This is a genomic window from Vibrio pomeroyi, assembly GCF_024347595.1.
Classification (GTDB): domain Bacteria; phylum Pseudomonadota; class Gammaproteobacteria; order Enterobacterales; family Vibrionaceae; genus Vibrio; species Vibrio pomeroyi.
This window is the reverse complement of sequence record NZ_AP025506.1, coordinates 2364527-2422197: the sequence shown is the minus strand read 5'-3', so window position 1 is coordinate 2422197 and position 57671 is coordinate 2364527. Positions and strand designations below refer to the sequence as shown.

Genomic DNA, 57671 nt, shown 5'->3' with positions numbered 1-57671 from the left:
ACCGCCTAGCGATCAGCTCTGAGTCGGTAGCAAGCATCATTAAGAAGACGATTCAGCGTGAGCAGAACCGTATTCGTATGCTGAACCAAGGCTTGTCGAACATTTACTTTGGTCAGGTTAAGGGCGTACGTCTGAATGTTAAGATCCGCGAAAGTCACGAAATCTTGCTATCAGGCCTCGCGACTCAACAAGAGCAGCACAAAGACTTGTTCGAGACGACTCGTTTCACCTTCTCTGAAGCAATGGCGAAGTTGTTCCAACGTGTGAACCCACACATCGACATGGGTCAACGTTCTCCGCAAGTTCTAGGTGAAGAGCTACTGGATTACCGTAACTACTTAGAGCTAAGTGTTGAAGTTAACCGTGGCTCTGATGGTTGGTTACAAGCGGAATCGGGCGCACTGTCTACCGGTGAGGCGATCGGTACTGGTCAATCTATCCTATTGATGGTTGTTCAGAGCTGGGAAGAAGAGTCTCGTCGACTTCGTAGCAAAGACATTGTTCCATGTCGCTTGTTGTTCCTTGATGAAGCAGCACGTCTGGATGCGAAGTCTATCTCTACACTGTTTGAACTGTGTGACCGTCTAGGTATGCAGCTTCTGATTGCAGCACCGGAGAACATCAGCCCAGAGAAAGGCACAACCTACAAACTGGTACGTAAGGTCTTCAAAGATCATGAACACGTACACGTTGTTGGTCTGCGCGGTTTTGCTCAAAACAAACCTGCATCGCCAGTGCAAGAGCTGATTGAAGAAGCTGAGCAGTAAGTTTTAAGCCGATTTATCATATCAATTCAAAGCCTCTATTCACTTTATATACAGTGAATAGAGGCTTTTTTATATCTGAAATCTAATCTCCCTAATTACACCTGCCTTCCTAAAATGGTCTTTATCTTCAACTTAACGTTTTCCATATACAGATAAGACCACTCATACCTTATGGTTATTATCAATGGAACTTGTTTGAGGTCACACGCACAAAACCATAATTAATGTATGGTAATCACATAGATTAAATAATATTAATAATATTGTATTACTTTATTTTTAATTATTGATAACTCGCAGTGTGCGAAAGGTAAAGGTAGGACAGGCTATGATTCAAATCGTCATTGATGGGAAATTTCGAATCGTCGAACAAGGGCAAACCGTTCTTGAGGCGGCAAAAACATGTGGTTTAGAGATTCCATCGTTATGTGGTTTGAACAAAACAGCGGACAAAGTGCCGTGTGATTTGTGTGTGGTTGAAGTGGATGGGATGGGCGTCACTCGCTCTTGTGAGCTTGAGGTAACCAATGGCTTGAACATCACCACTCAATCTAAACAGCTAACGACTCATCGCCAAGATGCGCTGAATCGCATCATGACAGACCACTACGCTGACTGCGAAGCTCCGTGCCAGACCGCGTGCCCTGCGGGAGTCGATATTCAATCTTACCTTCATCATATTGCGCAAAATGATCATACCCAAGCCATCGAAGTGATTAAGAAAACATTGCCGATGCCACTATCGATTGGTCGTGTATGTCCTGCTTTCTGTGAAACCGAGTGTCGAAGAAACTTAGTCGATGACTCTATTGCGATTCGCCAGCTCAAGCGACACGCAGCCGATGCCGATTTGGCTGCGCAAGAGAGCTACATGCCTGCGAAGAAACCCAACAAAGGTAAGAGCATTGCGATTGTCGGCAGTGGCCCTGGTGGCTTAACAGCAGGCTATTACCTATCTAATGAAGGTTATGATGTCAGTGTTTACGAATCGATGCCTAAAGCTGGTGGCTGGCTGCGCTATGGTATTCCAGAATATCGTCTACCGAAGTCGATTCTAGATAAAGAAATCGAACTCATGTGTCGTAACGGAATGGCAGTAGAGTGCGATAAAAAGCTTGGTGTTGATTTCACCTTGTCAGATCTCAGTCGTGACTTTGATGCGGTCTGCTTAGCCGTGGGTGCGTCACAAGCTGTTGAGATGAATTATCCCGGTAGTGACCTTGAAGGTTGCTATTTGGGTGTCGATTATCTGAAAGATTATGTAACTGACCAACACTTCACTACCGGCAAAAAAGTCGCTGTGATTGGTGGTGGTAACACGGCGATTGACTGCGCTCGAACCGCAGTACGTGATGGTGCGGACACCACGCTGATTTATCGTCGTACACGAGATGAAATGCCGGCCGAAGATTACGAAATCGAAGAAGCTGAACATGAAGGTGTTAAGTTCCACTTCTTGACCAACCCGGCTGAGAATATTGCTGATGACAATGGTCATGTATCTGAGATTCGATTAGAACGTATGGCACTTGGCCCTGCAGATGCTTCTGGTCGTCGTAGCCCAAAACCAACGGGTGAGTTCTTTGTTGAAGCGTTCGATACGGTTATCGCTGCAGTGTCGCAGAAACCAGATTTAAGTTTCATGGATAACGAAGAGATTGATATCCCACTGACACGTTGGAACACCGCGGACGCTGATCCGCAAACCATGCACACAGGTACGGGCAATATATTTAGTATCGGTGACTTCCGTCGTGGTCCAGCGACAGCAGTTGAAGCGGTAGGAGACGGGCGTATTGCTGCGCAAGCGATCGACCGATTCTTCAATGGTGATATGGAAAACATTCCAGCTAAACCGTTTAACTCAAGAAAGCATAAGCAGCTAAAAGCCGTTGATCCCGAGCAGTATAAGTCGATACAGCGCATGGCGCGCAAAATTATGCCAGAGCTAACACCAGAGCAGCGAGAGCAAAGCTTCGATGAAGTAGAAACGGGCTTTGATAATGCCGATGCAATCGCAGAAGCCGCAAGATGTCTAGAGTGTGGTTGCCAAGCCAATACCGATTGTGACCTTCGTGATTACTCAACTGAGTACAAGGCAATCCAAACACATCCAGAATACAAAATCGATGTTGCTTCTAATGAGAGCTGGCAAGCCATTCGCGCAGAGGAATCCAAAGTTGGTTCGACAAGGCAGAAGTTTGCTGTCGATGATAGCTCTGAATTCATCATCTTTGACGCCAACCGCTGCATCAGTTGTGGTCAGTGTATCCAAGCATGTCGTGAACAGAACGTTCATGGCGTTCTAAGCTTCATGAATCAGTCAGACGGCAAGCCAGCTTCAAGACCTGAGTGCCGCCCAAATTTTGGGGCTGACAAGACCTTAATGGGCGACTCTAATTGTGTTCAATGCGGCTCTTGTATTCAAGCCTGCCCAACAGGTGCGATGGTAGATGCGAGAGATAGAAAACAAGGCGACACCGACATCCTCAAAAAGGTCGATACTATCTGCACTTATTGTGGTGTGGGCTGTAAGCTGACCATGCATGTTGACGAAGCAAAAAACAAAATCCGTTATATCGAGGGCGGTGATTCTCCGGTTAACGAAGGCATGCTGTGTGTTAAGGGACGCTTCGGTTTCGACTTCGTCGGCAGCGACGCCCGTTTGACTACGCCATTAATTCGTAAAGATGGCTGGCTACAACCTGCGAGCTGGGAAGAAGCCATTACGCTGATTGCCGATAAGTTCACAGCAATTAAACAAGGTTTTGGTAGTAATGCACTGGCGGGTTTCTCATCGGCTAAAACCACCAATGAAGATAACTATGTGTTCCAAAAATTCATTCGTCGTGAACTTGGCACCAACAACGTCGACCATTGCGCTCGCCTTTGTCATGCTTCGACGGTGACTGGACTTGAAGCGTCTCTAGGTAGTGGAGCGATGACCAATGATATCCCAAGCATCAAACACTCAGATGTCATCTTTATCATTGGTTCTGACACCACATCCGCGCACCCAATTATCGGCTCACACATCAAACAGGCAGTAAGGCATAACGGTGCTCGACTGATCGTCGCTGATCCTAAGAGAATCGATATTGCCGACCATGCTGAGCTTTACTTGGCACACCGACCGGGTACTGATGTGATGCTGATTAATGGCGTGATGCAGCAGATTATCAAGCACGGTTGGTATGACCAAGATTACATTGATGATCGTGTCGATGGCTTTGATACCTTGCTACAAGAGGTGATGTCACCAAGCTACTCACTAGACAAAGTAGAACTGGTGACGGGCGTTAAAGCAGAAGACATCTTCGCGATGGCGCGCTTGATAGGTACTGCAGAACGCACGGCGGTGTATTACTCTATGGGTATCACGCAACACACCACTGGTCACGACAACGTTCGCTCTATTGCTAACCTACAGCTCTTATGTGGCAATATCGGTATTGAAGGTGGGGGCATCAACCCGCTGCGTGGTCAATCCAATGTTCAAGGTGCATGCGACATGGGTGCATTGCCAAATAACCTACCGGGTTATCAGAAAGTGTATAACCCAATGGTTCGCCAAAAATTCGCGATGGAGTGGGGCGTTGCTGATTTGCCTGCTGAAACGGGGTTAACGCTGACCGAAATTATTGACGGGGCGTGTCATCGAGATGTGCGTGGTTTATATGTGATGGGTGAAAACCCTGTGCTCAGTGACCCGAATCAAGCACACGTGATTGAAGGGCTTGAAGCGTTAGATTTCCTTGTGGTGCAAGACATCTTCTTAACCGAAACGGCGCAGTATGCCGATGTGGTTCTGCCGTCTTGCTCGTTCGCCGAGAAGTCTGGTCACTTTACTAATACTGAACGACGCGTTCAGCGTATTAACCCAGCGGTATTGCCTCCAGGTGAAGCGAAAGAGGATTGGGTGATTATCCAAATGCTAGCCAACGCAATGGGCGGCGGTTGGAGCTACGATTCAGTTGCGGACATTACTAATGAGATTGCTCGTGTCACGCCACAATATGGTGGTTTACGTTGGGAAAACATCACAGTTAATGGCGTGCAATGGCCAAGCAATAAAAACAACCCTGATGGCACACGTATTATGCACCAGACTCAGTTCACTCGTGGACGTGGCCAAATGGAAGCGATTCCGTTTCGATATGCGGCAGAACTGCCAGATGCGGAATACCCGTTAGTATTAACGACAGGCCGTATCTTAGAGCAATTCCATACTGGCACTATGACACGTAAAACGAAAGGTCTGGATAATTTAGCAGGGCCACGTGCGATGGTCAGTGTTCATGACGCTGAAGCGTTAGGGATCTCGAATGGTCAGATGCTCAAAGTCTCAACACGTCGTGGTGAAATTGAAATCGCAGCATTTGTAACGAAGCGAATGCAGAAAGGCGTGGTGTTTATTCCATTCCATTTCGTGGAGTCTCCTGTGAACCGTCTGACGACAACGGCGACAGATCCGCATGCCAAGATCCCTGAGTTTAAGGTTGCGGCAGTGCGCATTGATCCGATTCGTGAGCCTGAAATTGAAGCGACAGAAGCTTAGCCCAACTCGCTAACAAGTGGCAGAGACTAAAAAGCCGCGTAACTCTCAGAGTTATGCAGCTTTTTTATTGAGCTCTAGTTAGGTATCAAGTGACCTAGTCAGCTACTTGCTTAGTTTGGAACAATCTCGTTGCCGTGAACACCGAATTGCTTAGCAGCGTATGCAACGCGCTCTGCTGGTTTCGGGTACTCAGCCGGCGTACCAAGGTTCTCAATATGGTGCAATCGAGGTAGCAGACCCGCACCATTCGCAATTTGGATAGCCAAACCTGGACGTGCGTTAAGCTCAAGTACCATTGGGCCTTCTTCTTGGTCTAGAACCATGTCAGTACCCATGTAGCCAAGACCTGTCATTTCCCAAGCGCTTGATGCCAGTGTGAGCAGTTTTTCCCAATGCGGCACTTGAAGTAGCGCCAACTCTTTACCCGTATCTGGGTGGTGAGTGACTGGGTGGTCAAACTGAACCGCACGAACGGCTTTACCCGTCGCAATACAAATACCTACGCCCACAGCCCCTTGGTGCAAGTTAGCCTTGCCGTCTGAAGCTGAAGTAGATAAGCGCATCATCGCCATTACAGGGTAGCCCTTGAATACGATGATTCGTACATCTGGTACACCTTCGTAACTAAAGCCATCGAAACACTCATCAAACTTGATGAGGTTTTCAACTACCGCAACATCGTTCTTACCACCAAGTGAGAAAAGACCTGCAAGAGCGTTACTGATGTGACGCTCTACGTCTTCTTCATTGATAGTCGAACCTGATGGCTTGGTATAAACGCCGTCCTTGTGAGAAGTCACAACAAGTATGCCTTTACCACCACTGCCTTGAGCTGGCTTGATTACGAAACCCGGCCACTCTTTTACCATCTTGTGGATTGTTTTTACTTCAGCTTGGTGACCAATAACGCCAATCAGCTTTGGCACGGTAGCGCCAGCCTGTTCAGCGATGATCTTAGTCTTAAGCTTGTCATCAACGAGTGGATACTTGGAACGATCATTGTAGCGACCAATGTAACTATGGTTACGCTTGTTCATTCCCATTATGCCTTTGTCTTTCAACCTAAACGGTGAAGTAAACTGATCAAACATAACTTAGTCCTCCGCTAGCGGTTTAAAGCGACGAAGCTCAGTTAGACGGTAGCCTGTGTAGTTACCTAGTAGCAAGATGGTCGCTAGAATAACAAGCTGTAAACCAATAAAGTTAAACGTTAAGTGCTGAATGAACGGGTTAGTCATGCCTAAGTAAACAAGAACCGCAGTGAATAGAGAACCACCACCTTGTAGCATTACTTCTTTCGCGCCTTCTTCTTCCCATAGGATAGACATACGTTCGATAGTCCAAGATAGGATGATCATTGGGAAGAACGTAATCGATAGACCTTCAGTTAGACCGACTTTAAACGCGACCACGGTAAACACGGAGATAATCATGATTACCGTAATGATTACGGCGGATATCCTGGCAACCAGTAGCAAGTTGAGTTTGGACAAGTAACTTCGAATAATAAGACCCGTACCAACGATCAGTAGGAAGCCAACAATACCCGTTACCAATTGTGTTTGAACAAAGGCCACCGCAATCAGAACTGGCATGAAGGTACCAGACGTTTTCAAACCGATGATGACACGCAAGAACACAACAATAAGTGCACCGATAGGAATCAGCATGATGGTTTTAAACATCGCTTGTTCTTCTAGCGGTAGGCTGTGAATTGATAGGTTTAACAGCTGATCAGCCGATACTTTACTGTTGGTTGCTTCAGTCGGTGAAACCTCTTGAGCAATCATAGAGAAGTGAACTTTACTGTTCTGACCGCCCACTACATCAAGCAGAGACACGTTTGATTCGTCCCAGATCAGTAGGTTTGGTTGAACTTGCTGTTCGCTCGATTCCGGAGAGAAAAGAATCCACTCATCGTTATCCCAAATCTGAATCATGTTCTGAATAGATTGACGACGACGGCCATCTTCTAGCTCGATAACACCAACCACTTTGTTGTGTATTTTCGCTGCTGAAAGTAGCTTGTGTGTCGCTTCCACTTTGGTCATGTTGTTCAGAATCAGCGCCGAGTTTTGGCTGTCTGGATCATTCAGCGTTTTGATGAGCTCACGAGTGAACGTTAGATTGTCTGCAGAACGCTTTGTCGCTCTGTCGATCAGAGCAAGAGACGCCGCTTCTTCCGGACCGTCGAAGCTTGGTTGAACCACTTCACCTTCTGGTGGTGTGTCGTTCACTTTAGCTTGGTTGTCGACTAGGAATTGTGTCTTGTAGTAGATGGTTTGAGGGCCATCTGCGTAACGAATAGACCACTCAGCACGACGACCTGACTCAGTATTTAAGTAAGAAATACCGTAACCTGGTGATGACGCCGATTCGCCGATAAGTGTGTAGTTAGACTGAGTATGAGGAGCCGCTAAGGAAACTTTTGCTTCTTTGCCTACTGCGTTGAACTCAATGCGAGCTTCAACGTCCCAAACCTGTCTGGTTTCCCCTGGAGTCCAAGGTACACCGTAGGTCGTATGTCTGAACATACTCAGTGTTATACCTGCCACGATAAGCAGGAATATAGAGATATAAAATGGAATTCTTGACGTCATAGCTTACCCTACTATTGTTATTTAACTTCCGTTTGTACGTACTTTTTACTTACATCTACTAGCGCTATGTCTTTGATAAATTCGCGCCCTAGTAATACAGGGTGACTCATTTGAGAGCGATCCGCCAATGTAAATTGCGCTTTTTCATGGATTTTTCCAACTTTAACCCATAATTCAATCACAGCTCGACGTTCTGTCTGATCATTCGTTGATTGACGGATTTTCACATAACGTACAACAGGCGCTTCAATCCATTTTTGGTCTTCTGCTGCTTGCCCTTGGTCGTCTAGGTGGAACTTAACCCAGTTCTTACCATTTCGTTCGAATTCTTTAATATCGACGGCATTTAAAGAGGAGGTTGTTGCGCCAGTATCCACTCGAGCATCAAAGCTTTGTTTGATTGAGTCGATAGACACTTTTTCGATTCCGCCAAGGATAGTTGGTTGTGAGGTAGGAGCGATAGGAGCCGCTGCAACTGCTACGGGTTCTTCTTCCTCTAGCTCTTCAATGACTTTGTGTTCCATGCTCGTTAGATGGACATCTAACTGATTTGAAAGGGTGATGATTTCGTCTTCTAAGCTTTCAATGTAATCACTTTGATTACTGACTTGCAGTTCAAGATTTTGAACCTTATTTGCGATGTTTGTCTCTGAGCGGGCAATAGCATCGAGAGTTTCTTGGTGGTAGGCAGCACCGTTAGTAAGGGTACAGCCAGAGAGCAAACCAACCGCCACAATAGGCGATAATCGCTTAAACATAAAAAAACCTTTGGAAATTAGAGAATAGTTCAGACTATTTAGAAGTTTAGCCCACAAAAAAGGATGCGTGAAGCATCCTATTGTAAGAGTCTGGTCATATTGAATCGCAATGTGAGCGCGACGCCAATTATTGTAATTTGAAATAGCTCACTTATTAATCATAAGTCAATTTTCGTTCAATTTACGCGCATTTTTGTGAAAGCCCACAGCGAAGCAAAAGGTGGCGTTGTAGCCACCAAAAAGCCATTACTCTGTTATCAACTAAATAATGGCTTTTGGGCATCACATTTATGGCTTGGTCGCTACAAGAATGGCACGTCTTGGTGCTGGGTGACCTTCAACCGTTTTACTTGGATCATTCGGGTCTAAGTAATCTGGTAGAGAGTTGTGTGTCATCCATTCTGTCGTGCGTTGTTCGCCGATTGTGGTGACATTTTCGTCAACGATGCGTACGTCTTCAAAGCCTACCTGTTCAAGCCAACGTTTTAGTGCTCGAGCAGAAGGGAAGAAGTACACGTTTCTCATCTGCGCGTAACGGTCAACAGGAACCAGAACTGCATTTTCGTCGCCTTCAATCACTAAGGTTTCAAGCACTAACTCACCGCCAGATACCAATTGGTCTTTTAGTTGAATTAAGTGATCAAGCGGAGAGCGACGGTGGTATAGCACGCCCATGCTGAATACAGTGTCGTACGCTTCCAGTTTTGGAAGTTGTTCAATACCTAAAGGTAACAGGTGTGCACGTTGGTCATCGCCCATTAACTTACGGATCGCTTCAAACTGAACCAAGAAAAGGTGAGAAGGGTCGATACCTACGGTTAGACGAGCACCTTCGCCAAGCATACGCCACATGTGGTAGCCGTTACCACAGCCAACATCTAACACCGAGCGGTTCTTCAATGGAGAAATATGTGGAAGAACGCGATCCCATTTCCAGTCACTGCGCCATTCCGTATCGATATGGATGTCGTGAACCGTGTAAGGGCCTTTTCTCCAAGGGTGGAAAGTCTTTAGCAAGCTTTCTAACTTTTTAAGTTCACCCGTGTGGAACGGTGTAGAGCTGCCAATCGTTACTGAGTTTTTCAGATCAACTTGGTCAGGTACACCTTGTGGAATCTTGTTCAGTGCACGTAACCAACGGTCGAAGTCGCCGTGTTCTGCATTTTGCCAATCCGTCAGCTGTTGAGGAAGAACATTTAGCCACGGCTGAAGGCGAGTATCTTGGGCAATAAGTTGATAAAAATTGGCAAAATTAAACATTAGAACAAGTTCCTAAATTTTGTTACCCGATACTATCGTCATCCTCGAGCGCGAGTCGACGAGTGCATCGGGGATCTATAAATAGATGCTAGAGTGTTTTGTTAAGGGGCGCTTTCTGAGTCGCTCGACACTCATAAAAAATACTAGTGATTAAGGTAAAGCAAAAAAGAGAGATTCCCTATCACGTTCGACCTTCACTGCAGGGAATGACGGGTATCCTTGAGTATCACTTAGCTAGACTATTTAATGGCGAACATCGAACCAAAGTTGAAACACTGGAACCACACTTCGCTGCTAGAGAAGCCAATCTTATCAAAGCGCTCTCTGTGTACAGGGATAGAGTCAGGGCGCATCACGTTTTCAATCGCGCTGCGCTTTTGGCTCACTTCTAGCTCGCTGTATCCGTTCGCACGTTTGAAATCATGGTGCAGGTCGATAAGCAGTTCATTTGAGCTTTCGTCTTCGAATACGTATTTTTCTGACAGGATTAAGATGCCGCCTGGGCGTAAGCCTGCGTGAATTTTTTCAAGCAAAGCATATCGGTCGTCTGGAGACAAGAATTGCAGCGTAAAGTTAAGAACCACAACGGAAGCGTCTTTGATTTCTACTTCACGAATATCAGCTTCGATCACTTCTACCGGCGTGTCGCTGCGGTAAGCGTTAACGTGCAATTTGCAGCGCTCAACCATCGCTTCTGAATTGTCGATCGCGAAAATTGTGCAGCCTTCTTGTTGGATGTGACGACGCATGGAAAGCGTTGCGGCACCAAGAGAACAACCAAGGTCGTAAATATTTGAATGCGGCTTGACGAAGCGCTCTGCCAGCATGCCGATTGCAGAGATGATGTTGCTATAGCCAGGCACCGAGCGTTGAATCATATCCGGAAATACTTCAGCAACCCTTGCATCAAAGGTGAAGTCTCCAATTTTATCAATAGGAGCGGAAAAGATGTTGTCTGTGTTGCTCATGGCATTCTCTCTCGACAGTCAGCGTAATTGGCACAGAATTCGTACCAAATAAAAGGGGACGTATTTTACGTAAAAAAAGGACTGCTGTCACGAAAACTGAGATTACTGCTGAGGATTACAGCCAGATGTAGAAGAAGACTTAAAACATAGAGATTTGATGGTTGCCTTTCTGAGCAGGAAACTGAGCAAGATCGGGCAATATTAATGACGTATTTTCAGACACTTGCTTTTGCAATAGTTCGTAAATAGCCATCGCGAGTTCAGGGGCATGGTTATTGTCTGGGGTGTGAATCATTAAATACGGTTGTTTTCCTTCATTGAGCCAGGTTGGAATTTTGCTAAACCATGGTTTAAAAAACTCGATGTTAGGCTCTTGGTCGGGGTGGCCAATAAAGCGAATCATCGGATTGTTGGCAGTCGCTATAGCATGAACGGGTACACGCGGTTTTTTCTGATGTGCATCGATCACTGCCTCTGTGGTTGGCGGCGCGGAAAAAACGGGGCGGCTATCCATAATAATGCGATTGATGCCTTCTTCAACCAACCACTGATTAAAGCGTTTTTCAGCATCACCTTTGTCAAAGAAACCCAAGTGGCGGACTTCAACACCCAACTGCATGTCTTTTGGAAATAACGTGCAAAATTTTTGCAGGGCAGGGAGCATGCTCGGCTCAAAGCTGTGCGGTAGCTGAATCGTCCATTGACCAATGCGATCATGCAGGGGTGACATGGTCATTAAGAACTCTTTGAGTTCGGCTTGGCAGTGTCTCAGTTGTTGCTGGTGGGTGATGAATTTGGGTAGCTTAAAAGTGAATCTGAAATCATCGTGACTGGCGGCTTTCCAATTATGAACGGTAGACATACTTGGTGTCGCGTAAAAGGTCGTGTTGCCTTCAACGGTATGAAAAACTTGGGTGTATTTTTCTAGGCGTTCCGCAGGCTTTGTCCCCTTGCCATAGAACTGACTTTGCCACTCAGAGTGAGACCACATGGTTAATCCAAGTCTTAAAGGTAAAGTTTCTGTTGTCATTACACGATTATCCATCTATTACACCGTTATTCATCACGCCATCAGACATTACAAAAAGTTTTTGGGTTGAAACGAAAATCTACTGTACGAGAGTTTTGCTGATTAAGGTACTTTCGAGATATAATTATCGCAATTTTTTCGGTTTTGATGAATCTTTGCGCATTTGATGGGCTAAAAAGCAGCAAAGCCAGATAAAACACAATAAATTCGAATGTGGAAGGTCGATTTTAACCGAGTTTCCGCGTATAAATGTTTCTTTGCTCTGTTGTGTGGAATGACCACTGACAGCTTGGAAATTAGTAAATAATTAAGAGATTGGGAAATTCATTATGCGTACCCATTACTGTGGTAACCTGAACAAGTCCCTGGCGGGACAAACTGTAGAATTGTGCGGCTGGGTAAACCGTCGCCGTGATTTAGGCGGTCTTATCTTTATTGATATGCGTGATCGTGAAGGCATCGTTCAGGTTGTTGTCGATCCAGATATGAAAGATATCTTCCCGATCGCTAACCAACTGCGTAATGAATTCTGTATCAAGTTTACTGGTGAAGTACGTGTTCGTCCTGACAGCCAAGTAAATAAAGACATGGCTACTGGTGAAGTAGAGCTTTACGCGACTGGTCTAGAGATCATCAACCGTTCAGAAGCGCTTCCACTAGACTTCAACCAAACGAACTCTGAAGAGCAGCGTCTTAAGTACCGTTACATCGATCTTCGTCGTCCAGAAATGAGCGACCGTATCAAGCTTCGTGCACGTGCTTCTAGCTTCGTTCGTCGTTTCCTTGATGAGAACCTGTTCCTAGACATCGAAACGCCAGTACTAACTAAAGCGACGCCTGAAGGTGCTCGTGACTACCTAGTACCAAGCCGTGTTCACAAAGGCAGCTTCTACGCGCTTCCTCAATCTCCTCAGCTGTTCAAGCAACTGCTGATGATGTCTGGTTTTGACCGTTACTACCAAATCGTTAAATGTTTCCGTGACGAAGATTTACGTGCTGACCGTCAGCCTGAATTTACTCAGATCGATATCGAAACATCGTTCATGTCTTCTCAAGAAGTACGTAACATCACTGAAAAGCTAGTTCACGATATGTGGAAAGAGCTTCTAGATGTTGAACTAGGTCAATTCCCAGTAATGCCTTTCTCTGAAGCGATTCGTCGTTTCGGTTCTGATAAGCCAGATCTACGTAACCCACTAGAGCTAGTGGACGTTGCTGACTTAGTGAAAGACGTTGAGTTCAAAGTATTCTCTGGTCCTGCTAACGACGAAAAAGGTCGCGTAGCGGTTATCCGTGTACCAGGTGGTGCTAAGCTAACTCGTAAGCAAATCGACGGTTACGCAGAACACGTAAACATCTACGGCGCGAAAGGCCTAGCTTGGATGAAGGTTAACGACCGTGCTGCAGGCATGGAAGGTATTCAATCTCCAGTTGCTAAATTCCTAAGCGAAGACGTAATCAACGGTATTCTAGATCGCACTCAAGCTGAATCTGGCGATATCATTCTGTTCGGCGCAGACAAAGCGGGTATCGTTGCTGAAGCAATGGGCGCACTTCGTCTTAAACTAGGTACAGACCTAGAGCTAACAGACACATCTGCATGGGCTCCACTGTGGGTTGTTGACTTCCCAATGTTCGAAGAAGACGGCGAAGGTAACCTACACGCAATGCACCACCCATTCACATCGCCACTAGGTGTGAACGCGGAAGAGCTAAAAGCGAACCCAGCAGCTGCAAACTCTGATGCATACGACATGGTAATCAACGGCTACGAAGTAGGCGGCGGTTCTGTACGTATTCACAACGCAGAAATGCAAACGGCTGTATTCGGTATCCTAGGTATCGAAGCACAAGAGCAACAAGAGAAGTTCGGCTTCCTACTAGATGCTCTTCAATACGGTACTCCACCACACGCTGGTCTAGCATTCGGTCTTGACCGTTTAGCAATGCTACTTTGTGGTACAGAGAACATCCGTGACGTTATCGCATTCCCGAAAACAACAGCTGCAGCATGTCTACTAACAGACGCGCCAAGCCTAGCTAACCCAGCATCACTGGAAGAGCTAGCAATCGCAGTTAAACTAGCGAAGAAAGAAGACTAATCAAACGATTAGCTTAACTTTCTAATGAAGCTTTAAGTTTTCGATAGAGCTTAAATTTTCATAGAGCTATAGTTTTCTCTAGATCAATGAAATGCCCGTTAATTTGACGGGCATTTTTTTTTGCGTTCGATATACTAAGCTCATAAAGCATGTATAAATAATCAGTATTTGAAGTTATGTCTATTATCTTAGGGATTGACCCTGGCTCACGCATTACCGGTTACGGTGTTATTCGTCAAAATGGCCGCCATCTATATTATTTGGGGAGTGGCTGTATTCGCACCTCAGAAAAAGAGCTACCAGGTCGACTCAAGCAGATCTATGCAGGTGTGAGCGAAATCATCACTCAGTTCCAACCGGATGTGTTTGCGATAGAGCAGGTCTTCATGGCGAAGAATGCGGATTCGGCACTTAAGCTTGGGCAAGCTCGTGGCAGTGCGATAGTAGCGGCTGTAAATGCGGATTTGCCTGTTCATGAATACGCGGCTCGTTTAATTAAGCAAGCGGTGACAGGTAATGGTGGTGCAGATAAGTCTATGGTCCAGAATATGGTGATGAGCATGCTTAAGCTGCCTGCCAAACCACAGGCCGATGCAGCCGATGCTCTGGGCGTAGCGATCACTCACGCTAACACCAACAAAACCTTGATTGCACTGGCGGGTAAGGCGACAGGCGCAAGAAAAGGGCGTTACCGTTAATTCCCATTCTCTTGTTAGCTCTTAACTGCAGCTTTTTAGACCTACTCCATCGATGAGCCTCACGCCCTGTTTGGCTCATATCAAAACACTTCTCTGCTAAATCCTTGATGAAATGAGATCTTTCGAACAGAACCCAGATAATAACATTGCTTACCATTTAACATGTTATTAACATTGGTCGGAGGTCTAACAAGTTAATCAAGGATGATCACTGATGAACCCTATCAAGCTGTGGCGCACGTTGTTTCTACCCAAAAGTAATGGGTGGAATAACAACGAAGTCAGACAAGCCGATATCTTATTACTCTTTACCTTTATCGCCTTCTTTGTGGGTGTCTACAGCTTAATTAAATGGACAAAGCACGAAGAGCAACTTCTTATCGCCACATCTGTATTCCTTATCGTGTTTGAACTGATCTCCGCACTGCTCTTGCGTGTTACCAGTAAACCCAGCCTCGCACTCAATTTTGGGTTTGTGGGGATGGCGGTACACGCGTTGAACATCATCTACCAAAGTGGAGGTGTGGTGGCATCGACTCAGGCTTATTGGGTGCCTTTGTTAGTGGTCGCTTTTTTCTTGTCAGGAACACGCATTGTCGCCTTGGTATGGAGTGGGTTAGTGATTGGCGTTTCATTGGTGATGACGTCGGCTCACCTTAACGGCTTTGAATTTCCGCAGCTAGTACTTACTCCGGAAGCTGTGGTGGTTGAAACCTGGTCTGGTGTAATTATGCCGCTGGTGGTGATTTGCATTGCTCAAGCTTTTACCGCGAAACAAAAAGAAGTAGCAATCGAAATGGCGGAACAAGCGATTTCGGAAAGCCAACAGGTTGCCAATCAAGCGACTCAAAGTGAAGGGCGACTCTCGGTGGTGCTCGACCAAGCGAATTCGAATTCTGAAAGCTTACAGGGTGTGTCTGTGCATCTAGACCAACAATCGCGAGACTTACACTCTCAAGTTGAAGTACTGAACATCAACTGTGAATCTCAAGCGAGTGCGGCCGAGGAGATGAGCCAACAATTGCACCAAATGACTCAAGGTATCGAAGAGTCCAACTCATTTGTCGGTGAACTGAAAGAGCGCAGTGAAGCGGTCGGCGAGAAAGCGCAAAAGAGCTCTGAGTCATTAGAAGCTTCAACCAGTGCTATCACTCAGATCATTCAAAGTAATCAAGAGATCATGAAAGTCGCCGATTTGATTACTTCAGTAGCGGAGCAAACTAACTTGTTGGCATTAAATGCGGCGATAGAAGCGGCTCGCGCAGGTGAGCAGGGAAGAGGATTTGCAGTCGTCGCCGACCAAGTGAGAGAGCTATCGGCGAAAAGCAGTCATTCCGCGATAGAGATTCGAACCCTGTTAGACCGCAGTAAAGACGAAGTGGAGCATGGCCGAGCGATAATCGAAACCACGGCGAATGAAATGAACGGCATCATCTCAGAGGTTCAAACTATCTCGACTGATGTGAATCAGCTCACCAACATTATGGCAATGCAGATGGATTCCTTGAAAGAGCTCGATCTCGCGAGTTCAGAAGTGGCGCAAAGTGTCGCGGAAACTAAATCTGTCTCAGGCTTAGTGGCAAATTATGGTTCTGAACTCACAGGGCATGTTACCTCTGTCAAAGAGCTGGTCGAAAGCTTAAATAACGTGGTTTCGCAAGCCAAACAAGCGTAAATAAATCACCTGAATAAACACAAAGAACTGGATAAGCATCCAGTTCTTTTATATTCTGTCCCTCAAATTATATTCCATCAAGAGAGTGAATTGTGATCGGACGTCTACGCGGTACATTAATAGAAAAACAGCCACCAGAGTTATTAATTGAAGTGAGTGGCGTTGGCTATGAAGTTCAAATGCCAATGAGCTGTTTTTACGAATTACCAAACGTTGGCGAAGAGGCAATTATCTACACTCACTTTGTTGTTCGTGAAGATGCACAACTGCTTTACGGCTTCAACACAGTTAAAGAGCGTGCGCTGTTCCGTGAAGTCATTAAAGCGAATGGTGTTGGCCCTAAACTTGGCCTTGGCATCCTTTCAGGTATGACGGCGAGTCAGTTTGTTCAGAGTGTTGAGCGTGAAGATATTTCTACGCTAGTGAAGCTGCCGGGTGTCGGTAAGAAAACCGCAGAACGTCTGGTTGTTGAAATGAAAGACCGCCTGAAAGGGTGGGGCGCAGGTGATCTGTTTACGCCTGCAACGGATGCTGCACCGATTGACTCTATGCCAACCGTTCATGACGCTGAAGAAGAAGCGGTAAGCGCACTACTTGCATTAGGCTACAAGCCGACTCAAGCTTCTAAGGTTGTTTCTCAAGTGGCTAAAGAAGGTATGACGAGCGAACAACTGATTCGTGATGCCTTGAAGTCGATGGTTTAATCAAAACCGACACTGAAACCGCGATGTAAGCTCCGTGCTGCATCGCGTTAATCTCTAGCGAGTACTATCTCGTTAGAATATGCTTAGTATTCATGTGCTCCAATATTGGTGAGCGACTAAGCAAGAATTAAAGATAACAGAGTTAACACTCTTAAATTGGAACCCTCTATGATTGAAGCTGATCGCCTCATTGCTCCTGATAATCCGGTCTTTAAAGATGAAGATGTTATTGACCGTGCGATACGACCGAAAGCATTAGCCGACTATCAAGGTCAGGATCACGTCCGTGGCCAGATGGAAATTTTCATCAAAGCAGCTCAACTTCGTAATGAGGCGCTCGATCATCTGTTGATATTTGGTCCTCCTGGCTTGGGTAAAACCACCTTGGCGAACATCGTTGCCAATGAAATGGACGTTAACATTCGCACCACTTCAGGGCCTGTATTAGAGAAAGCAGGGGATTTGGCGGCATTGCTGACTAACCTTGAAGAAAATGATGTGCTGTTCATCGATGAGATCCACCGTTTAAGCCCTGTCGTTGAAGAGGTGTTGTATCCAGCGATGGAAGATTACCAACTGGACATCATGATTGGTGAAGGCCCTGCGGCGCGCTCAATCAAGATCGACCTTCCACCTTTCACTTTGATTGGCGCGACGACTCGTGCTGGCTCTCTGACGTCTCCGCTGCGTGACCGTTTTGGTATTACCCAGCGTCTTGAATACTACAAAGTTGAAGACCTGCAAAACATCGTTCAGCGCAGTGCCGATTGCTTAGGTTTATCTATGGAGTCTGAAGGCGCATTGGAAGTTGCTCGTCGTGCTCGTGGTACACCTCGTATTGCAAACCGTTTATTGCGCCGTGTACGCGACTATGCGGAAGTGAAAGGGGATGGCCATATTTGTCCAGAGGTTGCTGATAAAGCGCTTAACATGTTGGATGTCGATGCTAAAGGTTTCGACTACATGGATAGAAAGCTTTTACTCGCAATTATGGAGAAGTTTGGTGGTGGTCCAGTGGGTATCGACAACATGGCTGCCGCGATTGGTGAAGAGAGAGACACCATTGAAGATGTGTTAGAGCCTTACTTGATACAGCAAGGTTATCTACAAAGAACGCCAAGAGGCCGAATCGCGACCGACAGAGCGTATTTACACTTTGGAATAGATAAACCCTCCAATCGTTAAATTATTCATTTTTAAAGATCCCAGTTGCATAAGCGCTGGGATTTTTTGCTTTTTACTGAATAACAACTCTTTGAGCGAGTCGATAAAAAGGTCGAAAAGGGTTCCTCAAAAATGGAAACTTTGATTTCAGGTTTGATTTAGATAACAGAAAATGAAATAAGTTGTCATATTTTTTGTTAATACTTTATAGGTAGTTGTAATTTGGATGTTGAGGCGGTGCTGATCATTTGTCACAGATATCATGCGCTGTTATTAAGGCAAGCATAATTGGTGTGATTTTAATCATAATTGTACAAAAATAACTCTAATTTGCTCGAATAAATTTGATACAAATCAACGCAGGGTTCTCCCATAAACCTTTTGAAACATACTGATTTTACCAGTAATATTAGCGCCAGCTATATTAGCTCATGCTTAACAATAATCTAACTATAACGGTACGTTTTTGCTACAAATTTCAATTTGTAATAACAATTACATAAATTGTTTTAACATGGATTTTTGAGGTGAATAATCACACAAGTGTCATTCAGCCGACACAAAGGAGTTACCATGATTGATGTTGTTGATCTGTCGCGATTGCAGTTTGCATTTACAGCGATGTATCACTTCCTATTTGTTCCACTGACTTTAGGTATGGCATTTCTACTTGCCATTATGGAGTCAGTTTATGTAATGACTGGCAAGCAAATTTACAAGGACATGACCAAGTTCTGGGGTAAATTGTTTGGTATTAACTTTGCTCTTGGTGTAGCGACAGGCTTAACCATGGAGTTCCAGTTTGGTACTAACTGGTCTTACTATTCTCACTATGTTGGCGACATCTTTGGTGCTCCGCTAGCTATCGAAGCGCTTGTTGCATTCTTCCTAGAGTCTACTTTTGTTGGCCTATTCTTCTTCGGTTGGGACAGACTGTCAAAGCGTCAACACTTAGCGGTAACTTGGTTAGTAGCACTTGGCTCTAACTTCTCTGCGCTTTGGATCTTGGTAGCAAACGGCTGGATGCAAAACCCAGTGGGTGCGGAATTTAACTTTGAAACCATGCGTATGGAAATGGTGAGCTTCGCTGAAGTTGTACTAAACCCAGTAGCGCAAGTTAAGTTCGTACACACAGTAGCGTCTGGTTACACAACGGGTGCAATGTTCATCCTTGGTATCAGCTCATACTACATTCTTAAAGGTCGTGACCTTGCCTTTGCTCGTCGCTCTTTCGCGATTGCAGCATCTTTCGGTATGGCGGCGATCCTGTCAGTAATCGTACTAGGTGATGAATCTGGTTACGAGCTTGGTGAAGTTCAAAAAGTGAAGCTCGCTGCTGTAGAAGCAGAATGGCACACTGAAGAAGCACCAGCAGCATTTACTGTTTTTGGTATTCCAAACCAAGAGACAATGAATACTGACTACGCAATTAAAATTCCTTACGTAATGGGTATCATCGCAACACGTTCTTTAGATAAAGAAGTAACGGGCCTGCGTGACCTACGTGATGACCACGTTGATCGTATCCGCACGGGTATGTACGCGTACGAATTGCTTGAAAAGCTACGTGCAGGCGACAAGTCTGAAGAAAACATGGCTGCTTTCGACGAAGTGAAAGGTGACCTAGGTTACGGTCTACTTCTTAAGCGCTACACAGACGAAGTTGTTGATGCAACAGAAGACCAAATCCAAATGGCTGCGGATGATTCTATCCCAACAGTTTGGCCTCTATTCTGGTCATTCCGTCTGATGGTTGCTTGTGGCTTCATCATGCTGTTTGTATTCGGTGCTGCGTTTGTTCAAACGTGTCGTCAGAAGATCGAACAGAAACCATGGGTACTTAAAGCTGCGCTATTCTCAATCCCACTGCCTTGGATTGCGATTGAAGCAGGTTGGTTCGTTGCTGAGTTTGGTCGTCAACCATGGGCGGTTGGTGAAATCTTACCGGTTAACGTTGCTGCATCAGCACTAACTATCGAACAGCTTTGGACTTCTCTATTCGCTATCCTGGCACTGTACACAGTGTTCTTGATTGCTGAAGTTTACCTAATGCTGAAATTCGCACGTAAAGGTCCAAGTAGCTTGAAGACAGGCCGTTACCACTTCGAACAAAACGATAACTCTGTTGAAGACAAAGTTAGCCGTTCAGTTGAAGTATAAGTGAGGGAATATTATGTTTGATTACGAAAGCTTACGACTTATTTGGTGGGTATTGATCGGTGTTCTACTGGTTGGTTTCGCCGTAACTGATGGCTTTGATATGGGTGTTGCCGCTCTGTCTCCTGTTATCGGTAAGAGCGACACTGAACGTCGTATTATGCTGAATACTATTGCCCCTCACTGGGACGGCAACCAAGTATGGCTAATTACGGCTGGTGGTGCATTGTTCGCTGCATGGCCATTGGTTTACGCGACGTCTTTCTCTGGTTTCTACTTCGCAATGTACGTGACGCTAGCAGCACTTTGGCTGCGTCCACTTGCTCTTGATTACCGTTCAAAGATTGAAGAGCCAAAATGGCGTAAGGCTTGGGACTACGCACTTTGCTTCAGTGGCACAGTTCCGCCAATCATCTTCGGTGTAGCATTTGGTAACCTAATGCAAGGTGTTCCATTTGACCTAAACGACCTGATGATGTCTAAGTACCACGGTACGTTCTTCGCTCTGCTAAACCCGTTTGCATTGCTATGTGGCGTGTTGGCTCTAATGTTGTTCGTGATGCAAGGTGCAACATGGCTTCAAATGAAGACAACAGAAGAACTGCACAACCGTGCACGTAACGTTGCTCAGATCACTGGCCTAATTGCTATTGCTCTGTTCGTTATTGGTGGTTTCTGGGTTCAATCTATCGAAGGCTATGTGATTACAAGCACTATCGATACGTTTGCTGATTCAAACCCACTAAACAAAGAAGTATCACTTCAAGTTGGTGCTTGGATGACAAACTTCGAAACCTATCCAGCAATGTGGGCTGCGCCGATTCTTGGTGTGGTAATGCCACTGCTTGCTGTGATTGCATCTCGCTTTGAGCGTGGTGGTTTCGCATTCTTGTTCTCAAGCCTATCTAACGCTGGTGTTATTCTAACGGCTGGTTTTGCAATGTTCCCATTCGTAATGCCATCAAGCCTGAACCCTAACCATAGTTTGACTATGTGGGATTCAACAGCGAGTGAGCTAACGCTTGGTCTTATGACTGCAGTTGCGGCGGTAATGGTTCCTGTGATTCTTGGCTACACAACTTGGACATACTACAAAATGTTCGGTCGCCTAGATAAGAAACACATCGAAGATAACGACGTTTCAGCTTACTAAGCTAGAAGTGAAATAACTTAGGAGAAATTTTATGTGGTATTTCGCATGGATTTTGGGTGTACTTCTAGCATGTGCATTCGGCATCATCAATGCTCTATGGCTAGAGCATTCAGAAATGATGGACAAAGACAGTGAGTAATCTCGCAGAGCAAGTTGCTAAGCTACATCAACCAATGGATAAGACTCTGTTAAGAGCTTTATCCTTAATATTGGGTTTCATGCATGTTGGTTTGGTAATGTGGGATCCTGAAGCGTATGCGACAAGCATTGGTGGCTTTAACGCGATCATCGGGCCAATGTTTATCTGGGCAGTATGTTCAAGCATGGTTTACGGTATCGGATTTAAGCCAAGAGCTTGGATGTGGCAGCTGCTGTTTAGCCCGTACGTTTCGCTCACAATTTTGCTCTACCTAACGGTGCTGCGCCTTATCTAAATAAGGTTGTGAATTAGGTTTATAACAAAGTAAACCTAGGTAACTGTTGGGTTTTTAGTCAAAAAGAGGTCATCTTATACAGATGGCCTTTTTTTTCGTCTCCAAACTCAAAAAATTCACTGCCATATACTATTAATGATAATGAGTTAGGTTATAGTAATCTCTTTACCGTTTTAGGGTTGTGGAATCAATTTGCAGGGATTATCTAAGCCGTTTACGTGGCCAGTAACCGTATATTACGAAGACACCGATGCCGGTGGCGTGGTGTACCATTCTAACTATCTCAAGTTTTTTGAACGCGCTCGAACTGAGATGTTGCGCTCAATTGGCGTTTCTCAGCAGGTATTATTAGAACAAAACATCGGTTTTGTAGTCCGACATATGGACATAGATTTTATTCAAGGCGCGCGCCTTGATGATTCTTTACAAGTCATTACAAATATTTACGAGTTGAAGCGAGCTACCTTGGTCTTCTGTCAAGAGATCGTAAATCCTGATGGCAAAGCATTGTGTAAAGCAATGGTTAAGGTAGCATGTATCGACAATCAAAAAATGAAACCAAAGGCAATGCCAACATTTATTCTTACGGAGCTAACGAATAGTGACTGCTGAAATCTCAATCTTAGGCCTAATTTTAGAAGCTAGTTTACTAGTGAAGATGGTCATGCTGACTCTTATGGGCATGTCTGTTGTGTCTTGGGCGATGATCATAAAAAGAAGTAAAGTGTTATCTCAAGCTTCTAAACAAACTGAAGTGTTTGAAGATAAGTTCTGGTCTGGTGTTGATCTGGCTAAATTGTATCAAGAGAGCAATAAGCGCAAAGATGAGCTTTCTGGTACCGAAGAGATTTTCTACGCAGGCTTCACTGAATTTGCTCGTCTTCGTAAATCAAACGCAACGTCTCCTGACTTCATCATGGAAGGCACTGGTCGTGCAATGCGCGTTGCCGTAGCTCGCGAAGTCGACGAACTAGAAACGAACTTACCTTTCTTAGCGACAGTCGGCTCTATTAGTCCTTACATCGGCCTATTTGGTACGGTTTGGGGCATCATGCACTCATTCATCGCATTAGGTGAAGTGAAGCAAGCGACACTGGCTATGGTTGCTCCTGGTATTGCAGAGGCACTTATTGCAACGGCAATGGGTCTATTCGCAGCTATTCCGGCAGTAATGGCCTACAACCGCTTCAGCAGCCGAGTTGGTAAGCTAGAACACAACTACGCGACTTTCTCTGAAGAGTTCCACAGCATTCTTCACCGTCAAGCGATGGCTGGCAGGGAATAATAGATGGCTGGATACCAACCTAAAAAACGTAAAATGACAGCAGAGATTAACGTTGTACCTTACATCGACGTTATGCTTGTTTTGCTGATTATTTTTATGGTGACTTCACCGTTCGTGACTCAAGGTGTCGACGTTGAATTGCCTCAGGCTTCAACGGCTAAGTCTGCACAAGATCTTTTGGGTGACGACAACGCGAGTTTTATTATCGTTGAAGTGAACAAAGACGGTGAGCTTGGTTTGAGCGTTAATGACGAAGAAGTACAACGTGGCTTATCTATGGAAGATATTATCGTCCGAGTGAAAGCTGAGTTGTCTTTGAAGCCGAATTCTCCAGTGGCGGTTGGCGGTGATGCCGCAACGCCTTACGCTGAAGTGGTTTTATTACTTGATGAATTAAGCCGTGCAGGTGTGCCAAAGGTTGGCCTTTTAACGGATATAAGGGAATAGCTCCGTAGCATTCATGAAAGCGACTAATAAAAAATCCAATAGTTTCAGAAAACCGCTTCTTATTTCACTTGGGCTGCACGTTATTCTATTCGTTGCGCTCATTTGGGGAGCGGATTTCACGATGTCAGAACCTAAGCCAACTGGCCAAATGGTTCAGGCTGTGGTGATTGATCCTCAGTTGGTTCGCCAGCAAGCTCAACAGATTCGTCAACAGCGAGAAGCCGCGAGCAAGAAAGAGCAGGAGCGCCTAGACAAGCTCAGACGTGAAAGTGAACGACTTGAAAAGAATCGCAAAGCGGAAGAGGAAAACATTCGTAAGCTGAAAGAACAGCAAGCGAAGGATGCAAAAGCCGCTCGAGAGGCTGAAAAACGACGTGTCGAGAACGAGAAGAAACGCAAAGCTGAAGAGGCACGTTTGCAGCAAGAGCAAAAGAAAGCTGCTAAAGCAGAAGCTGACCGCAAGTTGAAAGAAGCGGCGTTGGTGAAAGCTGAAAATGAGCGTAAAGCCAAAGAAGCTGCTATCGCGAAAGCTGAACAAGAACGCGTGGCAAAAGAAAAAGCCGCGCAAGAGGCAGCTGAAAAAGCTCGTAAAGAAAAAGAAGCCGCTGAGCGTGCTGAGAAGCAACGCATAGCGAAAGAGAAAGAAGCCGCAGCTGCAGCAGAGAAAGCCCGTAAGGCGAAGGAAGCGGCAGCGAGAGCGGAAAAAGAGCGCAAACAACAAGAAGCGGCATTGAATGACATCTTTGCTGGCCTTGAAACTGAAGCGACTCAAAACTCTTCGGCAAGACAACAATTTATTAGTGATGAAGCACAGCGTTACGGCGCTATTTATACCCAACTGATTCAGCAGAACCTACTGTTAGAAGACAGCTACAGAGGGCGCTCGTGCCGAGTGAACTTGAAGCTTATTCCAACGGGCTCAAACGCGATTTTGGGTAGCTTAAGTATCTTGGATGGCGATAGCCGTTTATGCGCAGCAACCAAGCGTGCGGTGGCACAAGTGCAATCTTACCCATTGCCTAAAGACCCTGACATTGTGAAATCATTGAAAGACATCAACTTAACTGTATCACCAGAGTAAAAGGACGAACTTGTGTTAAAAAAACTATTACTGAGTTTTGTTTTTGTAATAGCGACAAGCAGCCAGTTTGCACATGCGGCGCTGGAGCTGGTTATTACAGACGGCATTAACTCTGCACGACCTATTGCTATTGTACCTTTCCGTTGGGAAGGCGCAGAGCCACTGCCACACGATGTATCAGCAGTTATCGCTTCTGACTTACAACGTAGTGGTAAATTCAGCCCAGTTGCGACAAGCAAAATGCCTCAAACGCCTTACAGCGAAACTGAGGTGAACTTTGATGCTTGGACCAACCTAGGCGTTGACTCACTGCTTACAGGTAGCATCACTAAAAATGCCGAAGGGCAGTATGTGGTGAATTACCAATTGATCGACATTGTTCGTGGTCAACTGACTAAAGGACAAAGCCGTGCACTTAGCGATGAAGGCCAATTGGTTCTTTCTAAAGATCACGTGTTGTTCAATAAGAAGGCTACGGTTCCTGGCAAGCGCTTGAGAGAGTACGCACACCGTATTTCTGACTTAGTGTATGAAGAGCTAACTGGTGAGAAAGGCGCGTTCTTAACTCGCATCTCTTACGTGGTAGTGAACGATAAAGATAAGTACCCGTACCAGCTTCGTGTTGCAGACTACGATGGCTTTAACGAGCGTTTAGTACTTCGTTCTAAGCAGCCTCTTATGTCACCTGCATGGTCACCTGACGGTAAAAAACTGGCTTATGTGAGCTTCCAGAATGGCCAAGCTGAAATATTCATCATGAATATTTACACCGGTGAACGTGAGAAAGTGACGTCATACCCTCGTCACAATGGTGCGCCAAGATTCTCGCCAGATGGTAAAACATTGGCATTGGTATTGTCGAAAACGGGCAGCCTTCAGGTGTACACACTTGACCTTGCTAGCCGTAAGCTGACTCAAATTACCCGCGGCCGTTCGAATAATACTGAACCATTCTGGCACCCAGATGGCAAGTCTCTAATTTTCACATCGGATCGTGGTGGTAAACCACAGATTTATAATGTAAATTTGTCAAATAATTCGACTTCTCGTATTACTTGGCAAGGTAGCCAAAACTTAGGTGGCCAGATCACACCTGATGGACGATTCCTAATCATGGTAAATCGCAGCAACTCAGGTTTTAACTTGGCTAAGCAGGATTTGGAAACAGGTGCGGTTCAGGTACTAACAAAAACATTGTTAGACGAATCTCCAAGTATTGCACCGAATGGAGGTATGGTTATCTATAGCTCTATTTACAACAAGACAAACGTACTATCGATGGTTTCTATCGATGGCCGTTTCAAAGCTAGATTACCGGCAACCAACGGACGCGTAAGAGCGCCTGCATGGTCTCCGTTCCTCTAGTTTAAGTGATACATTCTTTTAGCTATTGATAGTGTTAACTATTGTGGCAATTAACTATCTATAGCACTTAGTCGCTGTAGAAACTAAGTTTGATAACGTAAGGAAAAAAAGATGCAACTTAACAAAGTTCTTAAAGGCTTGATGATTGCACTACCAGTGATGGCAGTAACGGCATGTAGCTCAACTGATGAAGCAACATCTGCAACATCTGGTACTGAAAGCAACCAAACAACTTCAGGTTCAGAAGGCAACGTAGACACAACTGTTGTAACGCCAATTGACGCTAACGGTCAACTGTCTGAGCAAGAGCTTAAAGAGCAAGCGCTACGTGAAACTCAAACAATCTACTTCGCATTCGATAACTCGACTATCGCTGGCGATTACGAAGAAATGTTAGCAGCTCACGCAGCTTACCTAGTTAAGAACGTTGACATTAACGTTACTATCGAAGGTCACGCTGATGAGCGCGGTACTCCTGAGTACAACATCGCACTTGGCGAGCGTCGTGCACAAGCTGTAGCGAAATACCTACAAGCTCTAGGTGTTCAAGCAGACCAAATCTCTATCGTAAGCTACGGTGAAGAGAAGCCACTTCTTCTAGGTCAATCTGAAGATGTGTACGCTAAAAACCGTCGCGCAGTACTAGTTTACTAATTTTAGTAGGCTATATAATTGAGGAATTGCCTCATGTTCAGTAACACAAAGCGAGTCATTTTGCTTTCGTTACTGGCAAGTGCAGCGAACACCGCGTTCGCTGCACCAGCTCCAGTATCCGATCTCAATAGCACCGCAACCAATTCATCATCTTCCTCTCGAGCAGCGTCTGCATCTAACGAATCAGATATTGAGCGTTTAGAACGCCTGCTTCAAAATCGCAACCTTGTTCAGCTTCAAATGCAACAGCAAATCGACGACATGGCACTGGAGATCAGTGAACTTCGTGGTGAGCTGGAACGAAACAGCTACGATATGAAGCAAATGCTAGAGCGCCAACGTGAACTGTTCATTGAACTGGATCGTGTAAGAGGTGAGGTGAAAGCAGCAGGAACCGCAACGGTAGCAGTGGCAGCGAGTGAAGGCTCTAAAGATGCTTCTGGTACGTTCAGTACTGATGTCGATGAGCAAACCGCTTATCAAAATGCTGTAGATATGATTCTAAAGCAACGAGACTACACGGGTGCGATTGCCGCATTCCAAAAGTTTCAAAAAGACTTCCCAGATTCAACCTTCACACCTAACTCACATTACTGGTTAGGTCAGCTTTATTTCGCTAAGAAGCAAGATAAAGAAGCCGTGAAGAGCTTTGCCGCTGTTGTGTCGTACAAAGACTCAAACAAGCGAGCAGATGCACTGGTTAAGCTTGGTGACATAGCTGCGCGCAACAACAACGCGACGCAAGCTAAGAAATATTACCAACAAGTCGTGACCGAGTACCCAAATAGTGCTTCGGCAAAAGTGGCGAAAACCCACTTATAAAACAAAATAGGGGTGCTTAGGCGCCTCTTTTTTATACCCTCTTTAATACTTATCCGTACTTGCTTACAACCAATCCTTTTTGATCCCAATCGCTGTCCTGTGTAGAATACTCGGATTCTCGGAAGAAGTTGCGTAGAGCAAGAGCAATGAGTCATATACTAGATAAAATCGATACAGTTTACCCGTTTCCGCCTAAGCCAGTTTCATTGAGCGACGCTCAGAAACAGGCCCACATCGCAAACATCAAAAAACTACTTCAAGAAAAAGATGCAGTTCTAATTGCACACTACTACACAGATCCTGAAATTCAGGCTCTGGCAGAAGAAACTGGTGGTTTCGTTGGCGATTCATTAGAAATGGCTAAATTCGGTAACCGTCACTCAGCAAGCACTTTGATCATCGCTGGTGTTCGTTTTATGGGTGAGTCTGCAAAGATACTTACTCCTGAAAAACGCATTCTAATGCCAACACTTGAAGCTGAATGTTCACTTGACCTTGGTTGTCCTGCTGATAAATTTACAGAATTTTGTGATGCTCACCCTGACCACACAGTGGTTGTATACGCGAACACCTCTGCGGCTGTTAAAGCTCGTGCAGACTGGGTGGTTACGTCGAGTATCGCTTTAGAAATCGTTGAAAGCCTAGACGCTGAAGGCAAACCCATTATTTGGGGCCCAGACCGTCACCTAGGTTCTTACATCGCAAATCAAACTGGCGCTGACATGTTGCTTTGGCAAGGTGAGTGTATCGTTCATGATGAGTTCTCAGCTGATGCTTTGAAGAAAATGAAATCGGTATACCCAGAAGCGGCTATTTTGGTTCACCCAGAATCACCAGCAAGTGTGGTTGAACTGGCTGACGCTGTAGGTTCAACAAGCCAACTGATTAAGAAGGCGAAAGAGCTTCCTCATCCACAGATGATTGTTGCGACTGATAAAGGTATCTTCTTCAAGATGCAGCAATTGGTTCCTGAAAAAGAACTGATTGAAGCGCCAACAGCTGGTGCTGGTGCAACTTGTCGTAGCTGTGCACACTGTCCTTGGATGGCGATGAACGGCCTTGAAGCGATTGAAAATGCGCTTGAGAACGGTGGTGAGCAACACGAGATCTTCGTTTCTGACGAACTACGTGTGAAGTCTCTTATCCCGCTGAACCGCATGCTAGATTTTGCTGAGCAATTAAATGTGCAGGTAAAAGGTAACGCGTAAGCCGTTCTTTTATCTAACCAACGAAAAACCAGCCAATAGTGCTGGTTTTTTTGTACCTAAAGATAGGTCGCTACTATCAATATTGTGGTCATGTATCTTTTTCTGATGATACATCTTGTTGATATCAGGTATTTTTTCTAGCATGTAAGTAAGATCGAAGGATTTGAGGCTCGAATGATAATCTGGTTACAACTCAAACGTTGGGTCAAAGCAAATATCTTTGTTTTGAATGGAAAAAACTTACTGTTGACCTTCTTAGGCTACGTATTTCTGTCGTGGTCGAGTTTGTATTTAGCGGGTGAAACAGCGCTAACCAGCTCGTTTACCACGTTCGCTTACTACCTAGTCGTGACTGCATCTACGGTGGGTTACGGTGATTTATCACCAACGACAGAGGCTGGACAATGGATCGTTATATTGTTTGTGATTCCGGGTGGACTGAGTCTTTTCGCGGCCTTGCTTGGTAAGGTAGCGACAGAAGGTGTTGAATATTGGCGAGCGGGCTTGCTAGGAAAAAGGAGAGTTAGAGTGGACAACCACATTTTGATGCTTGGATGGAATGAGCAAAGAACCATTCACCTCATTCGTATGTTACAACATGAAGAAACGGGCAAGCGACCAATCGTGTTATGTACTCGTTCAGATATCGAGAATCCGTTACCCGGCGAAATCAATTTCGTTAAAGTAAACAGCTACACAGATGGCAAAGAAATGGAAAAAACGGGCATCGAGTCTGCCAGTTGTATTCTTATTGATAACCCAGAAGACGACATTACATTATCTGCGGCGCTTTACTGTGCGAACCGTAACCCTAAAGCTCATCTTCTTGTTTACTTTAAAGACGAAGCATTGAGTGACTTGCTACACAAGCATTGTCCTAACTCAGAATGTATTCCAGCGGTGGGTGCAGAAATGTTGGCTAAGGCTGCGGTAGACCCGGGTTCGAGTGCGCTTCACCAAGAGTTATTGAGCTCAACAAGGGGCATGACACAGTACTCGACCTATTACCCAGAGAATTCTGAGCCTGTGACGGTTGCGCCGATTTTCTCGGTGTTTAAAGAGAAGTATCAAGCCACTTTGATTGCGATTGATACGGGAAGTGGTATTGAACTTAACCCAGAACTCGACCAAGTTGTCAGCAGCGGCACTAAGCTGTTCTATATTGCCGATGAACGAATTGATCATTTTGATTGGAAAGGCTTTTAAATCAGCTAATTACTTTCAAAACGAAAAAAGGCCTCGTTAGAGGCCTTTTTGTTATGGTCTGATCGAGTTAAGCAGTGAGCTTAATTCTTTTGCAGAGCTTATTGAGATTATTGAGCTTCTGCCAATGCGATGCCACGCTGCGTTAGACCGCAAAGCATCACAGGGACCGCGTTAAAGATCTCTTCGAACTGCTCTAGACCTTCAATACCTTGCTCAGCAAGCGTTGCGATTGAGGTTTCTGGATCGTAAAGCATGCTCAGCGAAAGCAGTACGCCTCCAACCAGTGCATTGTCTTCGCTGTCTTCAGGCATCAGTGTTTCCCAATCATCACGGGCAACCTGCCAGCCTTGAAGCAAGCCTTCACAAAAATCGCGAGCCGCTGTGTTAACGACTTCTTCATCATCCAACTGACAAGCTTCAGGCCAAACCCAAGTGCCTTCGATCAGCTCTGGGCGTGTCTTATTCCAAAGCGCGATGATAACTTCAATGTAGCTTTCAAGTTGCTCACCATCAGTGAAAGGAGCGACTTCTTCGCCACCCCAAAGGAACGGTAGCCACTCATGCGGGGTTAACACATTAGGTGCCGCTGCCATTGCAGTGACAAATCCGATGGTTTTGTGTTCTGTGATTAGCTTTCCTTCCAACTCTGGAAGCGCAAGAATATCTTGTAAAGTCAAAGTGAGGTACCGTAAAAGGGAACATATTTGCGCTTATAGTACCAATGAACTTGTGCCAATCAAGCTTCAATCTAAAAAGCCTTGATGTCATGGATGATAAACACTAGTTTTAACAGAAAAGAAAACAATAAAAGAATTATGCAGATACGGTCGTCTCTTAAGAAAAAAAGCATGGTAGCGCTTGGGCTATACCTTGCTATGTTTATTGCCATTGTCGGTAGTGTGACGTATTACGTCGTAGAATCCCCCGTGCGCGCCAAATTACAGCAAAACCTCGACTTGCGTACGCAACTGTTATCCGCATTGATTACAGAGCCACTCAGCAGCTCTCAAGGCTTTGTTGATAGTTTAGTTGGTTTTGCTCAGGCACATCGTAAAGGTGAAGATGTCATCCCGCTATTCAAGTCGATGTTAGCAGCGAGCGATGACACAATTGTGAGTGCTGGTATTTGGCCAGAACCTTATGCGCTGGATTCCGACAAGCTTTTAAACAGCTATTTTTTCAACAAAGCTGACGATGGTACGATTGACCAGCTTTTTTCATACAACAACCCTAAAAACGCCCCTTATCACGAAGAGTATTGGTATACCTCGGTGGTAGACAAGCCACAGGGAACCATCTCCTGGAGCGATGTCTATATCGATCCCTATACTCACGTTCGAATGATTACGGCTTCGTCACCTTATTACTATGACGGCACTTTTGCTGGTATTGCGACGGTGGATCTCTCGCTCGAAGAGTTGTTGGGTTTCATTAAAAACCACGCAGAAGAGTACAATCTTGGTATCACCCTCAGAGATAAACTCAACCAAGTCTTGGTTTCGCATAACTTCAATCTCGTTGAAGGGATCTACATCAGCAGTAACCAATTTGGTGAGTTTGGCTGGCAAGTCGATGTGGTTAACTCAAAATCACGCGTAGCTGATGAAGTGTTTCGTCAGGTCATGAGTATCGAGGGCGGTATTGTTCCGCTGCTACTACTGTGTGTTATGGCAGGTTATTACTTGCTGAACCGTTACTTGATTAGCCCAATTACCAATATTGCCGCTAAGGTAGGCGGTTCTAAAGCGGGTGAAATCATCGATGTTGAATATTCAAGTGACGACGAAATTGGTCACTTGATTAAAACCTTCAACGAGAAGACCATCTACCTCGAAGCGGAAAAGGTTAAGGCTCAGGCATCAACCAATGCCAAAACGGCTTTCCTCGCGACCCTGTCACATGAAATCCGTACGCCGATGAATGGTGTATTGGGCACCGCTCAAATCCTATTGAAAACGCCTTTAAACTCGGAACAAGAGAAGCACCTAAAGAGCCTGTATGAGTCAGGCGATCACATGATGACACTGCTTAATGAGATCTTGGATTTCTCAAAGATCGAGCAGGGCAGGTTGGATCTCGATGAAACTCGATTCCCTCTGGACTCGATCATCGGCAGTATTAACAGTGTCTACTACACCTTATCTTCTGAAAAAGGTCTTCAATTCAAAGTTTACTCTGAAGTGCCGTCGGGTCGTTGGTACTTTTCGGATAAAGCACGTCTTCGCCAAATCTTATTTAACCTATTGAATAATGCCGTGAAGTTCACTTCTAGAGGCTTTGTTGAGGTGTACTTTAAAGAAATCGTCGAGGGCAGTGATACCTATCTGAGTATTCGAGTTCGTGACACCGGCATAGGTATTTCTAAAGAAGCTCAAAAACGTATTTTCAAACCTTTCGAACAGGCAGAATCGTCGACCACAAGACGTTTTGGTGGTACTGGCCTTGGCTTAGCGATTGTGAAGAAGATTGCCCAGCTCATGGATGGCAGTATTACCGTCACCAGTGAAGAGGGCATAGGCACTAGTTTTGATGTTCGATTGAAGATTCAACCGTGTCAGCCTGGTGAGATAGAGAGCTTGCCACACAAGAAATTAGATTACTCCGGTTTGAAAGTGCTGATTGTTGAGGATAACCGAACCAATACCGTCATCATCGAAACCTTCATGAGCAGCAAAGGGTTCACGTGTAAGAGCGTAGAAAACGGTGAGCTTGCTATACAAGCCGTTGTTGCTGAGCATTTTGATTTGGTGTTGATGGATAACCACATGCCAGTGATGGACGGTGTGGAATCAACCACTGCGATTCGCGCTTTAATTGGCGATGTTTCATCCGTCTTAATATTTGGTTGTACTGCTGATGTGTTTAAAGAGACTCGCGAGCGTATGCTCGGTGCGGGTGTCGACTACATCATTGCAAAACCAATCGATGAGCGAGAGCTCGACGATGCTTTATTCCGTTATTCGAATAAGCTTTACCAGTTCCACGAGGAAGAGAGCAATGATGAGCAGAGCGACAGTGACGACTATAGCGATGATCAAGCTATTGATGAAAGAGTAAGTCATGGAACGGAAAACCATGAGCTAGAAAGCAATAACGCTAAAAATCCAAAAACACACCTTCATGGGCAAAAGAGTCAAAGTCGCTCGCTGCCTAAACCTGACCTACGAAACAAAGACAATACTGAAGAGTTGTTAGTAACACTTTATGTGGCTCTTGAAGACAACAACCTTGAGTTAATTCAATTTGCCTTAGAGAGCTTGCGTGTTCATGTCAAACCTATGAACAATGCTGAACTGACCTACCAAGTGGATAAGGCTTTAGAGCAGGTTTCTCAGGGCGCTCCTCCTACTCAAGATGTTATTAATATCATTACTGTCAATCTACCCATGGCCTAGTTGTTGTTTAATTACAGAAAGTAAACAACGAATTGTCCATTATTTGACCTTTATGTGATTTATTGGTGGAAGTGACTGCTTTTTAAGTGGTTTTTGGTTGTTAATTTACAACTTGATTTTGAATTTGGAATGTATGACTACCTATCTTGTGATTTAATAGCGACATTATCTGGTGGGGTGTGGAAACACCTTATTTATATGTTACTAAATCACTAAATAGGTAGTGATATATTTTAGGTTTGGCATCAATGAAGTCTCGTGGTCCATTTTGTATCCGTAACGCAGCGGCGGATACATTTGCTATGGTAGTTTTCTGTTTTATCTCTGGCATGATCGTAGAAGTGTTTATCTCAGGAATGACGTTTGAGCAATCTCTTGCTTCACGAACGCTATCTATTCCGGTAAACATTGCTATCGCATGGCCTTATGGTGTCTTTCGTGATTGGTTCTTGCGCAATGGTGCAAAACTTTCACAAAGTTCGTTGATGAAGAACTTGTCTGATCTTATGGCTTACGTGTTATTCCAATCGCCTGTGTATGCGGGTATTTTGTTGGCGGTGGGCGCTTCAAGCGATCAGATCGTGACCGCGGTAACCAGTAATGCAGTTATCTCATGTGGTATGGGCGTACTTTACGGTTACTTCTTAGATATGTGCCGCAAATGGTTTAGAGTTCCAGGCTACTATCAACAAGCTTAAGAAAAGCAACAAGCTTAAGTGTAGCGATAGAATAAAATATGGTTTGTTTTTGATCTAATGAGTTAATTTGTAATCGAACAAGCTGAAAAAGGCACTTTTTTTGAGAATGCCCCTTGACCAAAGCAAGCAGAATCAATAAAGTAGCGCCTCGTTGAGTGACAAGCTCAACACACAATTTGTGGAAGGATGGCTGAGTGGCTTAAGGCGCTCGCCTGGAAAGCGAGTATACGTTTATAGCGTATCTGGGGTTCAAATCCCCATCCTTCCACCACTATTCAAAACCCTAGCAGAAATGCTAGGGTTTTCTCGTTTTAGAGCCCCTATATTCCGCACTACCTTCATACTTCCTTAACATGACTTTCTTTAATCATTCCTGAGTAGTTATTTCTTCTATTTATACTGACGTAAATTGATCCATATTAGCCGTTTTTGTCACCGATAAATGCTTGATTTTTTGGCCTAGATCTTGATTATTAAGGGTAAGCAACATTATGAATAATCTTACCACTAGGAATTTATTACCTCATGACAGAAACCCTCGTTTCTCCAATGCTCTCCTTTACGATCGCCATCTCTTTACTGTTTATCGGTAAAGGCCTGATCGAGCGATCGGAAGTATTAAGGAAGTACTCACTGCCAGAGCCGGTTATTGGCGGCTTCGTTTGTGCTGCAACCGTAGCAGCGCTTTACTATCTGTTTGAAATTCAGATTACTTTTAGCCTAGATGTCAGAGACTTTTTGCTTCTTTACTTTTTTGCTGGCATCGGACTTCAAGCGGATATTAAAACGCTGATAAAAGGTGGGCGACCGCTGTTCATCTTGTTATGTCTTGCTGCTGTTTTTATTGTGTTGCAAAACGTGGTTGGTATGGCTGTCGCGTCAGGCTTTGGAATGGATGCGAAAGCAGGTTTGCTCTCGGGTTCAGTGAGCTTGATTGGCGGTGTTGGTACTACGCTGGCGTGGGCACCGATGTTCGTGGAAGAGTTTGGTATTGCTAACGCGTTAGAACTGGGTGTGGCTTCGAACACGGTTGGTTTGATTGCGGCGTGTGTCATCGGTGGTCCGATTGCTAATTACCTTCTCAATAAACACAAGGTCAGCCCATCTAATGAAGAAGAGGTGACGGTTGGTGCATACCAAGAGAGTGAAACCAAAACAGAGCTTAGCCACTACGGTGTTCTGTGGGCTTGGTTGATTCTTAACTTAACACTTATGTTGGGTTACAGCTTGAGTGAAGTTATCGACTCAATGGGTTTGAAACTGCCGTTATTCGTTAGCTGTTTAATCGCAGGTATCCTAATCGGTAACGTTGGACGTGCATTGTTCAAGAAGCGCCGTACACAAGAGAAAATCGCGCAAGGCCGTAAAGGCTTAGCAATGATCTCTGACATCTGCTTAGGCATGTTTTTGACCATGGCATTGATGGGACTACGTATCTGGGATCTTGACGGCCTGTTTGGCTACATCTCAGTGGTCATGAGTATCCAGATTCTACTTTCACTGCTGTTTACCATCTTTGTCGTCTATTACTTGATGGGTAGAAACTACGACTCAGTGGTGATATGTTCTGGCTTCGGTGGTATCACACTAGGCTCAACTGCCACTGCAATCGTAAACATGACTGCGGTTACACATCGCTATGGTGCAAGTCCACAAGCATTTATCGTGGTGCCATTAGTCTGTGGCTTCTTTGTCGATTTGATTAACGCGTTGGTGATCAGTTTCTTTGTTGGTATGTAACACTAATCAAAAGCTATTTTCTAAACTTAAAAGCCTAGCGGTTATGCTAGGCTTTTTTGTGGTTTAAGGCTGAACGTCATCTTCGACAAGGTGAATGCTTAATTCTGAAGGTAACTGAGTGTTGTTGGTATAGATACGATCAAAGTCATCCAACGGAGCGACTTTGAGAGCAGCAAAGCGTCCCCATTTACTGGCGTCCGCGACAAGCCAACTTTCACGGCTATTGTTAATTATCGACTTGGATAGGTCAGCTTCAACTTGCTCATGTTCCATGGCGAAATGACTGTCTGTTACAGAGCCACAACCACAAATGCCAATGTCAGCTTCAAAATCGGAAAAGAAGTGGACTACACTGCTTCCCACCATGTCTTGGTGTTCTCGCCTGAACAAACCGCCAGCCAAATACACTTCAACTTGCTCATTTGCTTCAAGGATACGAGCGACTTGCAGGTTGTTGGTGATCACTCGCAATGCAGGCTTAGCCAACAAATACTGAGCGATGCGAGTGACGGTGGTACCAATCCCCATCATGACGGTTGAACCTTCAGGTATCGCGTCGGCAACCGCCATCGCAATACTGTCTTTTGTTTCAGACTCAACACCTGCACGGAATCGGTAGCTAGTATTAGTGAGCGTAGTGGGTAAGCTCACGCCTCCGTGTACTCTTCGCGCAAGGCCTTGTTCACACAGGTGATTTACGTCACGACGAATGGTTTGAGTGGTGACAGAAAATAACTCGGCTAAATGGTCGATCTGTATGTCTTGATTAGCCTTAAGCGTTGCGAGTATTTCTTTCTGACGATGGTTCAGTTCCATAGAAGTTCACTAAAATTGGTTTGGTACGTCGGTGATGATGTTATCGACACCAAGGTTGAAATATTTAGCCGCCAATTGAGGATCGTTCAGTGTCCATATTTTAAGAACGGCGCCAGAAGCTTTGATTGCTTTGGCCGTTTTCTCATCAAGAATTCGGTGGTCAATATGAATGCTGTAAAGATCGAGTGATTTAAGTGACTCTAGGCTGAAATCATTCCAAACCTCGCAGATAAAGCCTCGTTTAATCTTTGGCATTATTTGCTGGCAAAGGCTTAGTGCCTCTTTTTTGAAGCTTGAGATGAGTAGCTTTTCAACAGGGAACTGCTTTTGTTCAACCAGTGCGGCAACTTTTTCAACTAAAGGTTGGATAGCCTTATCGTCATAAATTTTGATCTCAAGGTTCAAGGTCACATCGAGTTCTAAGCATTTGTCGAGCGCTTCACTCAACGTCGGAATAGTTGTTCCTGCGAACTCACTACCAAACCAACTGCCAGCATCTAACGTTTTGAGAGCGGTTAAATCTAAGTCTGCGATATTGCCCGTTCCGTTAGTGCAACGATTTACCGTCTTATCATGAAAAACCATTGGGGTGCCATCAGCGCTTAACTGGGTATCAATTTCAATCCATTTAGCGCCAGCTTTCGCTGCTTGTTCAATACTCACTAACGTATTTTCTGGTGCTAAAGAAGCGGCACCGCGGTGGCCTGTGATCATAATTCAATCTCGATGTTCATTTGAAAATTCAGGAAACAGTAGCTCTACTTTATTACAGATTTATTATCTATCCGCTATATCTACTTATTTTAAATGAGAGCTAGCTTAAAGGCGTTGTACAGAGTTTATACAATAGTGAGACCTTATACTCACAATGTTCAAATCGGTAAGATTAATGTTCATATGAATGTAATAATTCACTTACATACTCTACGAAAACTTAATAACACCCTCTATATTTAGAAAACGATAGCCACGAAAAGGTGATAAAAAATGAAAAAGCTATTAGGTACAGTAATTATGGCGGCAACGCTGCTTGTTGGTTGTGGTGAAGCTGACAAGGCTGGTTCTGAAGCTAAAGATGAGCCGATCAATATCAACATGAGCCTTGTGTTCACTCAAAATGAGTTGTTAACACAAGAGCTTATCAAAGCGACCGACAAAATTAGAGAAAGAACCGATGGTTCGGTAAACATTAAAGTTTTCCCAGGTGGTCAGTTACCTGTATACAAAGATAACTTGGAACAAGTGGTTAACGGCGCAAACTGGATTGCTGTAGAAGATTTGACTTACCTAGGTGATTACGTACCTGACTTTGCAGCACTTGCAGGTCCAATGTTGTACAACACTTACGATGAATACTTAGCGATGATGGACACTGATTTTGTCGCTGGACTAAAAGTTAAAGCCGAAGAAAAAGGCATCAAAGTATTGAATGCTGACTACATGTTTGGTTTCCGCCATATGATCACCAATAAAGAGATCGTGAACTCTGAAGACATGAAAGGCATGCGTATTCGTGTTCCACAAAGCCAGCTGTTCATTAGCACGCTTTCAGCAATGGGCGCAGCACCTGCTTCTCTACCATTTCCTGAAACCTATGCAGGTGTTCAACAAGGTGTTGTTGATGGTCTTGAAGGTTCTATCCTGACCATGTACTCAACCAAAATCTACGAAGTAGCAAAGAACATGTCTTTGACTAAGCACTTCCTAGGTACTGTTGGCATCTACATTTCACCAACGCTTTGGGACCAATTTACGCCAGAGCAACAGCAGATCATCAATGAAGAGTTAGAAGCGGGCGCTGAATCTAACACTGCTGAGCTAGTTAAGTTGGATGTTGAATACACTCAGAAACTTGAAGAACTAGGCGTTACCTTCAATGAGGTGAATTCTGATGAGTTCAACCAACTGACTGCCGATGTATACAACCAGTTCCCAACATGGAGCGAAGGTATACACGCGACGATCATGAAAGAGTTGGAAACGATTCGAGCGGCACAGTAGTCCTGCATACGTCAATTAATTAGTTAATGATTACGGCCTAAATATGTTTAGGCCGTTTTATTCCTGAAATACCCACGTCGTATTAGGTATTTCGTTGGAGAAGTCTTTTGTTTTTATTGAAAAATATTGAAGAAATCCTCGCTTCTATCGCTATTTCGATCACCGTTTTGGTTGTTACCGTTAACGTCGTCTTGCGTTATGGATTTGGCTTTGTTGTCCCGTGGAGCGAAGAGCTGTCGGTTATTTGCTTCATCTGGGCTGTCTACTTAGGGATTAGCTCCTGTTACAAACACAAGCTTCACATGGGGGTGGACGTGGTGGTTGCCATGTTGCCAGAAAAAGCAAAAATCCCATTTAGGTTATGTGTTTCCGTTTTCCTACTGGCTCTGAACATTTTAATGGCGGTTCTGAGTTATCAATATCTCATGCTATCTAACAAGGTAACGCCGGTAATGGGCGTGTCATATTTTGTTATCAATGGCGTGCTGTTGCTTTGTTTCTCATTGATGGCGATTCACACCGTTCGATTTATCGCGAACGATGTCGCTTCTCTAAAGCGCTCTTCTAAGTAGGTACGATTCATGGAAAGCTATCTTCCAATCCTTATTCTGTTTGTTCTGTTTCTTTTGAACATCCCCATCGCGTTTTCTCTAATTGCATCGGCGATGGTTTACTTTCTTTTTATCAATGACTCTATTCCTGTGAGCTTGGTAATGCAGCGCTTTATTAGCTCTGCCGAGTCTTTTCCGCTGTTGGCCATTCCGTTCTTTATCATGGTGGGTTCGGTGATGAACTATGCGGGAATCAGTAAGAGCTTACTCGCCTTTGCCGACTCGATGATTGGTCATAAAACCGGTGGTCTGGCTCAAGTAAATGTTGCGTTGAGTACTCTGATGGGCGGTATCTCTGGCTCTGCAAATGCGGATGCGGCGATGCAATCAAAGATTCTTGCCCCTGAAATGACCAAGCGTGGTTATGACTTGCCATTCACGGCGGCTGTGACTGCTGCGTCATCAAGTATCAGCCCAGTGATACCACCGGGTATTAACCTCATTATCTTTGCCTTGTTAGCGAACGTTTCTGTTCATCAAATGTTTATTGCGGGTTACGTTCCAGCATTTTTGATGGCGTTGTCGCTGATGGTGACTATTGCCTTCATTGCTCGTAAACGTCGTTACAAACCTTCTCGTTCTGAGCCTGCATCTGCCAAAGAGCGTTTTCATTACTTCCTGAAAGCGATTCCGGCACTGTTGATCCCGTTCGGCATTATTCTGGGCATGCGTTTCGGTTTATTCACGCCAACAGAAGCGGGTGCGATTGCCGTATTGCTTTGCGCGATTATTGGCATTTTCGTTTATCGTCAATTGGGTTTGAAACACATCCCGCTCATCATGCGTGAGACTGTGCAGGGCACCAGTAGCGTTATGTTCATCATTATTGGTGCCATGGTGTTTGGTTACTACATGACGCTAGAGCAGATCCCACACAATGTTGCTTCTGCTTTGATTGAGCTTACCGACAATAAGTTAGTCTTGCTGTTGTTGATTAACTTGCTGCTGTTAGTGGTTGGCATGTTCATCGAAGGCGGCGCTGCGATGATCATACTCACGCCATTGCTGCTTCCTGCTGTGCTTAACCTAGGCGTTAACCCGGTTCACTTCGGCATTATCGTGATAGTGAATATCATGATTGGTGGTGTGACTCCGCCATTTGGCTCGATGATGTTTACGGTTTGCTCGATTTTAAAAGTTCGTATGGTCGACTTCGTGAAAGAAGTGGCTCCGTTGTTGCTAGCACTACTCACGGTTCTGATGTTGCTGACTTTCTCTGAAAGCTTAGTGATGTTTTTACCGAATTTGCTTTAACACTGTTTAGTGATTGATTATTTAGAGGTGTAGAAATGAATTCGGTATCGAATGAATTGAACCAAAATTGGAAAAAGATAGATTGGGTGTTAACCGATGTGGACGACACCTTAACGTGGCAAGGTCAATTGCCGCCTGAAACCTTGATTGCGTTAAGCAAGTTGCGTGATTCGGGCAAGAAAGTGGTTGCGGTAACGGGGGCTTGTGCAGGTTGGTGTGATCATATTGCTCAGCTGTGGCCTGTTGATGCGGTTCTCGGCGAGAATGGCGCGTTCATTATGGAAAAGAAAAACGGCTATCTGACATTGCGTTCTGATATCCCTTTGCCAGAAGTCAGTGCCAATCAGAGAAAACTGAAAGAACAAGTATTAGCTATTTTGAGCGATTATCCAGAGCTCAGTTTAACGCTGGACCAGTCTTACCGTTTGTGTGAGGTTGCGATCGATATCGGTCAAAACCGTCCGAAAGTTGATGATGCGATTATTGAAGAGATAGTCTCTAAGATTCACGCGTTAGGCGCTCACGCGACAGCAAGCTCTATTCACATTAATGCTTGGTATGGTGAACACTCTAAGAAAGCAACATCGACTGCTTTTCTCAAAGAGAAGGGGCTATCTGACCAAGAGATCGTCGAGCGAAGTTGCTATGTCGGTGACTCGATGAACGATCAATACATGTTTGAAATTTTGCCGAACAGTGTTGGTGTGGCCAATATCCAACACTATTGGGATCGACTTGAACATCATCCATCAGTAGTGATGAGCAAACCCGGCGGGTACGGTTTCTCAGAGTTTGTCGATAAGTTGCTTACGTTAAAATAGCCACTAGTTATCGGCTTCAAACAGCCGTTAGTTAACATCAAACACAGCTCATTTCTTCGTTGAATTGAGCTGTGTTTTTTTTGTTAGGGGCGAATACTTGCGTCTTTTAGATGGCGTCTATCGCGCTTTCTGGACTTTTGTTGGTGACTCAGACCACAACTTACAAACTTGCTATGTCGGTAACTCAATTCCTAGATGGGCGATTGAGAAAACTGTGAGACGCTTGTCTTGTGTCAGTCGAATCACAAGGAAGTTGTATGCATCACTTTAATCTCCGTGCGCTTGAGTACCTGAATGCTTTATCAAAATATGGGTCGCTGCGTAAGGCATCTAAGATGATGAACGTTGACCCTGCAGCAATGAGTAGAATGCTGACGCAGCTTGAAGCACAAGCAGAAATGAAGGTGTGGGAACGCAATAATCGTCAATCACTGCTGACTGAGGCGGGCAACGAATTGTTAAACTACTATCGCTCCATCGTTCGCAGTGAAACGGCGGTACTTGCACGTCTAACCAAGTTGAAAAACCTCAAGGGCGGTAACGTTAGCATTGCGATTGGGGAAGGGTTTATCACTAACTTGGTCTCTAAACCGATGCAGACTTTCATGGCTCGATACCCTGATATCAATTTATCGATTGAGATTGCGGGTGCATTGGATGCCGTGAAAATGCTGGAAGACCAACAGATCGATTTCGCGATTACCTATGCGTCTGCACCGCACCCAAAACTGCATTCACACGTTGAACGTAGCCACCCTCTAGAGCTTATCGCTCCAAAAGGGCACGTACTGACGATGCAAGAAACACCAGTGACACTGCAAGACATTAGAGAGGCTTCTATTGCTTTGATCGACAATTCGACAGGCATGGGGAGGCTAGTAAAGCAGGCCGAACAAAACTCTCATCTTACCTTGCAGCCAAAACTTCAAACCAACTCGGTAACCGCATTAACCAACTTTGTATCGGCAGGACTAGGCGTGACTTTTATGCCCAAACTCACGGTGCTCGATGAGATTAAGTCCGGACAAATAGAAGTAGTTGCGACTGAGCTAGACATGTTCTCGAAAGCAACTGTGAAAGTTCAATCTCTCAGAGGTCGAGCTCTGACTCTGCAAGCCGAAACCTTTTTAGATTTCCTGCTCGAAAACGCCACTTTCTTAAGTCACGACGCCCACAATATTTAAGTTGAAGTGGGTTAGTGCAGATAATCACAGCACCTAACTTCATTCCGCTAAAGCTTCGGTATTCCTATCCTCGTAGAGGGCTGTATCTTAGTAATAAGCCTATTTCTTGAAGCTCTATAAGCACCCCAACATCACACTTCCCATATTCATCCTCCCTAATTACTAGTGAATTGATTTTTTATCAACACTGTATGCATTGTTAAGTCAACGCACGCTGAATAAGTTACAAATTATTAACGAAAGTAGTTTGAAACAGACAACAGTGTTCGACACATTTTGCTGTGTCGGATATTAGGGGAAGAGAATGGAAGTAATTGTAATTGGCAGCGGTGTTATTGGGTTGACCAGTGCTTGGTATCTAGCGAAAGAGGGCCACTCGGTGACGGTTATTGACCGCCAGGATAGCAGTGGTAAAGAAACCAGTTTTGCGAATGCCGGGCAAATTTCTTACGGTTATTCATCACCATGGGCGGCGCCTGGTATTCCGTTGAAAGCGATGAAGTGGCTCACCCAAGAGCATGCGCCACTAAAAGTGAAGCCGTCACTTTCTCCCGAATTAGTTTCTTGGGCGACTAAGATGCTCGCCAATTGTAATGAAGCTAAATACGCCGTGAATAAGTCTCGTATGTTAAGAGTGGCAAACTACAGCCGAGAATGTCTCACTCACCTAAGAACCAGTGAACATTTGGCTTACGAGGGGAGGCAGAAAGGCACCTTACAAGTATTCAGAAGCGAGAAGCAACTGGACGCTATTCAGCAGGATATGAAGCTGCTAAAAGAGAGTGGAATCGAACACTCGCTGTTTGGTGTTGAGCAGTGTCTTTCGGTGGAACCGGGATTAGCTGACGTGAAAGACAAGCTGGTGGGCGGTTTGTACTTACCTCATGATGAAACCGGTGATTGCCACCAGTTCTGTTTAGCCTTAACTGAGAAAGCCAAGGCGCTTGGCGTCCAGTTTGTATTTGATACTGAAGTGGTGAGTTTGAATCATCAGAACCAAACCATCAAGAGCATTACGACAACTCAAGGTGAATTCAAAGCGGACGCTTATGTGGTGGCTTCGGGAAGCTATTCTCGTGAACTACTCAAGCAAGTGGATTTATCGATTCCTGTTTATCCAGTGAAGGGCTACTCCCTGACACTGCCGATCGTGAGTGTGGATAAGTCACCGACGTCAACGGTTATGGATGAGACCTATAAGGTGGCGATGACTCGTTTTGATGATCGTATTCGTATTGCTGGGACGGCAGAGCTTGCTGGTTTCAATTACCTGATTCCAGAAAAACGCAAAGCTACGATTGATATGGTGATTAAAGATCTTTTCCCACAGGCGGGTGATTTCTCTAAAGCAGAATACTGGACAGGGTTAAGGCCGATGACGCCAGATGGCACGCCTATCATCGGCAAAACACCGATTAAGAATCTGTTTACCAATACAGGTCACGGGACGTTGGGTTGGACGATGGCATGTGGCTCAGGAAAGCTACTAGCGAGTGCGGTCAGTGGTTCTGATTGCGATATAAAAGCAGACGACTTGAGTATCCATCGTTACATGTAGTTCATCCAAATCCTTGGTCATACGAATCAGCCCATGTTTATTAAGCATGGGCTGATTTTGTTTGAGTATCGCGCTTTATCGGGTGGTGGTTTCTAATACATGCGTGAATCGTTCCCACGATTTTTGGTCAGCTTCATTTTGGTAATTATTAGAGCCGAACACGGTAAACGCATGTGGGGCGCCACTGTAGGTGATCATTTCATGGGGAACTTTAGTCGTTTCAAGTTCAGCGGCAAGGTTGCCAAAATCTTGCATTGAAATCATGGTATCAGCCGTGCCATGGAATACGACAACCGGAGCCTTAGTCTGCGAGTAGTCTTGGCCTTGTGGTGTTGATAAACCGCCATGGAAGGTGACGTAAGCCTTCGAAGGAATGCCCGCACGAGCAGCTTCCAATACAGCAGCCCCACCAAAGCAGTATCCCATCATTACGTTGTTATCTAAGTTGCCGCCAAGTCTTTTCGCTTCCATGGCTCCAGCGTTGAGCAGCGCACGCATTTTCTCTCGGTCTTTATACAGTTCACCTGTGTGTTGCTTTTTATCTTTGACTTCGGTTGGGCGGATGCCTTTACCAAATAGGTCGATGGCGAACACGTTGTAACCGAGTTCGTTGAGCATCTCAGAACGCTTCTTTTCGTAATCAGTTAAGCCATCCCAATCGTGAATGAGTAGTACCAAAGGCGCTTGGTCGCTGGCTTCACTCCAATAACCTTCGTAGTCCATACCGTCGACTTGGTAAGTGACGTTTTCTCCAGAAATTGCTGAAAAGGGTAGTAAAACTGAAAACAGGCCGAGTGTAGTGAGTTTTCGCATGCGTTATTCCTTTAGATGACAATGACGTTCCAATCGAAAGTATAGATAACGCGATGATTCTCGCCAGATTTCTGTTTCTAATTTGAAGTGTTAGAGTAGAGGTGAAAAATGAAGGGGAAATGCTAAAACAGCCATCACGTATGCAGTGTGATGACTGTTTAACAGAGTTCTTAGATTACGGAAATTTGCATATCCAGATCTAGGTGAGGGAATGCAATTACCAGGAAGCGTTGGTCGTGCTGCGGCACATATCTGGATATTTTCGCTGGTAGCGTGGCAGCATCGATTCGTTACCTAAGATGCCACCTTGGTGAATGTAGATAATGGTTTTGGTTGGGTTATCTTCTTGCCATTGTTCTAAGCATTGCCACATCAATGGGTCGTAAAGCAGGTCAAACTCGATGTCGGTTTGCTCTTGTAGACCCAACCAAGTTTGATAATCCTGTTGATACAATTTTCCAAAGTGGTGTTTGGTTTCGAGGGATAAGATCTGTGGATGATCGGTTTCACCTAGCTCATTAAATTGCTGCGTTAAATAGTCACTGCCACCAACACAAGCACAGGTTAACACTGGAATGTTGTGCAGTTTTAAATGCTTATGAAGATAGAGAGCTGTGCTGCCTGTCCCTGCGGGCAGTGCGACCACAAAATCGTGTTGGTTTTCGAAGCGAGTCCAGCTCAGTATTTCCATCGCCAGTTGTTTAACACCATACTCAGCAAGCTGAGAGCGTCCACCTTCTGGTAATACAATGCAATGGGAGTCAGGTTGTCTGACTTGCTCAATATACGCTTGTGGATGAAGTCCAGAGCCTGTCTCTTTGACTGAAATCACCTTAGCGCCAAGATCAATGGCACCACGGTAATTACCGATTGGGCGTTCTAGTAACCACTGGGGAAGATGATCGACGTAGAACTCAAGCGTCCAACCTTTGATCTTTGCCAGTGCCGCGAGTGAGAACAGAGAGTTAGCCTGCGCAGAACCATAGCTGATCAAGGTTGTGGTTTCTGGGTGCTCGTCTTCCAGCAGCTTCATGAACTTGCGGGCTTTGTTGCCGCAAAAGTGGGAGTGAAGCTGATCGTCACGCTTTAAGAAAAAGGTGTGGTCGTTAAATTGATGCTGAGTTACAGGGCTATTATTTAGTTTCATCGCACTTAAACAAAATGCTGACTAAAGAGCCAGCATTTTTAAATCAAATAGGACGGACGAGTATCTAGTAGCCAGAGGCGGCTGTAAACCAACTAAATCAAGTTTTCGTTCGATATTGATGCAGATGAATCGGCTTGGAAGGTGATCTTGGCGGTGCATCCACCACAGCTGCGATTGAACAATTCAAAGTCCCAATCAAAACGCTGGCACAAGTCATCGACAATCAACAATCCTAGCCCGTGTCCATTCGGGTTGTATTGTTCCTGCAGACCTTCGCCTTGGTCTTCAATAACAAGACTGCCTTGGGAAAGGGTGATCGTTACTGTTCCGCTATTGGTTGCTGCAATCGCGTTCCTCAACAAGTTTCCGACCAACATATTCATGATCGCGCTGGTGGCTTGAATGGTTGGTTCGGATTGAACTTGTAAGGTTATCTCGACTTTCTTTTCGTCAGCCTGCAACGAGTTTTTAGAAACGATCGTCTCTAGCTCTTGCTGGCTGAATAAACGCAGCGGTGCATCGTCACTGTTTCTTTCATAGCGAACCAGTCCAAGCAGAGCATCGACCATTTCAGACATTTGAACAATGGCTTCATCAATGCGTTCAACCTGTCGAGATTGAAACTCGGTTGTTTCGCTGCGAAGGAGCAGCTTATTCGCCCCACGAGCGACAGTCAGAGGTGTTCTTAATTCATGACTTGAATAGCGAGCAAAGGCTTGTTCACGTTTGACTAACGAATTGATTTCTCGGCGATATTGATTGAGTTGATCGGTCAATTGACGGAATTCCACCGCGGCGTCATCACTCACACCAAATTCTTCGTTTAGATTGAGCTTATTGGATTCGAGTTGTTCAGAAAGGGAGTTGAAGGGTTCAATTAGGCGCTTAGACAATCGATAGAGCAGCGCCCCAAAGCTAAAAATCAGAATGGAGAGTAGGGTTAGTACAAAAGTGGTCGCGTACACCAATTCGTAAATATCAAATTCAACGCGGTCTATTTCAGAAAGCAGGATGATTGGGTGGGTTTCACCTTCATCAGAATACTCTCCGACATACACCATGCGTGAGTCTGGCTCTTCACCAACCTCGCCAACAAAGCTCTCTTTACCTTCAACGTACTTTTTGTATTCTGGAGGTATGAACGACGGGTCGTTGTAGGCGATGGTTAGGTCATCAATTCTTAACTCGCCACTCTCACCGGCTTGGAATAAGCCTACCGCATAGTTGCGATCAATCAGGATGCGTCTTTCACCAACTCGGTCTTCTGATAAGTACAGTGCGGCGATAAAAACCACATAGACGAATGCCGACACAATCACGGCCATTAACCCAAAGAAAAGCGCTAGGCGGCCGGTTAAGGTCTTGGTGCTCGTGAGGACATTTAAGATCAATTCGCCGACTCCAAACGGAATCCAACTTTAGGTACGGTAATCAACATTTGCGTGTCGAAAGGTTTGTCGAGTTGGTTACGCAGTTGATAGATGTGACTGCGTAACACATCGTTATTGGGTTCGTCTTCTTCCCACAGTTTGTATGAGATATCTTCGCGAGTGACCACTTCAGGTGCGTTTTGGCAAAGCATCTCAAGTATGGTGTAAGTGGTTGGGTTCAGCGCAAGTAACTTGTCTTGGCGGTAAGCTTTACGAGTCTTTTGGTCGATGGTGAGTTCATCGAACTGGAGTTTCGAAGAGGCGACTTTTCCACGGTAACGGCGAACTAGCGCGTTCATTCTTGCTTCCAGAATATCCAAATCAAAAGGCTTGGTAAGGTAATCATCGGCACCATGTTCAAAGCCTTTCAACATGTCTTCACGGCTATCCAGTGCAGTCAGCATCAAAATGGGTGTCGCGTTGCCTTGATCTCGCAGTTTATTACATACCGTTAGGCCGTCCATTCGTGGCAACATCAAATCTAAGATAATGATATCAAATGAATTATCTAACGCGAGTTGCAGGCCAAGCTCACCATTGTCCGCGTAATCGAGTTCCATGCCAATACACTCAAAATAATCAAACAAGACACCTGCAATTTCACGGTTATCTTCGACTAATAGAACTCGTTTCATTTTGATTCTCTTACAGAAATAGACAGTAACATTATCCTGAGCGAGCGTGAAAAATATGTCAATAACATAACTTTCACTTGTGGGAGGGTAGATTGGCTCCAGATTAAAAAATAGAAGAACATATTATGTCTGAACTTCATATTAGCCGCCCTAAGATAACCACATCGCAGATCAACCCTGCGGTCTCGTTATCTATCATTGTGCCTTTTTACGATGAACAAGAGGTGTTGGAAGAGTTCCATTCTCGCCTCACTAAGGTTCTCGATAGCTTACCGATAACGAGTGAGATTGTTTATGTCGACGATGGCAGCAAAGACAACAGCTTGGACTTGGTGAGTTCATTCACTTCAATCAATAGCTCGATCTCGGTGATTGGTTTAAGCCGCAACTTTGGTAAAGAGTCAGCCATGAGCGCTGGCCTTGAGCATTGTCGCGGACAAGCGGTGATTTTGTTAGATGCAGACCTACAAGATCCGCCTGAGCTTATCCCACAAATGGTTGCTAAGTGGCGCGAAGGTTATGACGTCGTCAACATGCAGCGCAGCCAGCGTGACGGTGAAACCTGGTTTAAGAAGTTTTCAGCGGCGAGCTTTTACAAAGTCATGAACGTGGCTGCCAAGATCGATGTTCCTGAAAATGTCGGTGATTTTAGACTGCTGAGTCGTGAAGTCGTCGACCATATCAATCAACTTCCTGAACGTAATCGCTACATGAAAGGCATTTTCTCATGGCCGGGGTTCAGACAAGCGACAATCCAATTTAAGCGCGACGCTCGCTTTTGTGGTGAGACCAAGTGGAACTACTTGAAGTTGATTGGCTTGGCGATGGACGGCATTACCTCGTTCTCTATCCGACCACTGCGAATTGCAACGGCAGTCGGTGGCCTCGTTGCCCTAACGGCTTTTGTGTATGGGATGGTCATCGTGTTCAAAACCTTGATGTTTGGTGAGCCAATCACGGGTTACCCATCAATGATGGTCGTTCAACTTGCCCTTGGCGGCATTCAACTTCTGAGTATTGGTTTAATGGGGGAATACATAGGTCGTATTTTCATCGAAACCAAGAATCGCCCTTTGTATCTGATCCAATCCGTGGTCGATACACCTGCATTAAAAACACACTTTAAATTAGAGGAGTCAGCATGAGCCTGAACCGAACGCACCTATGGTATTTGTTGGCTTTTGCATTGGTTCTAAGGCTTTTATCTCTGGCAACTTATCCGTTAATGGACACCACCGAAGCGCGCTATGGTGAAATGGCTCGTTTAATGGTGGAAACAGGAAACTGGTTAACACCGCAATTCGACTACGGTATTCCTTTCTGGGGTAAGCCGCCATTGTTTACATGGATGAGCGCTGCGGGTATTGAGCTGTTCGGCCTGAGTGAATTTGCCGTTCGTGCACCCCATTGGTTAGCGGGCGTAGTAACAATTCTGCTGACTGCATACATGGCGAAGCGAACAGGGCAAAGCGCTTTGGTTGCAGCTGTTGTATTGGCGACATGCGGTATTTTCTCTATCGCTGCGGGTGCGGTGATGACAGACATAGCGTTAACCTTGGCGATGACTATTGCCATGCTGGGTTTCTATTTATGTTGGCTAGGAGGAGAGGGTCGGAAAGGCGAAGGGAATGCGAAGACCAATAGAAATTGGGGTTACGTTGGCTTTATTGGTTTAGCGCTAGGCTTACTTGCAAAAGGGCCGGTAGCGATTGTCATCATGGGTATCGCAGTGTTCCCTTGGTTGGTCTTACAACATGGCTTCTTTGGTGCTTTTAAAGCGCTTTGGCAACGTTTCCCATTGTTGTCTGGTTTAGGTGTGATGTTAGTGATTGCTCTGCCTTGGTACATCATGGCAGAAATGGCGACACCGGGTTTTATTGATTACTTTATTGTTGGCGAACACTTTAAGCGCTTTGTTGTGAGTGGCTGGGAAGGGGATCTTTACGGATCCGCTCATGACGAAACTCGAGGCATGATTTGGGTATTCTGGATCCAAGCTGCTGCGCCTTGGTCGATTGTATTGCCGATACTGGCGTTTGCTCGACGTAAGAAAATTGCGGAAATTAACGCTGAGAATAGCGGGCTGTTTTCATTTCTTGTGTGTTGGTTGATTTCACCTCTGATTCTTTTCACCATGGCGGGCAATATTCTTCCTGCTTACGTGTTACCGGGTATTCCAGCCCTTGGCTTGTTGGTTGCTATACTTGTGGTGGAAAAAGATAAGAAGTGGTTCTCGAGCGTTGCGTTAGTTCTGCCTGTGTTGCTGATGATAGCGATGGTTTACCTGAATTTAGGCAAGGCGAACGAGAAGAGTGACCGTATCATCTTTGAACAGATCACCGATTCATCACCAAGTTTTTATGTCGGTAAACGACCGTTCTCTGGGCAGTTTTATAGCCACGGGCAAGCGAAAAAACTGCTTGATATCGAACAACTAGATGGCATCGACAAGTTCTATTTGATTGGTAAAAGAGCAGAAGTAGAAACCAAGATTAAAGACAACGCGTTAACGTGTATTTTGGAACCAACGGTGAAAATAAAGCGCGCTTTGTTTAGTTGCCATAGCCAAAACATCAAACCAAATTTGTCGCTGAGCCACATTAGAAGTGCAAGTGATGTTCAGCGTTAACTCAGGGCTGCAAATGTTCAACAACAAGCTTCAGGCACACAGTCAAAGGCTCCAGTCCCATCACAAGATGGTTCGGTTTGCTGTGGTTGGTGTTGGTGGGTTTGTTGTTGATTGTGTAGTATTTGCCTTGCTGCATTACATTGTTGGTTTGCCTTTAATGACGGCGCGAATTGGGTCTTTCATTGCGGCTGCAACGACAACTTGGTTTGGTAATCGTGTGCTGACTTTCGGGTTCAAAGGGCAGGGTAGTTGGTCTGATAAACTGATTCAGTGGCAAAAGTTCATGTTCTCAGCGTCGATATCAGCAGTGCCTAATCTACTGTGCTTTAAGTTGATGACTGAATTACTGCCAGCGTTTACTGGGGCTGTGTTTATCGCGATGGCCGTGGGTATTTTGGTCGGCATGGTGACTAACTACTTGTTTAGTCAGTATTGGGTCTTTACCCGCTAAAAAAGAAAAAGAAAGGCAAGTCTTCTAATGACTTGCCTTTTTTATTGAATCTCTGGGATAGCTATAAGAGTAAATTTAACTCTGCTCTTTGCCTTGGTTCGCTTGTGTAGGTTGAGCCTGTTTTGTTCGAGCGGCTTTTAGTTGCCAATTCTTTATCGCGTAGCAAATTAACCCTAAATACAATCCCCAAAATGCGCTGCCAACTCCGGCAAAATTAATCCCAGAAGCGGTAAGCAAGAAGGTGAGGAGTGCAGCCTCTCTATGCGTCTCATCAGCAAGTGCCGTTGTTAGGCAGTTCGCAAGAGTTGGCAATAATGCCAATCCCGCAATGGTTATAATGATGGCTTGCGGAACCGATGAGAACAGAGACACAAAGGTTGTGCCTAATATCCCTGCTAACAGATAGAAACCACCCATCGCTAGTGCTGCCTTGTAGCGACTTTTCGGATTAGGATCGGCATTTGGGCTCATACATATTGCGCCTGTTAACGCTGCCAAGTTAAAGGCAAAGCCGCCAAAGGGAGCAAGTAATAACCCCGTGATGCCTGTTGTGGTGATAATGCGTGACGCTGGTGGGTTATAGCCATTGGCTTTTAATACCGCGAACCCAGGCAGGTTTTGTGATGCCATTGTCACCACAAATAACGGAATACCAACACTCAACAGCGACGCCAAGTCAAAATCTGGGGTGATGAACATAGGCTGAGTCAGCGTTAAGTTCACATCCGATAAATCGAGCTTCCCCGCGACTCCACTCATGATGACGGCAAGCAATAAGATAAACGGAATCAACAAATTACCAAACTTAGGCTTAGCAAAAATATACGCGGCTAACATGGTGCCGATGATAATCGCTTCTTGAGACAAAGAGGTAAATATCCCGATGCCAAACATCCACAACACGCCCGCTAGCATTGCAGAGGCAATCGATGTAGGGATTCGCTTAAGTAGCGTGTCAAAGATGCCAGTTAGACCCGTAATGGTGATCAGCAGCGAGCTAAATAGGAAGATAGCCACAGCTTGCTCTACGCTGAGCCCATCCAATGAGGTGATAAGTAGCGCAGCACCCGGCGTAGACCATGCGGTCACGACTGGCTGTTTGTATCGCCACGAAAGCAAAATCGTCGACACACCCATACCAATTCCGAGCGCCCAAAACCATGAAGCGATCTGTTGCTGACTTGCTCCTGCACTGGTCGCCGCTTGGAAGATGATCGCCGCCGCACTCGCATAACCGATAAATACCGCAATAAAACCAGTACTGATGTGAGAAAACTTAATCTGCCCCATACTAACCACTCTTGTTGTGCGTTATAACATACATAGAACTAACTTAGCACTTGTGCGTTATAGCGTACAAGTGCTATTTGTATAAATTTTGTTCGTGATAATTTTAGTCGTGAGCAAACTTAAGTAGGTAGATGAACGAAAACATGCCGAAGAACGTGAATGTAGAAGCTAGCGTTAATCTCAAAGAGAGTTTGAGTGGTCAAGACGAGTTGCAAGTCAGCCACAACTTAAAACGCATTCGTAAAGAGAAAGGGTGGAGCCTAGACGCGACCTCAAAGGCGACAGGAGTCAGTAAAGCAATGCTCGGTCAGATTGAGCGTGGAGAGTCTAGTCCGACCGTAGCCAAGTTGTGGCAAATCGCGACGGGCTTGAACGTTTCGTTTTCGAGTTTGATCCTGTCTTGCTCTAGTGATGAATTAGTGAGCTTGTTCCGAGACGCTAATGAACTGCGTGATGAAAGCCTGAATAAGGGCTTCTCAGTCAGTGTTGTTTTTCCTTTTGAACCCTCGTTAGGCTTTGAAGTGTATGAGCTTGGGCTAGCAGAGAACTATGAGCATTTTTCTGAACCACACAGCACTGGGGTGATCGAGCATATACTGTGTATTTCAGGTCGTATGGCGGTGTTCTTCGATGATAGCTGGTATGAATTGAGCCCGGGACAAGCGGTACGCTTTAATGCCGAACAACTTCATGGATACAAGAACATTGGAACTGAACAAGCTGTTTTCCATAACATCATCCATTATCCTGACCAATGGCAGCGTTCATAACTGTGCTAGTTACGGCTTGGAAAACCTTCAAGACACAAAAAAGCACAGCTAAATAGCTGCGCTTTGTATTTTATTATGACTAAGTTTATTGGCTCACAATATTAACGTTGTGTCGCGCGTTGGCGATTTTTTCCGTTGCTAGCAGGTTTACCACCTTGAGCATTGCCGCCTTTGTTGCGGTTTCCGCCGCCATTGCCTTGTGATTGACCACCAGGGGCTTTCTTAATGAAGCCAGTCGCTGGTTTACGAGCGTTGCCATTACCGCCACCGTTTTGCTTTCCGTTACCTTGGTTAGCATTGCCTTGGCTACCGTTGCCGTTACCATTCGGCTTTTTACCACCAGGCTTATTGCTACCAGATTTGGAATGGTTACGCGGTTTCTCGCCGCCTAAACCCGGTTGAGATTTACTGTGCTTCGTTGCAAAACGTTGTGAACCGTGACGACCAGACTTACGACGTTGTGCAGGTGTTTGTGCATCAAAGTCTTCTTCTGGAATCAAACAGCCCGGCTTGTCACCGATAAGGTGTTTCTTACCCATATCGATTAGCGCTTCACGGATGATCTTCCAGTTTTCTGGATCGTGGTAACGAAGCAGTGCTTTATGCAGACGACGTTGACGGTCACCTTTAGGCACTGGCACATCTTCACGCTTTTTATATTTCACACGCTTCAGAGGGTTCGTCTCTGAGTAGTACATCGACGTTGCATTACACATTGGTGATGGGTAGAAGTTCTGTACTTGGTCACACTCGTAGTTGTGCTTTTTAAGCCACAACGCAAGGTTAAGCATGTCTTCATCTTCTGTGCCCGGGTGAGCTGAGATGAAATAAGGAATCAGATACTGCTTCTTACCGGCTTCAGCGCTGTACTTCTCGAACATCTCTTTGAAACGATCGTAAGTGCCCATGCCCGGTTTCATCATCAGATCCAGAGGGCCTTTTTCAGTATGCTCAGGAGCAATCTTCAAGTAGCCACCTACGTGGTGCGTTACAAGCTCACGTACGTATTCTGGAGATTCAATCGCCAAGTCGTAACGAACACCAGACGCGATCATGATCTTCTTAACGCCCGGTACTTTTCTCGCAGAGCGGTACAGGTCAATCGTGTGTTGGTGGTCTGTGTTCAGCTTCTCACAGATCTTAGGGAACACACATGATGGACGACGACAGTTAATTTCTGCTTTCGGATCTGAACAACCCAAACGGTACATGTTTGCCGTTGGACCACCCAAGTCAGAAATCGTACCGGTAAAGCCAGGTACTTTATCTTTAATGTCTTCGATCTCATCCAAGATAGATTCTTTCGAACGGTTCTGAATGATACGACCTTCGTGCTCTGTGATTGAACAGAAAGAACAGCCACCAAAGCAACCACGCATGATGTTCACCGAGGTTTTGATCATGTCGTATGCAGGAATCTTCGCTTTGCCGTACATAGGGTGAGGAACACGCTTGTAAGCAAGGCCAAACACGTAATCCATCTCTTCAGTCGTCAATGGAATTGGTGCTTGGTTAACCCAAAGTTCACGGTCACCGTGACGTTGAATCAAAGCACGACCTGAATACGGGTTTGTCTCAAGGTGCAAGATACGGCTAGCGTGAGCGTAAAGAATACGGTCGTTGTTTAGCTTTTCGTAACCTGGGATACGAACGGCTGTTGTTTTTGCATCGTGACGAGAAGGGCGAATCGTAATCGGCTGCGCTTTTACTTCTTCTTTCTCATCTTTCTTAGTATCACATTGCGTTTCCACTTCGTACGGGTTTACCGGCACGTAAGCTTTGTTCGGCTTTTCGATACGAGAAGAGTCTATGATTTTGAAGCCTTCAGGCGCTGCAGCAAGGTTGATTGCCGTACCACGAATGTCTGTCAGCGTTGACATGTCTTCGCCATCAGCAATGCGGTGTGCTACTTCAACCAATGCACGCTCAGCGTTACCAAAAAGAAGGATGTCTGCTTTCGCATCAAACAATACAGAGCGACGAACTTTATCCGACCAGTAGTCGTAGTGCGCAACACGACGCAAGCTCGCTTCAATACCACCAAGTACGATTGGTGTACCTTTGTAGGCTTCGCGACAACGCTGAGAATAAACCAGAGTTGCACGGTCAGGGCGCTTACCACCTTCGTTATTTGGCGTGTAAGCATCATCGTGACGTAATTTGCGATCAGAGGTGTAGCGGTTGATCATGGAGTCCATGTTACCCGCTGTGATGCCGAAGAATAGGTTAGGTTTACCTAGCTTCATGAAGGCATCTTTATTGTCCCACTTAGGTTGAGCAATAATGCCCACGCGGAAACCTTGAGCTTCAAGAAGACGGCCAATGATAGCCATACCAAAGCTCGGGTGATCGACATACGCGTCACCAGTTACAATAATAATGTCACAGCTATCCCATCCAAGAGCATCCATCTCCTTTCTACTGGTAGGCAAAAAGGGTGCAGTTCCGTAGCACTCGGCCCAGTATTTTTTGTGTTCGTGAATAGGAGTGATATCGCTGTACATATTTCGACCTCTGATTTTTGAGGCGGGAATTATAGCGGCATGCGCCCTGACTAGCCAGTAGAACATGCCCCTGTTAGTTCTGGTGTCTTTCGCTATATCGCTTTTAAAAGCAGCAAAAGAGCCATACAACAGCATAGTTGAAGCCTTGAATAACGTCGCTAATTTGTGATTTTGATTAGTGTTCGCAGCAGTTTTTGATATTATTCGCGAAAATAAGTCTGAAGAAGTAGATCCACAATGGTCGAAACGTTATTAGTACAATTTGCTCCAATGCTTTTAGGAGCCCAACTGATCTTAACCCTCATCTTGGTGAAAGGGGATATTTGCCCGGGACAACGTGGCCGTATTCACAAGATGTTGCCTGCAATTGGCGTGCTTTGGCTAGCGGTTGCTTCAGTGAAAATTGAAGCCTTTCTGGTCGTGTTCGCAATCTTTTATTTCTATTCTCAAGTTCAAACCAAAAAGACACGTGATTCTGGCCCTATTTGGGTTATGTATTTGGCGTGTGGTTTGGCATTGTCGTACGTTGCTATTCAAGCGACTGAGCAAGCAACCACAGTCGGCATCATTACAACTCTGCTGTTGGTGGTATTGTTAGGCGCTGCGTTTGGCCATTTACTGCTGACGATCGCAAGAACGCGTTTGCAAGCATTCCACCGTGTTTTGCCTGTGGTGGGTGTATTGACGGGGATGCTGGTGGTACTGGCGACAGTCGTGAACGTTTACTCACTCTCTGAAGCTCAGTTAGAGCCAGTAATTTCCACGTTACTATTTAGCTTCGCTTTGTTGATCTCTTCTATCGTAGTGTGGTGTTGGCATCTATTGTTTGTTAAGACACCTGAAAAGCTTCAACTGACAGTTTCATTGCTGATGTTATTAGCGGCCGCTGTTGGTTTAACGCCAGTTTGGGCAATGTAACTTTGGGTATGGTAACCACGTATCTGATTTAAGAAGTGTGATCTGTTTTTTAGCGTGACCTTGGTAAGCGTTCTAAACTTAATTCTAGTTAGTGTGTTCGTAAGGAGTACGAGATGGATTTAAGCAACGTCAAAAGTCTGGATAGCATTATCTTGCTGGGAATCGTGAACGAGAAACTGCGCTTAGAGTGCGACAGTTTTGAAGAGCTCATTAGCATGTATGAGATGGATATAGAAAGTGTCGTCGGTAAGCTGGATATGCTTGGCTATCAATACGACCCACTGACTAACCAGTTTAAATCTTACGCAAGATAGTCTATTTTTCGCGAATCAACAGATATCGAAAATTATCGGTACTGAAACTAAAAAGTCACAGATTATCTGTGACTTTTTTTGTTTCTGACGGTTGTCTCTTGTGCTTGGTGTAAGAGGAGCTAGCTGATGATGGTTATCGTTAAACGACCTCAATACCATCAAGGTGACTCTTACTCTGTTGCCTTGCCGTACTAAAGAATGCTTGCAGGTAGCGCTTGTCTTTTTCTGAGTTTCTTACCGCTGCAAACAGTCTTCTTGAAAGCCCTTTACCTAAAGGTTTACTGGCGATTAAGCCCTGTCTTGAAAACTCACTGATCGCCCAATTTGGCAATGCCGCGACACCTAATCCTGCCGATACCATTTGTACCAACATCAATGTGTTGTCTGCCTGTTTCCATTTCTTCGGTTCAATGCCTGCAGGTTGTAAAAAGTGCTTCACCACATCCAAGCGCTGCTTTTGAACAGGGTAGGAGAGCATAGTGAGATCGCTAAGATCTTGCGGATCAATGCTTGGTTTGTCGGCCAAAGGCGAGTTAATTGCAGTGATCAAACGCATCTCGAAATCGAAAAGTGGCTCATAGTGAACCTCTGAACGT

General features: G+C 45.1%; 51 protein-coding genes and 1 tRNA gene (2 of these 52 running past the window's edge). 36 read left to right on the top strand and 16 right to left on the bottom strand.

From position 1 onward, the window contains the following. Window positions 1–767, top strand: the final stretch of a protein-coding gene (gene mukB, locus OCV12_RS10595; protein WP_261884626.1) for a chromosome partition protein MukB. The gene continues 3694 nt to the left of window position 1, outside the view; 767 of the gene's 4461 nt are visible here — the last part of the coding sequence; its start codon lies beyond the left edge, outside the window; its stop codon occupies window positions 765–767. Between the two features lie 328 nt (window positions 768–1095). Then, window positions 1096–5325, top strand: a complete 4230-nt coding sequence (fdhF, locus tag OCV12_RS10590; protein ID WP_261884625.1) for a formate dehydrogenase subunit alpha — start codon at window positions 1096–1098, stop codon at window positions 5323–5325. 110 nt (window positions 5326–5435) lie between these two features. Here the strand turns inward: fdhF and OCV12_RS10585 are convergent, their stop codons facing one another. The 6 genes from OCV12_RS10585 to OCV12_RS10560 form a co-directional block, all read right to left on the bottom strand. After that, window positions 5436–6416 (bottom strand): alpha-L-glutamate ligase-like protein, encoded by a 981-nt coding sequence (locus OCV12_RS10585; RefSeq protein ID WP_026084277.1) that lies wholly within the window; start codon window positions 6414–6416, stop codon window positions 5436–5438. A 3-nt stretch (window positions 6417–6419) separates the two neighbouring features. Next, complete coding sequence (locus tag OCV12_RS10580) at window positions 6420–7925, bottom strand: inactive transglutaminase family protein (protein ID WP_065585128.1); 1506 nt, start codon at window positions 7923–7925, stop codon at window positions 6420–6422. A gap of 17 nt (window positions 7926–7942) precedes the next feature. After that, window positions 7943–8683: an ATP-dependent zinc protease family protein gene (locus OCV12_RS10575; RefSeq protein ID WP_132762771.1), complete on the bottom strand. Its 741-nt coding sequence runs from the start codon at window positions 8681–8683 to the stop codon at window positions 7943–7945. Between the two features lie 288 nt (window positions 8684–8971). Further along, complete coding sequence (cmoB, locus tag OCV12_RS10570) at window positions 8972–9943, bottom strand: tRNA 5-methoxyuridine(34)/uridine 5-oxyacetic acid(34) synthase CmoB (RefSeq protein WP_009846365.1); 972 nt, start codon at window positions 9941–9943, stop codon at window positions 8972–8974. 239 nt (window positions 9944–10182) lie between these two features. Then, complete coding sequence (cmoA, locus tag OCV12_RS10565; protein ID WP_017062083.1) at window positions 10183–10911, bottom strand: carboxy-S-adenosyl-L-methionine synthase CmoA; 729 nt, start codon at window positions 10909–10911, stop codon at window positions 10183–10185. Window positions 10912–11050: 139 nt separating this feature from the next. Further along, a complete protein-coding gene (locus OCV12_RS10560; RefSeq protein WP_261884624.1) occupies window positions 11051–11956 on the bottom strand; it encodes a DUF72 domain-containing protein in 906 nt (301 codons plus the stop codon). A gap of 314 nt (window positions 11957–12270) precedes the next feature. On the opposite strand from OCV12_RS10560, the gene aspS reads away from it, so the two are divergent. The 18 genes from aspS (at window position 12271) to OCV12_RS10470 (ending at window position 30096) form a co-directional block, all read left to right on the top strand. Further along, complete coding sequence (aspS, locus tag OCV12_RS10555; RefSeq protein ID WP_017630636.1) at window positions 12271–14043, top strand: aspartate--tRNA ligase; 1773 nt, start codon at window positions 12271–12273, stop codon at window positions 14041–14043. Between the two features lie 176 nt (window positions 14044–14219). After that, on the top strand, window positions 14220–14741 hold the full coding sequence (ruvC, locus tag OCV12_RS10550) for a crossover junction endodeoxyribonuclease RuvC (protein ID WP_008219936.1): 522 nt from the start codon (window positions 14220–14222) through the stop codon (window positions 14739–14741). Window positions 14742–14955: 214 nt separating this feature from the next. Next, a complete protein-coding gene (locus tag OCV12_RS10545) occupies window positions 14956–16416 on the top strand; it encodes a methyl-accepting chemotaxis protein (protein ID WP_261884623.1) in 1461 nt (486 codons plus the stop codon). 92 nt (window positions 16417–16508) lie between these two features. Beyond that, window positions 16509–17120 carry a Holliday junction branch migration protein RuvA gene (gene ruvA / locus OCV12_RS10540; protein WP_008219934.1) on the top strand — a complete coding sequence of 204 codons (612 nt, stop codon included), beginning with the start codon at window positions 16509–16511 and terminating at the stop codon, window positions 17118–17120. Window positions 17121–17288: 168 nt separating this feature from the next. After that, complete coding sequence (ruvB, locus tag OCV12_RS10535; RefSeq protein WP_017062078.1) at window positions 17289–18305, top strand: Holliday junction branch migration DNA helicase RuvB; 1017 nt, start codon at window positions 17289–17291, stop codon at window positions 18303–18305. A 552-nt stretch (window positions 18306–18857) separates the two neighbouring features. Continuing rightward, window positions 18858–20444, top strand: a complete 1587-nt coding sequence (gene cydA / locus OCV12_RS10530; protein WP_261884622.1) for a cytochrome ubiquinol oxidase subunit I — start codon at window positions 18858–18860, stop codon at window positions 20442–20444. A 13-nt stretch (window positions 20445–20457) separates the two neighbouring features. Then, window positions 20458–21594 (top strand): cytochrome d ubiquinol oxidase subunit II, encoded by a 1137-nt coding sequence (gene cydB, locus OCV12_RS10525; RefSeq protein WP_176680130.1) that lies wholly within the window; start codon window positions 20458–20460, stop codon window positions 21592–21594. A 31-nt stretch (window positions 21595–21625) separates the two neighbouring features. After that, the gene (cydX, locus tag OCV12_RS10520) at window positions 21626–21733 is read left to right on the top strand and encodes a cytochrome bd-I oxidase subunit CydX (protein WP_000270284.1); all 108 of its coding nucleotides are present in this window, start codon (window positions 21626–21628) and stop codon (window positions 21731–21733) included. Then, window positions 21726–22028, top strand: coding sequence for a cyd operon protein YbgE (ybgE, locus tag OCV12_RS10515; RefSeq protein ID WP_261884621.1), 303 nt, complete (start codon window positions 21726–21728; stop codon window positions 22026–22028). Before cydX ends, ybgE begins: the two co-directional genes overlap by 8 nt. Window positions 22029–22220: 192 nt before the next feature. Further along, window positions 22221–22640, top strand: a complete 420-nt coding sequence (gene ybgC, locus OCV12_RS10510) for a tol-pal system-associated acyl-CoA thioesterase (RefSeq protein WP_009846376.1) — start codon at window positions 22221–22223, stop codon at window positions 22638–22640. Then, window positions 22630–23313 carry a protein TolQ gene (gene tolQ / locus OCV12_RS10505; protein WP_017062073.1) on the top strand — a complete coding sequence of 228 codons (684 nt, stop codon included), beginning with the start codon at window positions 22630–22632 and terminating at the stop codon, window positions 23311–23313. Before ybgC ends, tolQ begins: the two co-directional genes overlap by 11 nt. 3 nt (window positions 23314–23316) lie before the next feature. Then, window positions 23317–23760 (top strand): protein TolR, encoded by a 444-nt coding sequence (gene tolR, locus OCV12_RS10500; RefSeq protein WP_017062072.1) that lies wholly within the window; start codon window positions 23317–23319, stop codon window positions 23758–23760. 13 nt (window positions 23761–23773) lie between these two features. Continuing rightward, on the top strand, window positions 23774–24841 hold the full coding sequence (tolA, locus tag OCV12_RS10495) for a cell envelope integrity protein TolA (protein WP_210449553.1): 1068 nt from the start codon (window positions 23774–23776) through the stop codon (window positions 24839–24841). A 12-nt stretch (window positions 24842–24853) separates the two neighbouring features. Continuing rightward, on the top strand, window positions 24854–26206 hold the full coding sequence (tolB, locus tag OCV12_RS10490; protein ID WP_210473833.1) for a Tol-Pal system beta propeller repeat protein TolB: 1353 nt from the start codon (window positions 24854–24856) through the stop codon (window positions 26204–26206). Between the two features lie 111 nt (window positions 26207–26317). Continuing rightward, the gene (pal, locus tag OCV12_RS10485; protein ID WP_261884620.1) at window positions 26318–26860 is read left to right on the top strand and encodes a peptidoglycan-associated lipoprotein Pal; all 543 of its coding nucleotides are present in this window, start codon (window positions 26318–26320) and stop codon (window positions 26858–26860) included. A gap of 33 nt (window positions 26861–26893) precedes the next feature. Further along, window positions 26894–27682, top strand: a complete 789-nt coding sequence (gene ybgF, locus OCV12_RS10480) for a tol-pal system protein YbgF (protein WP_029405341.1) — start codon at window positions 26894–26896, stop codon at window positions 27680–27682. A gap of 146 nt (window positions 27683–27828) precedes the next feature. Beyond that, window positions 27829–28890 (top strand): quinolinate synthase NadA, encoded by a 1062-nt coding sequence (nadA, locus tag OCV12_RS10475; RefSeq protein WP_261884619.1) that lies wholly within the window; start codon window positions 27829–27831, stop codon window positions 28888–28890. 174 nt (window positions 28891–29064) lie between these two features. Beyond that, entirely contained in the window at window positions 29065–30096 is a 1032-nt protein-coding gene (locus OCV12_RS10470) for a potassium channel family protein (RefSeq protein ID WP_261884618.1), read from the top strand. A 107-nt stretch (window positions 30097–30203) separates the two neighbouring features. On the opposite strand, the gene OCV12_RS10465 is transcribed toward OCV12_RS10470, so the two are convergent. Beyond that, window positions 30204–30773, bottom strand: coding sequence for a UPF0149 family protein (locus OCV12_RS10465; RefSeq protein ID WP_017630625.1), 570 nt, complete (start codon window positions 30771–30773; stop codon window positions 30204–30206). Between the two features lie 138 nt (window positions 30774–30911). Here OCV12_RS10465 and OCV12_RS10460 point away from each other — a divergent pair, with 138 nt between their 5' ends. The 4 genes from OCV12_RS10460 to gltS all read left to right on the top strand — a co-directional run bounded on the left by OCV12_RS10460 (window position 30912) and on the right by gltS (window position 35929). After that, window positions 30912–33491: a hybrid sensor histidine kinase/response regulator gene (locus OCV12_RS10460; RefSeq protein WP_390904525.1), complete on the top strand. Its 2580-nt coding sequence runs from the start codon at window positions 30912–30914 to the stop codon at window positions 33489–33491. 248 nt (window positions 33492–33739) lie between these two features. Then, window positions 33740–34189: an L-alanine exporter AlaE gene (locus tag OCV12_RS10455; protein ID WP_102423554.1), complete on the top strand. Its 450-nt coding sequence runs from the start codon at window positions 33740–33742 to the stop codon at window positions 34187–34189. Between the two features lie 180 nt (window positions 34190–34369). After that, window positions 34370–34460: transfer RNA gene (locus tag OCV12_RS10450), tRNA-Ser, on the top strand. A 254-nt stretch (window positions 34461–34714) separates the two neighbouring features. Then, a complete protein-coding gene (gene gltS / locus OCV12_RS10445) occupies window positions 34715–35929 on the top strand; it encodes a sodium/glutamate symporter (RefSeq protein ID WP_176680126.1) in 1215 nt (404 codons plus the stop codon). A gap of 63 nt (window positions 35930–35992) precedes the next feature. Here the strand turns inward: gltS and OCV12_RS10440 are convergent, their stop codons facing one another. Next, a complete protein-coding gene (locus OCV12_RS10440; RefSeq protein ID WP_261884616.1) occupies window positions 35993–36745 on the bottom strand; it encodes a DeoR/GlpR family DNA-binding transcription regulator in 753 nt (250 codons plus the stop codon). A 9-nt stretch (window positions 36746–36754) separates the two neighbouring features. Beyond that, window positions 36755–37459 carry a glycerophosphoryl diester phosphodiesterase gene (locus OCV12_RS10435; RefSeq protein WP_261884615.1) on the bottom strand — a complete coding sequence of 235 codons (705 nt, stop codon included), beginning with the start codon at window positions 37457–37459 and terminating at the stop codon, window positions 36755–36757. 273 nt (window positions 37460–37732) lie between these two features. On the opposite strand from OCV12_RS10435, the gene OCV12_RS10430 reads away from it, so the two are divergent. The 6 genes from OCV12_RS10430 (at window position 37733) to OCV12_RS10405 (ending at window position 44174) form a co-directional block, all read left to right on the top strand. Further along, window positions 37733–38746: a C4-dicarboxylate TRAP transporter substrate-binding protein gene (locus tag OCV12_RS10430; protein ID WP_261884614.1), complete on the top strand. Its 1014-nt coding sequence runs from the start codon at window positions 37733–37735 to the stop codon at window positions 38744–38746. A gap of 107 nt (window positions 38747–38853) precedes the next feature. Further along, on the top strand, window positions 38854–39318 hold the full coding sequence (locus OCV12_RS10425; protein WP_261884613.1) for a TRAP transporter small permease: 465 nt from the start codon (window positions 38854–38856) through the stop codon (window positions 39316–39318). A 9-nt stretch (window positions 39319–39327) separates the two neighbouring features. Further along, window positions 39328–40611: a TRAP transporter large permease gene (locus OCV12_RS10420; RefSeq protein ID WP_261884612.1), complete on the top strand. Its 1284-nt coding sequence runs from the start codon at window positions 39328–39330 to the stop codon at window positions 40609–40611. Between the two features lie 35 nt (window positions 40612–40646). After that, the gene (locus OCV12_RS10415; protein WP_261884611.1) at window positions 40647–41432 is read left to right on the top strand and encodes an HAD-IIB family hydrolase; all 786 of its coding nucleotides are present in this window, start codon (window positions 40647–40649) and stop codon (window positions 41430–41432) included. Between the two features lie 257 nt (window positions 41433–41689). Next, the gene (locus OCV12_RS10410; RefSeq protein ID WP_261884610.1) at window positions 41690–42616 is read left to right on the top strand and encodes a LysR family transcriptional regulator; all 927 of its coding nucleotides are present in this window, start codon (window positions 41690–41692) and stop codon (window positions 42614–42616) included. A gap of 304 nt (window positions 42617–42920) precedes the next feature. Further along, window positions 42921–44174, top strand: a complete 1254-nt coding sequence (locus OCV12_RS10405) for a D-amino acid dehydrogenase (RefSeq protein ID WP_261884609.1) — start codon at window positions 42921–42923, stop codon at window positions 44172–44174. Window positions 44175–44249: 75 nt separating this feature from the next. Here the strand turns inward: OCV12_RS10405 and OCV12_RS10400 are convergent, their stop codons facing one another. The 4 genes from OCV12_RS10400 to OCV12_RS10385 form a co-directional block, all read right to left on the bottom strand. Continuing rightward, window positions 44250–44987 carry a dienelactone hydrolase family protein gene (locus tag OCV12_RS10400; protein ID WP_261884608.1) on the bottom strand — a complete coding sequence of 246 codons (738 nt, stop codon included), beginning with the start codon at window positions 44985–44987 and terminating at the stop codon, window positions 44250–44252. A 217-nt stretch (window positions 44988–45204) separates the two neighbouring features. Further along, entirely contained in the window at window positions 45205–46134 is a 930-nt protein-coding gene (locus tag OCV12_RS10395; protein WP_261884607.1) for a pyridoxal-phosphate dependent enzyme, read from the bottom strand. A gap of 92 nt (window positions 46135–46226) precedes the next feature. After that, entirely contained in the window at window positions 46227–47525 is a 1299-nt protein-coding gene (locus tag OCV12_RS10390) for a sensor histidine kinase (RefSeq protein WP_261884606.1), read from the bottom strand. After that, a complete protein-coding gene (locus OCV12_RS10385) occupies window positions 47522–48199 on the bottom strand; it encodes a response regulator transcription factor (protein ID WP_261884605.1) in 678 nt (225 codons plus the stop codon). The genes OCV12_RS10390 and OCV12_RS10385 overlap by 4 nt, the downstream gene beginning before the upstream one ends. Before the next feature lie 125 nt (window positions 48200–48324). On the opposite strand from OCV12_RS10385, the gene OCV12_RS10380 reads away from it, so the two are divergent. The 3 genes from OCV12_RS10380 to OCV12_RS10370 are packed head-to-tail and all read left to right on the top strand — an operon-like array spanning window position 48325 to window position 51279. Continuing rightward, window positions 48325–49344, top strand: a complete 1020-nt coding sequence (locus OCV12_RS10380) for a glycosyltransferase family 2 protein (RefSeq protein WP_017630946.1) — start codon at window positions 48325–48327, stop codon at window positions 49342–49344. After that, window positions 49341–50828 carry an ArnT family glycosyltransferase gene (locus OCV12_RS10375; RefSeq protein ID WP_261884604.1) on the top strand — a complete coding sequence of 496 codons (1488 nt, stop codon included), beginning with the start codon at window positions 49341–49343 and terminating at the stop codon, window positions 50826–50828. Before OCV12_RS10380 ends, OCV12_RS10375 begins: the two co-directional genes overlap by 4 nt. Beyond that, window positions 50815–51279, top strand: coding sequence for a GtrA family protein (locus OCV12_RS10370; protein WP_261884603.1), 465 nt, complete (start codon window positions 50815–50817; stop codon window positions 51277–51279). Before OCV12_RS10375 ends, OCV12_RS10370 begins: the two co-directional genes overlap by 14 nt. A gap of 75 nt (window positions 51280–51354) precedes the next feature. Here OCV12_RS10370 and OCV12_RS10365 read toward each other — a convergent pair whose 3' ends face one another. Further along, window positions 51355–52569: a benzoate/H(+) symporter BenE family transporter gene (locus OCV12_RS10365; protein ID WP_261884602.1), complete on the bottom strand. Its 1215-nt coding sequence runs from the start codon at window positions 52567–52569 to the stop codon at window positions 51355–51357. A gap of 131 nt (window positions 52570–52700) precedes the next feature. Here OCV12_RS10365 and OCV12_RS10360 point away from each other — a divergent pair, with 131 nt between their 5' ends. Continuing rightward, window positions 52701–53339: a helix-turn-helix domain-containing protein gene (locus OCV12_RS10360; RefSeq protein WP_261884601.1), complete on the top strand. Its 639-nt coding sequence runs from the start codon at window positions 52701–52703 to the stop codon at window positions 53337–53339. Between the two features lie 101 nt (window positions 53340–53440). Here the strand turns inward: OCV12_RS10360 and OCV12_RS10355 are convergent, their stop codons facing one another. Then, window positions 53441–55843 (bottom strand): YgiQ family radical SAM protein, encoded by a 2403-nt coding sequence (locus OCV12_RS10355; protein WP_261884600.1) that lies wholly within the window; start codon window positions 55841–55843, stop codon window positions 53441–53443. A 237-nt stretch (window positions 55844–56080) separates the two neighbouring features. On the opposite strand from OCV12_RS10355, the gene OCV12_RS10350 reads away from it, so the two are divergent. Together OCV12_RS10350 and OCV12_RS10345 are read left to right on the top strand one after the other, a co-directional pair. Continuing rightward, window positions 56081–56761, top strand: a complete 681-nt coding sequence (locus OCV12_RS10350; protein WP_261884599.1) for a hypothetical protein — start codon at window positions 56081–56083, stop codon at window positions 56759–56761. A 113-nt stretch (window positions 56762–56874) separates the two neighbouring features. After that, a complete protein-coding gene (locus OCV12_RS10345; protein ID WP_004741624.1) occupies window positions 56875–57075 on the top strand; it encodes a DUF4250 domain-containing protein in 201 nt (66 codons plus the stop codon). Between the two features lie 139 nt (window positions 57076–57214). Here the strand turns inward: OCV12_RS10345 and OCV12_RS10340 are convergent, their stop codons facing one another. Continuing rightward, window positions 57215–57671 carry the 3' portion of a LysR substrate-binding domain-containing protein gene (locus OCV12_RS10340; protein WP_132742993.1) on the bottom strand. Its footprint extends 455 nt past the window's final position, so only the last 457 of its 912 coding nucleotides appear in the window; the start codon falls outside the window, past its right edge; the stop codon is at window positions 57215–57217.

Excerpts from the sequence above, each read along its gene's own strand:
- OCV12_RS10355 (WP_261884600.1), bottom strand. The coding sequence starts at position 55,843 with ATGTACAGCGATATCACTCCTATTCACGAACACAAAAAATACTGGGCC.
- OCV12_RS10405 (WP_261884609.1), top strand. The coding sequence starts at position 42,921 with ATGGAAGTAATTGTAATTGGCAGCGGTGTTATTGGGTTGACCAGTGCT.
- OCV12_RS10470 (WP_261884618.1), top strand. The coding sequence starts at position 29,065 with ATGATAATCTGGTTACAACTCAAACGTTGGGTCAAAGCAAATATCTTT.
- gltS (WP_176680126.1), top strand. The coding sequence starts at position 34,715 with ATGACAGAAACCCTCGTTTCTCCAATGCTCTCCTTTACGATCGCCATC.
- OCV12_RS10380 (WP_017630946.1), top strand. The coding sequence starts at position 48,325 with ATGTCTGAACTTCATATTAGCCGCCCTAAGATAACCACATCGCAGATC.
- ruvB (WP_017062078.1), top strand. The coding sequence starts at position 17,289 with ATGATTGAAGCTGATCGCCTCATTGCTCCTGATAATCCGGTCTTTAAA.
- pal (WP_261884620.1), top strand. The coding sequence starts at position 26,318 with ATGCAACTTAACAAAGTTCTTAAAGGCTTGATGATTGCACTACCAGTG.
- cydB (WP_176680130.1), top strand. The coding sequence starts at position 20,458 with ATGTTTGATTACGAAAGCTTACGACTTATTTGGTGGGTATTGATCGGT.
- OCV12_RS10345 (WP_004741624.1), top strand. The coding sequence starts at position 56,875 with ATGGATTTAAGCAACGTCAAAAGTCTGGATAGCATTATCTTGCTGGGA.
- OCV12_RS10350 (WP_261884599.1), top strand. The coding sequence starts at position 56,081 with ATGGTCGAAACGTTATTAGTACAATTTGCTCCAATGCTTTTAGGAGCC.
- cmoA (WP_017062083.1), bottom strand. The coding sequence starts at position 10,911 with ATGAGCAACACAGACAACATCTTTTCCGCTCCTATTGATAAAATTGGA.
- OCV12_RS10415 (WP_261884611.1), top strand. The coding sequence starts at position 40,647 with ATGAATTCGGTATCGAATGAATTGAACCAAAATTGGAAAAAGATAGAT.
- nadA (WP_261884619.1), top strand. The coding sequence starts at position 27,829 with ATGAGTCATATACTAGATAAAATCGATACAGTTTACCCGTTTCCGCCT.
- OCV12_RS10400 (WP_261884608.1), bottom strand. The coding sequence starts at position 44,987 with ATGCGAAAACTCACTACACTCGGCCTGTTTTCAGTTTTACTACCCTTT.
- OCV12_RS10460 (WP_390904525.1), top strand. The coding sequence starts at position 30,912 with ATGCAGATACGGTCGTCTCTTAAGAAAAAAAGCATGGTAGCGCTTGGG.
- OCV12_RS10440 (WP_261884616.1), bottom strand. The coding sequence starts at position 36,745 with ATGGAACTGAACCATCGTCAGAAAGAAATACTCGCAACGCTTAAGGCT.
- OCV12_RS10560 (WP_261884624.1), bottom strand. The coding sequence starts at position 11,956 with ATGGATAATCGTGTAATGACAACAGAAACTTTACCTTTAAGACTTGGA.
- ybgF (WP_029405341.1), top strand. The coding sequence starts at position 26,894 with ATGTTCAGTAACACAAAGCGAGTCATTTTGCTTTCGTTACTGGCAAGT.
- OCV12_RS10575 (WP_132762771.1), bottom strand. The coding sequence starts at position 8,683 with ATGTTTAAGCGATTATCGCCTATTGTGGCGGTTGGTTTGCTCTCTGGC.
- OCV12_RS10395 (WP_261884607.1), bottom strand. The coding sequence starts at position 46,134 with ATGAAACTAAATAATAGCCCTGTAACTCAGCATCAATTTAACGACCAC.
- cydA (WP_261884622.1), top strand. The coding sequence starts at position 18,858 with ATGATTGATGTTGTTGATCTGTCGCGATTGCAGTTTGCATTTACAGCG.
- OCV12_RS10430 (WP_261884614.1), top strand. The coding sequence starts at position 37,733 with ATGAAAAAGCTATTAGGTACAGTAATTATGGCGGCAACGCTGCTTGTT.
- OCV12_RS10545 (WP_261884623.1), top strand. The coding sequence starts at position 14,956 with ATGAACCCTATCAAGCTGTGGCGCACGTTGTTTCTACCCAAAAGTAAT.
- OCV12_RS10385 (WP_261884605.1), bottom strand. The coding sequence starts at position 48,199 with ATGAAACGAGTTCTATTAGTCGAAGATAACCGTGAAATTGCAGGTGTC.
- tolR (WP_017062072.1), top strand. The coding sequence starts at position 23,317 with ATGGCTGGATACCAACCTAAAAAACGTAAAATGACAGCAGAGATTAAC.
- OCV12_RS10370 (WP_261884603.1), top strand. The coding sequence starts at position 50,815 with ATGTTCAGCGTTAACTCAGGGCTGCAAATGTTCAACAACAAGCTTCAG.
- OCV12_RS10435 (WP_261884615.1), bottom strand. The coding sequence starts at position 37,459 with ATGATCACAGGCCACCGCGGTGCCGCTTCTTTAGCACCAGAAAATACG.
- fdhF (WP_261884625.1), top strand. The coding sequence starts at position 1,096 with ATGATTCAAATCGTCATTGATGGGAAATTTCGAATCGTCGAACAAGGG.
- cydX (WP_000270284.1), top strand. The coding sequence starts at position 21,626 with ATGTGGTATTTCGCATGGATTTTGGGTGTACTTCTAGCATGTGCATTC.
- OCV12_RS10585 (WP_026084277.1), bottom strand. The coding sequence starts at position 6,416 with ATGTTTGATCAGTTTACTTCACCGTTTAGGTTGAAAGACAAAGGCATA.
- OCV12_RS10375 (WP_261884604.1), top strand. The coding sequence starts at position 49,341 with ATGAGCCTGAACCGAACGCACCTATGGTATTTGTTGGCTTTTGCATTG.
- aspS (WP_017630636.1), top strand. The coding sequence starts at position 12,271 with ATGCGTACCCATTACTGTGGTAACCTGAACAAGTCCCTGGCGGGACAA.
- OCV12_RS10410 (WP_261884610.1), top strand. The coding sequence starts at position 41,690 with ATGCATCACTTTAATCTCCGTGCGCTTGAGTACCTGAATGCTTTATCA.
- cmoB (WP_009846365.1), bottom strand. The coding sequence starts at position 9,943 with ATGTTTAATTTTGCCAATTTTTATCAACTTATTGCCCAAGATACTCGC.
- OCV12_RS10455 (WP_102423554.1), top strand. The coding sequence starts at position 33,740 with ATGAAGTCTCGTGGTCCATTTTGTATCCGTAACGCAGCGGCGGATACA.
- OCV12_RS10420 (WP_261884612.1), top strand. The coding sequence starts at position 39,328 with ATGGAAAGCTATCTTCCAATCCTTATTCTGTTTGTTCTGTTTCTTTTG.
- OCV12_RS10365 (WP_261884602.1), bottom strand. The coding sequence starts at position 52,569 with ATGGGGCAGATTAAGTTTTCTCACATCAGTACTGGTTTTATTGCGGTA.
- ruvC (WP_008219936.1), top strand. The coding sequence starts at position 14,220 with ATGTCTATTATCTTAGGGATTGACCCTGGCTCACGCATTACCGGTTAC.
- OCV12_RS10360 (WP_261884601.1), top strand. The coding sequence starts at position 52,701 with ATGAACGAAAACATGCCGAAGAACGTGAATGTAGAAGCTAGCGTTAAT.
- tolA (WP_210449553.1), top strand. The coding sequence starts at position 23,774 with ATGAAAGCGACTAATAAAAAATCCAATAGTTTCAGAAAACCGCTTCTT.
- OCV12_RS10580 (WP_065585128.1), bottom strand. The coding sequence starts at position 7,925 with ATGACGTCAAGAATTCCATTTTATATCTCTATATTCCTGCTTATCGTG.